The organism is Bacillus sp. NEAU-Y102 (assembly GCF_054788175.1).
Genome location: NZ_JBTWFK010000008.1, coordinates 115344 through 173014, shown reverse-complemented (window position 1 = coordinate 173014; position 57671 = coordinate 115344). Strand labels below are relative to the sequence as shown.

The following is a 57671-nucleotide window of genomic DNA, read 5'->3' as shown; positions in this document are numbered from 1 at the left end:
TAAATCAACGGATTGTTGGTATCAGTTTAATGAAAAAGATACTTGGACGCTTTTTCATTCGTATGCATTTGATTTCTCAGTATGGGAAATTTGGGGAGCATTATTATATGGTGGAAAATTAGTTGTTGTTCCGTACTGGATTAGTCGATCACCTAAGGATTTTTATCAATTATTGGTGGAGGAAGAAGTCACAGTTCTAAATCAGACACCTTCCGCATTTCGACAATTAATACGAGTGTGTGAACAAGAAGATAAGAATAAAAATTTGCAGCTACGTTACGTAATATTTGGCGGAGAAGCATTAGAACCTATTAGCTTGTTACCGTGGTTTCAAAGGTATGGTGAGAAAAACCCACAGTTAATTAATATGTATGGAATTACAGAAACTACAGTTCATGTTACATATTATCCAATTACTCTAGATGATGTGCAGCATGCTTCAAGAAGTAATATTGGAAAGCGGATTCCCGATTTAGAAGTGTATATACTAGACGCTTATCAACAACCTGTTCCTATAGGTGTTGATGGTGAACTTTATATTGGTGGAGCAGGATTGGCACGTGGATATTTAAATAGACCTGAATTAACAGCAGAGCGTTTTATATCTCATCCATTTAGTAGTGATCCGAAAGCAAGATTATACCGGACAGGAGACTTAGCGAGGTATTTGCCAGATGGGAATCTAGATTATCGTGGAAGAATTGATCATCAGGTTAAAATACGTGGTTTCAGAATTGAAATTGGGGAAATTGAGTCTACTTTACATACATATGCATATGTAAAAGAGGCAGTTGTAATTGTAAGAGAAGATCAGCCGGGCGATAAAAGATTAGTAGCATATGTTGTAGGAGATGGAAATGTAGATGCGTGGAGAGAGTATCTTAAAGCGAAACTACCAAGTTATATGGTTCCTTCGGGATTTGTGGCGATGGAAGCTATTCCACTTACAGCTAACGGTAAAGTTGATCGTGAGGTCTTACCTATGCCGGAGGAAAAGCAGATTAATAGTGAATGTGTTGGCCCTCGGAATAGTAACGAACAGATACTGACTACCATTTGGAAGCGAGTATTAGGTGTTAAAAAGGTGGGAATCTATGATGATTTCTTTGAAATTGGTGGCGACTCGATTCTCAGTATTCAAATCATATCTCAAGCAAGTCAAGTGGGGTTAAAACTTACTCCAAAGCAAATGTTTGAATGCCCAACTATCGCTGAGCTGGCACAAGTGGCTATAGAAACGCAGGGAGTACAAGCGGAGCAGGGAATTGTGATAGGTGATGTGCCTCTTACTCCAATTCAGTGCTGGTTCTTCGAGCAAGAACATCCACATACAGAGCATTGGAATCAATCAATGCTTTTAAGAGTAAAAGAAAGATTGGATGTGAAATTACTAGAGGGAGCGATATTAAATTTACTCAAACATCATGATGCTTTACGTTTCCGGTACGAACAGTTACCAAACGGAACGTGGAGGCAGAGAAATGAAGGGACTGATGAGCTGTCAGTACTCCATGTTGTAAAACGGAATCAAGTTAATGAAAAAGAGTGGAATACAATAATACAAGAAGAAATGAACATTAATCAAGCTAGTTTCAATTTAGTTACTGGTCCGTTAATGAGAGTAGTGTACTTTGAAGATAACTTGACTGGAAATAATCGAATATTCTGGGTGATTCATCATTTAGTAGTAGATGGAGTATCATGGAGGATTCTATTGGAAGATTTACAGACGGTATATAACCAGATGAAACAAGGTCAAGAAGTTCGCTTACCTGCGAAAAGTACATCTTTTAAAGATTGGTCTGAACGACTCCAGACGTACAGTGATTCAGGTATTTCGAAAGAAGTACAAGATTATTGGAATGAACAAGTAGAAAAAGAAACGATGAAAATTCCAATGGACTATCCAACACAAGAAACAACAGAAGAATGGATTGATCAAGTGACGAGGACTTTAGGAATAGAAGAAACACATGAATTGTTACACGAAGTTCCAGTAACTCATAAGACAATGATTGATGAGGTACTATTAACGGCATTAGGACAAGCTATCGTCGATTGTACAAATCAGCAAACGGTTTCTATTCATATAGAAGGACACGGAAGAGAAGAGGTAATTGAAGGTATTGATTTATCAAGGACAGTGGGCTGGTTCACGAGTATTTATCCCGTTCACCTCAATTTTCAAGGAACTCAAACACCTATTGAAGGGTTAAAGGCTATCAAGGAACAATTACGTCGAATCCCAAATCGCGGAGTTGACTATGGTATTTTACGTTACTTGAATAAAGGATTACTTCCGTTTTATCAGCAAAAGCCTTCAATAAGTTTTAACTATTTGGGCCAATTTGATCAGGTTTTCTCAAGGGAATCTTTGTTTATGCAAGAGACAGAATTTACATTTTTAGATCATGCTCCAGATTCCAAACCATCTCATCTAATTGATGTTATCGGAATGGTGAAAGATGAAAAGTTACATTTTGTTTGGATGTATAGTAGAGAACAGTTTTCTAAATTAAAAATTCAATTGATAGCAGATGGTATGTTGAGGCATCTTCGTCAACTTATAAATAAACCAACAACAGAGTCTGCTTTTACGGTATCAGATTTTGCTGATGCAGAGGATCTTACGGAAGAAAGCTTGAGCAAAGTATTACTTAAATTAACAAAGAAGAGGGTGTAAAAATGGGAGACGTTATTGATATATATGGTTTATCACCTTTGCAAAAAGGAATACTGTTTCATACTTTATACGATCAAGATGATGAACATTCATTTTCCTATATTGTACAAGTAGGTTTCTTGCTCGGGGGGCAATTGGATATTGCTACTTTTGAAAAGGCCTGGGAATATGTTATTCATCGACATGAGGTTTTACGTTCAGTATTTGTGTGGGAGGAAGTAGAAAAACCACTACAAGCGGTTTACCAACGTCTTCCTTTTACTATTCATCAAGAGGATTGGAGCGCCCATTCACACAAGGAAAGGGCGAAAAAATTACAACAGTTTTTAAATGCAGATCGTAGAAAAGGATTTTTATTAGATGAAGCACCATTGATGAGAGTCACTGCGATTAAAGAGGCAAATGAGGAAACGAGGATTATTTGGACACATCATCATATTTTGCTAGATGGATGGAGTGTGTCATTGGTCTTTAGTGAAGTGATGGAAGTTTATCTCAAGATGATAAGGGGAGAATTATTGAATCTTCCTAAATCTCTTCCTTATAAAAAATATATCCAGTGGATAAATAAACAAGATCAAAGTCAAGCAGAGGAATTTTGGAAAGAAGAATTAAAAGGGTTCTATGCACCTACGCCATTAGCAATGGAAAGAAAGAACCAAGGACAAGAGAAGGGCTATGGAGAGTGTGTTTATCAAGTATCTGAGGAACTTACTGAGAATTTACAAGAGTGGGTACGAAATAGTCGATTAACGTTGAATACGTTAGTACAAGGTGCATGGGCTTATTTGATGAGTAGGTATAGCGGTGAAAGTGACATCGTATTTGGCGTAACTAGCTCTGGACGTCCTACTGATTTAATGGGAGCAGAGAATATGGTGGGGTTATTTATTAACACCTTACCTACTAGAATTCGATTAACGGATAATACATCAGTAGTAGATTGGCTTCGTAAAATACAAATGAAAGAAATGGAACGAAGACAATATGAGTATAATTCGTTGATAGATATTCAAGGATGGAGTGAGGTTCCACGAAATAGTTCCTTGTTTCATACCTTGTATGTGTTTGAAAATTATCCAATTCAAGGTGAGAGAAATGAAGATTTAAGATTATTAGATGTTAAAAGCGCGGAACAAACCAATTATCCTTTAACACTCATTGTAATGCCCGGTAAGAAAATTACTTTAAAGTTAATGTATGATCGAAGCTATTTTAATGAAGGAACAATAAATCGGATTCAGAATCACTTATTGCAAATACTAATTCAGATGACGAAGAACCTAGATTCAAAACTCTTTGAAATTACTCATTTAACAGCGGAAGAACAGATACTGTTACTAGAGGAATGGAATCATACTCAAGTAAATTATTCGGCTGAAGGCATGATTCATACGATATTTGAGGAGCAAGTAAAAAAAACACCGGAAGCAATCGCGGCTATTTACGAAAATGAACAAATTACCTATAAAGAGTTAGAGAAGCGTGCGAATCAACTAGCTCATTATTTACAAAAGCATGGTGTAGGCCCAGAGTCTCTAGTTGGGGTATATATGGAACGTTCATTACAAATGATGATAGCGTTATTAGGGATTCTAAAATCAGGAGCAGCGTATGTTCCACTTGACCCTACTTATCCAGAGAGTCGGCTTCGATATATATTAGAGGATGCTGGAATCGAAGTACTAGTGATGGAAGAGAATTCTAAAAATTTGTTTGTATCTGAAAATATTGAAACGATTTGTATGAATAAAGATTACACTGCAATTGAAAAAGAAAAATCAACCCCATGTATAAGTGGTGTAACAGGAGAAAATTTAGCGTATGTTATGTATACTTCAGGATCTACAGGGAATCCAAAGGGAGTAATGATTGAGCACCATTCAGTAATCAATTATCTAGAATGGATGCAACATAAATATCCACTTTCTGAAAAGGATGTGGTCTTGCAGAAAACGCCATTCTCATTTGATGTCTCTGTTTGGGAGTTGTTTTGGGGTATTCACGTTGGTGCAAGTGTATCTTTCCTACCTCCAGGTGGAGAAAAAGATCCTTCTATTATAGCTGAAGTGATTAAAAAACATCAGGTTACTATAGTTCAATTTGTACCTTCGATGTTATCAGTTTTCTTAGATCACTTCAATCGTATCGAATTGAACATGAATTGTTCGTCCATACGCCATGTATTTTCTGGTGGGGAAGAACTAAGTTCAGGGTTAGTTAGACGATTTCAGCAAAAATGGAATTATAGTGGACAAGTGAAATTAACCAACTTTTATGGACCAACTGAAGCCACTATTTATGTGAATGCATTTGATATTCAGCCTAATCAAGAATTTGTTTCTATTGGGCGGCCAATACAGAACACGCAATTATATGTATTAGACCAAAATCAACGCCTGCAATCAATAGGAATTGAGGGTGAGTTATATATTGGTGGTGCTGGTTTAGCGCGTGGATACTTAAATCGTCCGAATCTTACTGCTGAAAAATTCGTTTCACATCCATTTCGATTGGGGGAACGACTATATCGAACAGGAGATTCAGTAAGATATTTAACTGATGGAAATATAGAATTTATAGGTCGAATGGACCATCAAGTCAAAATGCGTGGTTTTAGGATTGAATTAGGAGAAATTGAAGCGACTTTAGAAAAATGTTCGTTTATTAAAGAGGCTGTTGTATTAGTTAGAGAAGATCGTCCAGGTGATCAACGATTGGTTGCATATGTAATAAGCGATGGAAATACCGAGGAGTGGAGAGAGTATTTACAAAACCAATTACCGAATCATATGATTCCAGCGCACTTTATAGAGTTAGAACACTTCCCGCTTACTCCGAATGGGAAAATTGACCGAAAGGCCTTGCCAGCACCTGATGAGCAAGCTATTGAAGATTTAAATGTGCTTCCTCGAACGCCATCGGAAGAGCTTATTGCCTCGGTTTGGAGTCAAGTGTTAGGAACAGAAAATATTGGCATTCAGGATTCCTTCTTTGAACGTGGTGGGCACTCACTACTTGCTACTCAAATCGTCTCTCGATTGCAAGAACTGTTCCAAATTAAAATTCCCTTACGTGAACTTTTCAAGCACGATACAGTGGAAGCATTGGCGAAGCGAGTGGATCAGTTACGAAAAGAAGATAAAAAACGAGAGATTGCTCCCCTTGTACCTATGAAACGAGAAGAAGTTATTCCACTTTCCTATGCGCAGAAACGTCTATGGTTTATTGATCAATTAATGCCAAATAGTGCTATGTACAATATCCATGCAGCGTGTCGCTTAACAGGTGAATGGTCAATTGAAGCATTGGAGGCCGGATGGAATCAATTGTTGGAGCGTCATGAATCATTAAGGACGACAATTCTAGAACAAGAGGATGAACCTTTTCAACAGGTTCAATCTCATGTGTTCAGACATATTCCTCAAACGAATCTAACAGATCTTTCTTTGGAAGATAGGGAAAGAGAAATGAAACGCCTTATTCAAAACGAGGCGGAGGAACCATTTCATTTGGGACAAGGTCCTCTGATTCGAACACGAATATTGAAAGTGGACAGGGAAGAATGGGTTCTCATTTGTACGATGCATCATATTATTTCAGATGGATGGTCAATGGGAATCTTACTTGAAGAATGGATGGCTTTTTATGAAGGAGCACTAACCGGAAAACCAGTGGAATTGAAGGAGTTATCTATCCAATATGCAGATTTTGTCATGTGGCAGAAGGAATGGCAAAAAGAGGAGAATTTGAATCAGCACCTTCAATATTGGAAGGAAGAATTATCTGGGGAACTACCGGTTTTACAATTACCGATGGATCGTCCTCGACCTGCAGTTCAAACCCATCGTGGTGCAAGTCAGTCCTTAATAGTGGCGAATTCCCTACAGGAAAAGCTCAAAGATTTAAGTCTGCAAGAAGGATGCACTTTATTTATGACATTGATGGCAGCGTATCAAAGCTTCCTTTCTCGTTATACAGGACAGGACGACATTATAGTTGGAAGCCCAATCGCTAATCGAAATGTGAAAGAGATTGAGGGATTAATAGGATTCTTTGCAAACACGTTGGTTTATCGAGCTGATTTTAGTGAAAATCCGACGTTCCAAGAACTTTTGTCGCAGGTAAGAAAAAAAGCGCTAAAAGCATACGAGTATCAGGACATCCCATTTGAGAAAGTGGTAGAATCCGTAAAACCTGAACGGAATACAAGTCATTCACCAATATTCCAAACTATGTTTACTTTACAGAATACGAAACAAGAGTTTCTTCAGCTATCTGAAAGACAAATGGAACTCATGGAAAGCCATGCTTCTGTTGCCAAATTTGATTTGAGTTTATTTGCTTCTGAGACGGAAGAAGGATTATCACTAACCTTTGAATATAATACTGATTTGTTTAATGATACAACCATTGAACGGATGGCAAGTCATTTTAAACATTGGTTAAATCAAATTGTCTCTCATCCAAAATGTGTACTATCAGAACTGAATATGTTATCGAAAGTAGAATATAAGCAACTACTAGAGGAATGGAATAAATCGCGTGTTATAGATATGGAAGAAAGTACGATTCATACAATGTTTGAAGAACAGGTGAAAAAAACACCAGAAGCAATTGCAGTAGTGTGGGAAGATGAAGAACTAACATATCGAGAGTTGGACGAACGCTCGAATCAGTTGGCACATTATTTACAAAAAAATGGTGTAACATGCGAATCATTAGTTGGGGTTTGCGTTACACGTTCATCCGAGATGATTGTCGGTCTTTTAGGAATTATAAAGGCGGGAGGAGCATATGTCCCAATTGATCCAGTGTATCCGGAAAGTCGACTGCAGTACATTTTAGAAGATGCTCAAATAAAGGTACTGGTGACGCAGGAAAAGTTACAACAAAAAATGGTTATACCTAAATTCGTCAACGTGATTTGTATTGATCGTAATCGAGCAGAAATAGAACAAGAAGTAACTACGGTATGTACGAGTGAAGTGACGGCCGATAACTTAGCCTATATTATCTATACTTCAGGTTCCACTGGAAATCCAAAGGGAGTAATGATTGAGCACAGGAATACAGTAACAATGATTCATTGGGCGCATCACACGTATTCCCGAAAGGAATTAGCGGGAGTGTTAGCTTCAACTTCGCTATCTTTTGATTTATCCGTTTTTGAAGTATTTGTTCCCTTAACGATGGGTGGTAAGGTGATTGTCACTGAAAATGCTCTACATCTAGAGAAGTTGTCTTCCAAAGGTGTGACTTTGGTTAATACTGTGCCATCGGCAGCAAAGGAACTGGTTCGAGCAAAAACAATACCTTTTTCGGTAAAGGTGATGAATTTGGCTGGAGAACCATTGCCATATTCGCTTGTTCAAGATTTATACGAGAGAAATACGATTGAAAAGGTGTACAACCTATATGGACCGTCCGAAGATACTACGTATTCCACGTATATGGAATTAGAAAAGGATGTCATGCATAGGGTCCCACCGATTGGTAAACCAATATTCAATACAGAAGTATATGTACTAAGTGCTGAACAAAAAATGGTTCCAATTGGTGTAGTTGGTGAGTTGTACATTGGTGGATCAGGATTAGCACGTGGATATTTAAAGCGCCCTGACTTAACGAAAAATCGTTTTATACCGCATCCGTTTAAAGAAGGAGAGCGAATATACCGGACTGGAGATTTAGTAAGGTATTTGCCGGATGGAAATTTGGAGTATGTTGGGCGAATCGATCATCAGGTGAAAATTCGTGGGTTCCGGATTGAACTAGGAGAAATTGAAGCGATATTACAAAGGCATACACTAGTTAACGAAGCTATTGTGATGGTGCGGGAAGATTATCCTGGCGACCCACGTTTGATTGCCTATGTTGTAGGAGACGGAGATGCTCAAAAGTGGCGTGATTATCTCAAGGATCAACTACCAAATTATATGATCCCAGCCTATTTTGTTGGATTAAATGCATTTCCACTCACTCCTAATGGGAAAATTGATAGGAAGGCTTTACCAGCACCAGAGAAACAGGAGATAGCAAGTGGTTATATTGCTCCTCGTACGTCTACGGAAAAAACAATCGTTTCGATATGGCATGAAGTTTTAGGTATGGAAAACATCGGAATTCAGGATTCGTTTTTTGAAATTGGTGGCCATTCATTACTTGCTACGCAAGCTGTTTCTAATCTTAAAGAGGCTTTTGGAATCGACATACCATTGCATGATTTATTTATGTTTCATACGGTGGAGCAATTGGCAGAACAGATTGATCAATTGCTCGATAACAAAAATCAAGAAATGCAGAATGGTAGTAAGGAGAATGTAAGTCTTCAAGACTATATTCAAAAAGAAGCAGAAGTGAGTAATGATGAAGAATTACTGGAACTATTTAAGCAATTAGAAGAGCTATCAGAGGAAGAAGCACAAGGGATATTCGAGAGTAATTTGATTGAGGAAGGGGTAAAAAAATGAGAAGTGATTTACTTGCAAAGCTGAGTTCACTTTCTCCTGAGAAGAGAGCATGGCTTCAGAAGCAAATGCAAAAAAAGGAGAATAAAGAAGCACTCCCGTTGTCTTATGCACAACAACGTTTGTGGTTTATGGACAGATTTAATCCAAATAGTTCTTTATATAATATTCCAACGGTATGGCATCTAAAAGGAAATTGGATACCTGAAGCATTAGAAAAGGGATTCAATCGACTCATTGAACGCCATGAATCATTACGAACTGTTTTTAAAGAAGTAGGAGAACAACCTGTGCAACAAATTGTCGAATTCCTTCCTAGAGCATTACCTGTAAGAGATTACTCTCAACTTCCTCTAGAAGTAAAAGAAAAAGAGGTAGATAGTTTAATTGCGAGAGAAGCGCAAGAACCATTTAATTTAATGAATGGTCCTTTAGTTCGTAATCAGCTTGTTCAATTAGAGAAGGATGAATGGTTATTACTGTGTACGATGCATCATATTATTTCTGATGCTTGGTCCATTGGTATATTCATGAATGAATTACTTGCTTTCTATGAAGAAGAAACGGGCGGAAATCCTGCTAAATTAAGTTCATTATCCATTCAATATGCAGACTTTGCGAAGTGGCAAAAGGAGTGGTTGCAAGGTGATGTGCTAAATCGTCAGCTTACGTATTGGCAAGAAGAATTATCTGGTGAGCTTCCTATTTTACAACTGCCAGTGGATCGACCTCGACCGGTTAAGCAGACTTACTCTGGGGCTACGCATCACGTAATTTTTCCTTATAAATTGCTTAGTCAATTGAAGGATATAAGTCGACAAGAAGGATCTACTTTATTTATGACTTTAATGGCCGCATACCAGAGCTTTCTTGCTCGTTATACGGGACAAAAAGATATTCTAGTTGGTAGTCCGATTGCAAATCGGAACCATAAGGGAGTAGAAGGATTAATTGGTTTCTTTGTTAATACGTTGGTTTACCGATCAGATTTGAGTGGCATCCCTACTTTTCGAGAGATTTTGAACCAAACAAAGAAAAAGGCGTTAAAAGCTTACGAATATCAAGATATACCATTTGAAAAAGTGGTAGAAGCTGTGCAACCTGAACGAAGCACGAGTCATTCCCCTATATTTCAGACCATGTTTACGCTACAAAATATAAAACAAGAACGACTAGATTTGCCTGATAGAAGTATTGAAATGGTAGAAAGTAATATGTCTATTGCTAAATTTGATTTGAGCTTAACTGCCTATGAAGTGGAAGAAGGTCTATTCGTCTCATTTGAATACAACACGGATTTATTTGATAGTAGTACCATTGCACGTATGGCAGAACATTTTGAGAACTGGCTAAATGAAATCACGTATCATCCAGATGAATCATATACAAAGCTGTCAATGTTATCGGATACTGAGCAAAAACAACTCCTAGAAGAATGGAATGATACGGACGTAGTTTATGGTCATGATTGTATGATTCATGAGCTATTTGAGCAGCAAGTTGCACGGACACCTAATGCAGTGGCGGTAGTTTATGAGGGTGGAAAGCTAACGTATCAAGAACTGAATGAAAAATCGAATCAATTGGCACATTTTCTACAAAAACGAGGTATCGGACCTGAATCATTAGTCGGTATATGTATTGAACGTTCTCCTGATATGATTATTGGTCTCTTTGGGATTTTGAAAGCAGGTGGGGCTTATGTCCCACTGGACCCAAGTTATCCCGAAAACCGCCTGAGATACATTTTGGAGAATTCACAAATTCAAGTGCTGTTAACAAAAGAGGCACTACAGGACTGGTTACCTAAAGATATTCGAGCAATTTGTTTAGACCGGGATCAAGTAATGATTTCTAAAGAGAGTAATTTAGCTCCGGTGAGTGGAGTAACAGCAAATAACTTAGCCTATATTATATACACTTCGGGTTCGACGGGAAATCCAAAGGGGGTAATGATTGAACATCATTCCGTTATCAACCGTCTACAGTGGATGCAGAAAAAATACCCATTGTCCGAGGAGGATATAATCCTACAAAAGACACCGTTTTCATTTGATGTTTCTGTCTGGGAATTATTTTGGTGGTCATTTGTAGGAGCACGTGTTTGTTTACTTCCACCAGGAGGAGAGAAAGATCCTGCGGTGATTGAGGAGTATATTGAACGATATCGTGTGTCCACCATGCACTTTGTTCCGTCGATGTTATCTACTTTTTTAGATTATATGGAACTATATAATTCGAAAAGGGATGTATCGTCTTTAATTCAAGTTTTTACTAGTGGAGAAGCGTTAAACACTGAGCAGGTTCGCCGGTTTAAGGGGATCTTTTACAATGGTCAGCAAACAAAGTTAATTAACTTGTATGGTCCTACTGAAGCGACTGTGGATGTGACTTATTACGATTGTGATTTAGAAAAAGAGGCAATGCTTATTTCGATTGGTCGTCCGATTGATAATACAGAGTTGTATGTGTTAGATCAATATCAACAAGTGGTCCCGATTGGTGTGGCAGGGGAACTTTACCTTGGAGGAGTAGGATTGGCACGTGGCTACTTCAATCGACCGGATTTAACTACTGAACGTTTTATTCCGCATCCTTTTAAGGACGGGGAACGATTATATCGAACGGGTGACTTGGTGAGATATATGAATGATCGTAACTTAGAATATATTGGAAGAATAGATAACCAAGTTAAAATTAGAGGATTCCGAATTGAATTGGGAGAAATTGAAGCAGCTTTACATGATCACTCATCTGTAAAAGAGGCAGTCGTGTTGGTGAAGGAAGATCGACCAGGAGATAAGCAGTTAGTAGCTTATGTAGTGGGTGAAGGGGATACTGGAGAGTGGCGTGAATATCTCAAGAAGCAATTACCACATTATATGGTTCCGGCATACTTTTTCAAAATTGAAGGTATGCCACTCACTCCAAATGGTAAAGTGAATCGGAAAGCATTATTGGAATTAGAAGAACAGTTCATAAGTGAAGATATTACTTCATCACGAACACCAGTGGAGGAGCTCATTGTTTCCGTTTGGAGCCAAGTGTTAGGAATAAAAAATATTAGTGTGCAGGATTCCTTTTTTGAAATCGGTGGTCATTCACTACTAGCTACTCAAGTAGTGTCACGTTTACAGGAAATTTTTCAAATCGAATTACCAGTACGTGAACTATTTGAATATACAACGGTGGAGTCACTGGCAAAGCGATTAGAACAGCTACGTAAAGGAGATAAAAAACGAGAGATTCCGCCACTAATACCGATGGAGCGAGGAGAAGCTATTCCACTATCTTATGCCCAACAACGTTTATGGTTTATTGATCAATTTACACCTAATAGTGCCCTTTACAATATGCCAATGGTATGCCGTCTTACAGGGAATTGGCTACTTGAAGCATTGGAAACGGGATGGAATCAACTAATAGAACGTCATGAATCACTGCGGACGGTCTTTCAAGAAGTGAATGGTCAACCCGTACAGCAAATTAAACCGTATGCTTTTCAATCAATTCCGAAAACGGATTTAACTATGCTTTCTTCTGAAGACCGAGAAGAAGAGGTTAAACGTTTCATTCAACAAGAAACAGAAGTGCCATTTGATTTAACAGAGGGTCCATTAATCAGGACGAGTATTTTGCACGTGGGAGAGGAAGAATGGATACTCCTTTGTACTTTACATCATATCATTTCAGATGGATGGTCAATGGGAATCCTACTTGAAGAATGGATGGCATTTTATGAGAAAGCAACGGATGGAAAGGTGGCGGAACTTGAACCATTACCGGTTCAATATGCCGACTTTGCTCAGTGGCAAAAAGGATGGCTGAAGGAGGAAGTGCTTGATCAACAACTTCAATATTGGAGGGAAGAATTGTCTGGGGAGCTTCCTGTACTCCAACTTCCTATGGATCGCCCGCGTCCTGCAATACAAACTCATCACGGGTCGACATACACTCTAGTTTTGCCAAGCACGCTACATGATAAATTGAATGAACTTAGCCGAAAAGAAGGGGCTACACTCTTCATGACGCTGTTGGCTGCATATCAAAGTTTTCTATCTCGTTATACGGGACAAGAAGATATTTTGGTCGGAAGCCCAATTGCGAATCGGAATTATAGAGAAATTGAAGGACTAATTGGTTTCTTCGTTAACACGCTGGTTTATCGAACTAATTTGAGTGGTGGACCGACATTTCAAGATGTACTGTATCAGGTTCGTCAAAAGGCATTGAAGGCGTATGAATATCAAGATATCCCATTTGAAAAAATTGTAGAAGTTGTGCAACCGGAGCGAAGTACAAGTCATTCGCCAATCTTCCAGACTATGTTCATCTTGCAAAATATGAAACAAGAGTTTCCGGTGTTATCTAGTAGAAGTATTGAAATGATAGAAAGCCATAGTCCAATTGCAAAGTTTGATTTAAGTGTGATGGCAGTTGAGACAGAAGAGGGATTACTTTTTACTTTTGAATACAATAAGGATTTATTCAATGCTACTACTATTGAACGGATGGCAGGACACTTTGAGAAATGGCTATATGAAGTTTCTCATCGCCCACAAAATCCGTTGCATGACCTGAGCATGCTATCGGAACCCGAGCGTAATTTGTTATTAGAAACATGGAATGACACTGTAATGGAAATGTCCCATCAGGGTCTTATTTGCGACAGATTTGAGGAGCAAGTAGCAATGCGTCCTGATGCGATTGCGATAGTTGATCAAACAAAACAGTGGACTTATGGTGAACTGGATATACAAGCAAATCAGTTGGCAAATGTTTTACAGCGAAAGGGAGTAGCCCCAGAGTCAGTGGTGGGAGTTTATCTTCCGAGGTCAGCAGAGCTAATGGCAAGTTTACTAGGCATTTTAAAAGCTGGTGGAGCTTATGTTGTTTTAGACCCGTTGTATCCAAAATCAAGGTTAGAATACATGATTGAAGATGCAGGAATTCAATTTGTAGTGACGGCGGAAGGACAAGAAGGACATTTCGCACACGTCGAAATGGTGAGGTTAGAAGAATTAACGGTGGAAAGTGTAATTGCACCTACACGTCAAATAAATCCAGAGAACTTAGCCTATATTGTCTATACCTCTGGTTCTACAGGAAAACCGAAGGGTGTTATGGTTGAATATCGCTCATTAATGAATATGGTTTCTTGGCATCAAGAAGTTTATCGTATTTCAGCAGAGGATCGTGCGACTCAGATTGCAGGGGTTGCTTTTGATTCGGCTGTCCAGGAGATTTGGCCGTATCTAACTGCTGGTGCAGCACTCTACTTGTCAACAGAGGAACTGAGAATTAATCCAGAAGCACTAAGGGACTGGCTCATTGATTCACGAATAACAGCTAGTTTTGCACCTACGCCTATTCTGGAAAGACTCTTGAAATTATCTTGGCCAGATAAAACGGATCTTCGTTTTATCATTACTGGTGGGGATCAATTAACACAGTATCCATCTAACGATATTCCTTTTGCAGTAATTAATCAGTATGGTCCATCGGAAAATACCGTTGTTACCACAGATTGTTATGTACCTGTAGGAGTGACAACAGGTACGCCATCGATTGGTCGACCGATTGCGAATACAGAAGTTTATGTGTTAGATTCTCATCTTCAGCTAGTACCAATTGGTGTAATTGGAGATCTCTATATTGGAGGGAAGAGTCTTGCACGTGGATATGCTAATCGTCCGGATCTTACAAAGGAAAAATTTATTCCACATCCTTTCAAGTCAGGAGAACGTCTCTATTATACAGGAGACAAAGCAAGTTATCTTTCTGATGGTAATCTCCAGTTCCATGGACGTATAGATGACCAAGTGAAAATTCGTGGTTTCCGGATTGAATTGGGAGAAATAGAAGCTGTTTTGCAGGCGCATTCTTCTGTGAAAGAAGCTGTTGTATTGGTGCGAGAGGATAATCAAGGTGATAAGAGATTAGTAGCTTATGTAGTTGGTGAAGGAAGTGTCCATGAATGGCGAGAACATCTACAAACACATTTACCTAATTACATGGTTCCAACAAACTTTATTGAGATGGAATTTTTACCACTTACACCGAATGGAAAACTTGATTTGAAGGTATTGCCTATACTTAGTGAACAATCCGCTGAAAATACTGTATACCCAAGAACTCCGCTGGAAGAACTTATTGCTTCAGTGTGGAGTCAAGTGCTAGGAATAAGAGACATTGATGTTCAGGATTCTTTCTTTGAGCTCGGTGGTCACTCTCTACTTGCTACACAAGTGGTCTCACGCTTACAGGAGGTCTTTCAAATCAAATTGCCAGTACGTGAACTGTTCGAATATTCAACGGTCGAGGCATTATCGAAACGAATAGATCAGTTACGTAAGGGGAGCGAAAAACGAGAAATTCCACCATTGATGCCGATAGAACGAGGGGGAAATATTCCACTGTCTTATGCCCAACAGCGCTTATGGTTTATTGATCAATTTGCACCTAATAGTGCACTTTATAATATGCCAATGGCATGCCGTCTTACAGGGAATTGGTTACCTGAGGCATTGGAGTTGGGATGGAATCAGTTGATAGAGCGTCATGAATCTTTGCGGACTGTATTTTATGAAGAGGATGGCCATCCTATCCAGCAGATTCAACCGTACGTTTTCCGTCCGCTTCTGCAAATGGACTTAACTAAGCTTTCATTAGAGGAGCGAGAAAGAAAGTTGGAGCAATGGATTCAAACTGAAGTCGAATCTCCATTTGATTTAGAACAAGGGCCATTGTTCCGTGGGAAACTCATAAGAATTTCAGAAGAAGAATGGATTCTTCTGTGTAATATGCATCATATTATCTCAGATGGATGGTCGATGGAAATCTTACTTCAAGAATGGATGGCATTTTATGAGAATGCGATTGGTGAAAAACAAGCAGAGCTGGAACCACTACCAGTTCAATATGCCGATTTTGCTCAGTGGCAAAGAGAATGGTTGAGAGATGAATTACTATATCAACAACTTGCGTATTGGAAGGAAGAATTATCCGGTGAGTTACCAGTCTTAATGTTGCCAATGGATCGTCCGCGTCCGCCAGTGCAAACCCACCATGGATTAACTCATAATGTTTTGTTATCGCGCTCATTACTGGATAAATTAAACGAACTAAGTCGTCAAGAAGGGGCCACACTTTTCATGACCTTATTGGCAGCGTATCAAAGTTTCCTTGCTCGTTATACGGGACAAACGGATATTATTGTTGGTAGCCCAATTGCAAATCGAAATTATCCAGAAATTGAAGGACTGATTGGTTTCTTTGTCAATACATTGGTTTATCGAGCTGATTTAAGTAATGCACCGGCATTTCAAGAGTTGTTGTCTCAAGTACGGATAAAAGCATTGAAGGCGTATGAGTATCAAGATGTTCCGTTTGAGAAAATTGTAGAGGTTATCCAACCTGAACGAAATACAAGCCATTCTCCGATTTTCCAAACCATGTTTACTTTGCAAAATACGGGACAGAAGCTACCAGAACTACATGGAAGAAATATAGAAGTAATGGAAAGTAATGCCCCTATCGCTAAGTTTGATTTAAGTTTAACTGCTGCAGAAGTGGAAGAGGGTTTATTACTTACTTTTGTTTATAGAACTGATTTATTTGACAGCTTAACTATTGAATCCATGGCTGAACATTTTGGGAACTGGTTGAATGTAATCGTGGAGAATCCTGATAAATCATTAGCTAAGTTGCCTATATTATCAGGATTACAGCAAAAACAGTTGGAAGAGTGGAATAATGATGCTGTAGCATATCTACAGGAAAGTACGATTCATCAGCTGTTTGAAGAGCAAGTAAATCGTACACCTGATGCGGTAGCAGTGGTAGATGAAAAACAGCAGTTAACGTATCGAGAGCTGAATGAAAAAGCTAATCAATTGGCCCACTATCTTCAGCAATGCGGAATTGGGAATGAATCATTGGTTGGACTTTGCTTTGAGCGTTCAGTTGAGATGGTTGTTAGTATTATGGGGATTTGGAAGGCTGGAGCAGCCTATGTTCCATTAGACCCATCATATCCAGAAAGTCGCCTACGATATATTTTGGAGGACACTGGAATTCAAGTATTAGTTACGAACGAGTCATTGGAAGACTGGATACCTAAAGAAATGAAGATAGTTTGTCTAGATAGGGATCAAGCAATGATTTCACAAGAAAGCATTCTTTCACCAAAATGTGAAGTAACAGGAGAAACCTTAGCGTATGTTATCTATACTTCAGGATCAACGGGGAATCCAAAGGGTGTCTTGATACAGCATCATTCTGTACTAAACTTGTCACATGGTTTACAAAAAGAGGTTTTCGAACATGAGATACCATCTAACATGCATGTCGGTTTAAATGCGTCAATTGCCTTTGATGCATCTATCCAGCAATTACAAATGCTGCTTTATGGTTCAAGTTTGTATATTATTCCAAATGAAGTACGAAGTGATCCGGAGCAGTTTGTAGCTTATATTAGGGAGAACAAGTTAGAAATCTTTGATATAACACCTTCATTGCTTCAATTACTTATAGATGTCGGATTGTTAGAAACGTGCGATGGCATTCATGTTCCAAGTAAGGTACTGGTTGGTGGTGAAGCAATTATGCCGTCATTATGGGAACAGCTAGTAGAGACTGATAAAATACAGTTTTATAATGTATATGGTCCTACAGAATGTACGGTTGATGCAACATGCTATCATATCAAAAAAGATAGTAAGAGAGTAACAATTGGGCGTCCATTGCCTAACGTCCAAACTTATGTATTAGATAGAAATAGGTTACCAGTTCCAGTTGGTGTGATGGGGGAACTTTATATCGGAGGAGCAGGTCTAGCAAGGGGGTACTTGAATCGTCCAGAGTTAACATCCGAACGATTTATTTCTCATCCATTCAAAGAAGGCGAGAGGTTATATAGAACAGGCGATCTTGTGAGATATCTTCCAGATGGTAATATAGACTACTTAGGAAGAATGGATAATCAAGTGAAGATTAGAGGATTTCGAATCGAACTTGGGGAGATTGAGTCGACTTTACAAGAGCATGACTTGGTAAAAGAGGTAGTTGTAATAGTTAGGGAAAATCAGTCGGGAGATAAGAGATTAGTAGCTTATGTAGTGGGCGAAGGTAGTTTAGAAGAATGGCGAGAGTATCTTAAAACAAAACTGCCAATCCATATGATACCTTCCTACTTTGTCGAAATGAAAGAATTACCGCTAACCATAAATGGAAAGGTTGATCGGAAATCGTTACCTATACCAGATTATCAAGGAACACAAGAAGGCTACGCGGCCCCAAGAAATGAACGTGAACATAAGCTTTCTATCATTTGGGAACGTGTGCTAGGTTCAAAACGTATTGGTATTTATGATAACTTTTTTGAAATTGGTGGAGATTCAATTCTTAGCATTCAGATTGTCTCTCGTGCAAAGCAAGCTGGTTTACAGTTGACACCAAAACAACTATTTGAACACCAAACGATTGCTGAGTTGGCGCAAGTAGTCAAAGAAGAACAAGGTGTACAAGCTGAACAAGGAATTATAACTGGAGAGACGATACTTACACCTATTCAGCAAAGGTTTTTTGCACAAAATCATCCTAATCCACATCATTGGAATCAATCCATGTTCTTTAGAACGCAAGAAAAATTGGACATAGGATCACTGGAAAAGGCAGCGCGTAGCCTTCTACTTCATCATGATGCCCTGCGTTTAAGATATGAACGTTTACCTAATGGGACTTGGGAACAGTGGAATGAAGGAATTAAAGAACAATTGATGCTGACTGTCATTTCATTAGACGAAGTGCCGGAAGCGGATTGGCATGAAGTTATTCAAAAAGAGATTAATGTTGCACAAGAAAGATTGAATTTACATGATGGTCCTTTAATGAGAATGGTGTATTTTGATGAAGATGAGAAGACTGGCCGATTATTTTGGACAATTCATCACTTAGCCGTGGATGGTGTTTCTTGGCGAATTTTATTGGAAGATTTGCAAACAGCGTATACGCAAGCAGTCCAAGGACAAAAAATTCAATTACCTATGAAGAGTACATCTTTTAAAGAATGGTCGGAGAAATTACAACATTACGCTGAAACTGGAATATCAAAAGAAGTGCTACATTACTGGGAGCAGCAGGCTGAACAAGACGTAGTTATACTGCCAGTAGATGGTACTATAAGTAATCCAGTAAGCGCAGTAACTGAGGAAATTACTGTGGTGTTAAACGAGAATGAGACCCGTATGTTATTGCAAGAGACTTTAAGCACTCACCGTGTCCAAATCAATGAAGTATTATTAGCAGCATTGGTACAAGCTACAGCAGCATGTAAGGGGCAGCCGATATTAAGCGTAGATTTAGAGGGACATGGTCGAGAAGAGATTATTGAAGATGTTGATTTATCGAGAACCGTGGGATGGTTTACAAGTATTTACCCAGTTCATTTAAATATTACTAATGCTAATACGCCAATTGCAGCATTAAAAGCAGTTAAAGAACAAGTTCGCAAAATTCCTAATAAGGGTGTTGATTATGGGGTGTTGTGTTACATGAACGCAACAATGTGTGAGCAATTAAGCTTCCAATATACACCGTCTATTAGTTTTAACTATCTTGGACAATTTGACCAATTGTTTTCTAGCGATGCAATGTTTATTCCAGAGAACGAATTTAAGCGTTTAGATCATGCTGCCGGTTCCAAGCGATCGCATGTAATTGATGTAATTGGGGTTGTAACGGATGGAAAACTTCAATTCACTTGGGTATACAATGTTGGACAATTTGCCAAATCAACGATTCAAAGTATTGCACAGAATATGCTATATCAACTGAGTACATTGATCCAATTTTCAGATAGAGAATCTGCACTGACCATTTCGGATTTTGCAATGGCTAATCTTAGCCAAGAAGGTTTGACAAATGTACTAAACAAAATGCATCGCGGAAAGAACAATCAGATTACTGATTTATATCCACTATCACCTTTGCAAGAAGGTATGATTTTCCACACATTGCATGACCAAGGGGATGAACATGTTGCACCGTATATAGTGCAATTGAGTTTTATGATTCGAGGGAAAATGAATATTCCTACATTTGAGCAGGCGTGGAAATCTGTAATTCAGCGGCATGAAATTTTTCGTACAGCATTTGTATGGGACGAAATTGAAGAACCTGTACAAGTGGTGTATGAAAATATCCCATTTAAAGTGAACAAAGAAGACTGGCGTACAATGACGAGTGAAGAGATAGAGGAAAAAAGAAAAGTCTTTTTGGAATTAGATCGAAAACAAGCCTTCCAATTTGATGAAGCACCATTGATGCGGGTAACAGTCATTCAAGAAGGTGAGGAAGAATATCGGATTGTTTGGACCCATCACCATATTTTACTGGATGGATGGAGTTTACCATTAGTATTTAATGAATTACTTACAGTCTATCAAAAGAGAATGAATGGAGAAGCTGTGAAGTTACCTAAGTCCTCACCATATAAGAAATATATCCAATGGCTCAGAGAACAAGATAAGGAGCAGGCGGAACAATTCTGGAGAGAGAAGCTAAAAGGTTTTACTGCACCAACTTTACTGGGCTTAGAAAGTAAAGAGGAAGAAAAAGGTTACACAGAGAAGGTTACGTATTTATCAGAAGAGCAGACTCAAGCGTTACAAGGATGGGCGAAACGCAATAAACTTACTTTGAGTACAGTAATTCAAGGTGCATGGGCATATCTCATGAGCCGATATAGTGGAGAAAATGACATTGTTTTTGGTGTAACAAGCTCAGGGCGTTCTACGGAGATTATTGATGTTGAAAACATCGTAGGTCCTTTCATTACAACGTCACCGACGCGAATTCAATTGATGGATGATATAAAATTAATAGATTGGTTGCAGAAGATACAAGAGGAAGAGATAGAAAGAAGACAATATGAGTATGCTTCTTTGACAGAGATTCAGGCGTGGAGTGAAGTTCCTAGAGGAATACCGCTGTTCAATAGTTTATATGTGTTTGAAAATTATCCAGTGAAAGAGGAGTCTTCAGAAAATCTGGAAATTGGTGAATTGGAAGGGGTAGAACAAACCCACTACCCATTAGGGTTAGCTGTAGTTCCAGGAATCCAGTTATCGTTAAAGTTAATGTATGACCGTAGTAAGTTTAATAGAGTAACCATTGAACGAATGCTGGGTCATTTACACAAAGTGTTAATGCAAATGCTCAAAAACATTGATCAAAATCTATCGGAGCTAGTATATATTACGGAAGCTGAACAAAGAAAGCTATTGGAAGAATGGAATAATAATACTATATCCTATCCACGTGAGAATGCAATCCATCAACTATTCGAAGAGCAAGTAAATCGTACGCCTGACGCGTTGGCAGTGGTAGATGAAAAACAGCAACTAACATATCGAGAGCTGAATGAAAGAGCTAATCAATTAGCCCATCATTTACAGAAATGTGGAATTGGGACAGAGTCATTAGTTGGCCTTTGCTTTGATCGATCAGTTGAGATGGTTGTTGGTCTAATGGGAATTTGGAAGGCCGGAGCAGCCTATGTTCCATTGGATCCATCGAATCCGGAAAGCCGCCTACGATATATTTTAGAAGATACAGGAATTAAAGTGTTAGTTACAAATGAAGTATTACTAGGCTGGATACCTAAAGACATCAAGGTAGTTTGCCTAGATAGGGATCAAGCCATGATTTCTCGAGAAAGCAAACTTTCACCAACATGTGAGATGACAGGGGAAAACTTAGCGTATGTTATCTACACTTCTGGTTCGACAGGGAATCCAAAGGGGGCTTTAGTACAGCACCATTCTGTAATAAACCTATCATATGGTTTACAAAAAGAAGTTTTCTCACATGAGATACCTAGTAATATGCGCGTCGGTTTGAATGCATCAATTGCCTTTGATGTATCTATTCAGCAATTACAAATGCTGCTTTATGGTTCAAGTTTATATATTATTCCAAGTGAAGTTCGCACTAATCCAGAACAATTTGTGTCCTATATTAGGGAGAATAAATTGGAAATGTTTGATATGACACCTTCATTACTTCAGTTACTAATAGATGGAGGATTGCTAGAAATAAGTGCTGATGTTTATGTACCAAGCAAGATATTGGTCGGTGGTGAAGCAATCATGCCGTCATTATGGGAACAGCTAGTAGAGACTGAAAAAATTGATTTTTATAACGTATACGGTCCTACAGAATGTACGGTTGATGCAACGTGTTATCATATCAAAAAAGATAGTAAGAGAGTAACAATTGGCCGTCCGTTGCCGAACGTTCAAACTTATGTATTGGATAAAAATTTGTTACCTGTTCCAGTTGGTGTAACAGGTGAGCTATATATTGGTGGTGCAGGTATAGCGAGAGGATACTTGAATCGCCCAGAATTAACAGCAGAGAGATTCATCCGTCATCCATTTAATGAAGAAGAGCGTTTATATCGTACGGGAGATTTGGTTCGTTATTTACCTGATGGTAATTTAGATTACTTGAGAAGAATTGATAATCAAGTGAAAATTCGAGGATTCCGTATTGAACTTGAAGAGATTGAAGCAAATCTAGAGAGTTATCCATTGGTAAAAGAAGCAGTAGTTTTGGTGACAGAGGATAAGCTAGGAGAGCAGAGATTGGTTGCTTATGTAGTTGGAGATGGTAGTATGCATGATTGGCGTGAATATCTCAAGACACAAGTACCGAATTATATGGTTCCCGCACACTTTATTAAGGTAGACGAGATTCCTCTTACAACGAATGGCAAAGTTGATCGAAAGGCATTGAACAATTTAACTATTCTAAGAGAAAATAACTTTTCTACACCAATCATTCCAAGGGATGAAATTGAATATCAGTTGATTAAAATCTGGCAGGATGTGTTACAGATAGAAGATGTCTATGTAAATGATGATTTCTTTAATAGAGGAGGACACTCTCTCCTTGTAATTAAATTAGTTTCAAAAATTAGGGAGAAGTTTGGAAAAGAGATTAAGGTGTCTACATTGATTAAGAATCCAACAGTGGAAGGAATCGCATGCCTTATTCGTGATAAGCATGATATGACGAAATCAGTAGCAGCGCTAGTTCCACTACAAGAATCAGAGAAAAGACCTTTCTTCTGCGTTCATCCGTTTATGGGTAATGTATTCTGTTACATTCAACTAGCAAGATTGCTTAAGAGCCGTTGTTCATTTTATGGTTTACAGAATCCTCTTATAGAAAAGAAAGAAATTGACGAGTTAACTTTGCCGGAAGTAATTCAACTTTACATCGAAGAAATAAAACGTGTTCAGCCAGAAGGTCCATATCGTCTTGGAGGATGGTCTTTAGGCGGTGCGATTGCTTATGAAATCGCAACTGTATTAAAGAATCAAGGTGAGGAAGTTGAGTTGTTGGTACTCATGGATACTAAAGTACCTTCAAAGCAGGATCATAAAACAAGTGAGGATATGCTCTCATATATATATGAGCATTTCATTCCTAGAGATCTTACTGAGCAGGAAGGAGACCTTGTCCATAAACAAGATATGCTTGTGGAGCAATTAATTATGGAAGGAGTACTCACGCCTGATGCAGATCTTATCAATTTGAAGCAAGTTATCAATGCGCATAGGAAATGCCTGAACCTAATGGCAGAGCATGATTTAATACCATACTCTGGAGAAGTTCTCTACTTTAGTGCTGAGGAAGGAAAAGAGTTGTTTACAGATTGGGGACCTTTATTAAAAGGTAGAGTAAATAGGTATTCAGTCCCTGGATCACATGAAGAAATAGTGGATTCACCTGCAGTTGAAAAAATAGCTATGTATCTACTAAATGAATTTGAAGGAATAAAAGAGAAATCCATTTTATTAACGGAAAAGTAGAGAGTATAAAAGATGCAATGCAATGAACGAAAAGGGTAGACTAATACCTGCATATCAAGTGTAGGGAATAATGAATATATTAAGAGCATTACTTTTTAAGGGGATAATCTAAAAAGTAATTGGTAGAGACATAGAAATCTTTATGAGTTACCCATAGTATGATGTAAATACTATGAAATCTTTGTAATAGAAGCGAATGCCTGATGATATTACTGAGGAAAGGTGCATATTTTCATTGATATGTAAATATGCACCTATTCTATTGTATATGCAATAGAATAAAGTTAATTTGAATTTCCGTAACGTTCATATATGAAGTAATTCTTTAAAAAAGGAAGTGATTTATTATACAAATTCAAGCTGTGAAAATACCAAAGAATATTGAAAGTCATTTGCTTAAGCAACTTAGTAACTTAGTTTCAAATGAGAAGAAAGAACGAATGAAGCGTTTATTAAATTCATGCGACATTAATAGAACTCTAATAGGAGATTTACTAATCCGATCTCTAATCTGCCAAAAGTATAAAATTAATAATAAAGAAATTAGATTTATATATAATAAGTATGGAAAACCTTTTGTTGAAAAAATTTCTGACTTTCATTTTAATGTGTCTCATTCAGGAGAATGGGTGGTTTGTACTACTGCTAATTTTAACGTGGGTATTGATATAGAAAAAGTTTCAGAAATAGAGGCTTTTAAATTAGCAAAAGAATTTTTTTCAGCGGAAGAATTTTATGATATATCTAATATGAATTCTGATGAAAAAATTAATTATTTTTATGATTTATGGACATTAAAAGAAAGCTATATAAAAACGATTGGAAAAGGGCTTTATACCCCATTAAATTCATTCTCTATAAAAAAAGAATCACGAACTTCAATTTCATACAAGAATATACCTAAAAACTTTTACTTTAAACAATATAACATTGATCCAAATTATAAGTTATCTGCTTGTGCAACAAGAGATGAATTTCCGCAAGAGATAATAATTAAAGACATTTATACAATTTGCCAAACTATATACAAATTTGAAAGTAAGGAGAAAATCAATGCAGAAGACTAAACTTTTTTGCTTTCCACATGCTGGGGGATCTGCGTTTAACTACGCAAAATGGAAAAATTACTTTAATCCATATATTAAAGTAGTCCCGATAGAATTAGCTGGTAGAGGATATAGAATTGAAGAAAGCTTGTACCAAGGTATGGAAGAGGCCGTAAATGATGCCTACACTAGTATAGTTAAGCAAATAGACGCTTCACCGTACATTCTATTCGGGCATAGCATGGGGAGTTTGATTGCTTATGAAGTAGCTAGAAAAATACAGGGTTCTAATAACGAATTACCCGAATTTCTTGTTTTATCCGGTAGAAACCATCCAAATAGTAAAATAAAAAATATCCGATATAATCTTCCTAATGAACAATTTAAAAGAGAAGTTATTGCAATGGGAGGTACACCATCTGGGGTACTTCAATCAGAAGAATTAATGGAGATTTTTCTCCCTATTTTAAGAGCAGATTTTAAGATTGTCGAGACATATATTCATGAAAATAATATACAACCATGTGATATTGATTTTCTTATATTTAATGGGAAAAATGATGAATTTACTACATATGATCAAGTAATAAAATGGAAGCAATATACAAGTAAAACGTGTACTTTTCATTCTTTTGAAGGTAGTCATTTCTTTCTAAATGAAAATATTGAAGAAATAGCAAAGAGTATTATAGGAAAATTAAATTCTAAAAGATTATCAACTAGTTTTTAGGATTTTTCTAAGTATGCTCATGCCTAAGAAACAAAAATATGAAAGATGAAAAATACAGGCATTGCTGAAATATTGTTGAATATATGCATAGAAGCCTAAACGAACTGTTTAAAGGTAGAAACTCTAAGCAAAATGTACATGAATTAACTTTAGTTTAAGCTGGCTTTACCTATAATACCATCAAGATTCCTTATTATACTTAGTACAAAGTACACAACAGTTAGAGAGGCTGTATGTAAAGCAAATGAATATGTGAAGTGAAAAGGCCGACTCTTATAATTATGAGTGGGCCTTTTGGTTTTATGGATATCAAATTAGTGAGCAACATTTCAAAGGGTATCTTGTGATATAACTAAGTAGAATTTTTTAAACAAGGGGATGATGAGATGAATAAATTGAAGGGGAAAATTGCATTAGTAACAGGGGCTAGTAGAGGAATAGGCCGAAGTATTGCATTACATTTGGCACATGCTGGTGCGTTAGTCGTTGTTCACTATAGTAAAAGAAAAGAAGAAGCAGAAAGTGTAGTGGATAAAATTAAACAAGATGGCGGTTCCGCATTTGCGATTCGTGCAGACTTAAGTACTTTTAATGGCATTAATAACTTGTATTCAATGATGGATCAATCTCTTCAAAAATATATAGGTAATACTACATTTGATATCCTTGTAAACAACGCTGGAATTGGGCAGGTTTTAACATTAGAGGAATCTACAGAGGAGTCTTTTGATGAGGTTATGAATATTAATGTGAAAGCTCCATTTTTCATTATTCAGAAGGCTTTGCCACGTTTAAAAGATGGGGGAAGGATTATAAATATTTCGTCTTTTGTCACAAGGGTAGCCTCCCCAAGTGTTTTTGCCTACAGTATATCTAAGGGGGCAATAAATACACTCACTCATACTTTAGCTCAACAACTTGGTGTTCGTGGTATTACAGTAAATGCAATTCTCCCAGGCATAATTAACACAGAAATGAATGCTGAGACATTGGGCAACCAAGATGGACAAAAATATGCTGCAGGTTTATCGACCTTTAATAGGTGGGGGGAACCTAATGATATAGCTGATATTGTAGGTTTTCTTTCATCATCAGACAGTCGTTGGATAACTGGTGAGTTAATTGATGCAAGTGGTGGATCTTGCTTATAATATTAGAGGAAAAGCCAACTTAAATTAAGTTGACTTTGCAATTCTATTATTTGTTTGTTAAACCAGTGAACTATGTACCATTTTTTAGTTCTTAGAATAGTCACCTTGAGATGGGGCCAAATGTAGTAAGTCAATCAGGGGAGAGAACTAATTATGCTTTAGTATGATTTATGATAAGTATAAATGGTAAAAAGCAATGAATATGCACAATTTCATATGTAAATAGGTACTTTTTGTTAACTCTTTTAAAGGGAAGGAAATGTATGAAATTATTATGATAGAATCAATTTGTATTAAATCGAAAGGGGATGAGAGTATGCTAAAAAGAATGATTATAGGAGTTTCATCATTATTAGTGGGAGCAACAGTTGGCTTAGCGACTGATGTATCCGCAGCACCTGCACCACCATTAACATCATTAAATGTGGTAAAAGTTGAATCTCAATTAGGCGGGGTTGAATTTATTGGTCCTAATAATTTAAGTACAGCTAAAGATCACGGAGGGAGCTATTTATACATTTATACAAATGAAATGGGATATGGTAGAAATCCAATTGCTCAAATGAGTGGTCAAAAACTAAAAAAAGTAGATTCTAAGATGATTGATATAAATGGGGATAGAACAGTGGATGGATGGGAATATAAATGGGATGCTTCAGGACAGCAAAATGGGCAATTTAAATATCAAAATACATCTACAAATGCACCTTGGAATACATTATCTACGTCATTAAATATTAAATAAACTAACAGAAGAATTCGATGTTATTTTTTTATGTTTGTTATATATGTAACGTTTGGATACCTAAAGGAGTCTACGTTTTTAAGTAGGCTCTTTCTAACTAATGATAAGATATCAGCAAATAGATAAACTATTTTTTCTAATCGACAAATTAAAAGTTTACATAACATTTTTCTGGTAAACAATTCTAGGTTTAATAGTGTAATCAATAAAGTAAGGAAATCTTTCATAAAATCAATTAAGTTATTTAGTGGGTCTTTCATCATAAATATCTAAAACTACATATTTATGAAATTTTATAAAATTTTCACTTTATATTTAGTCCTAAATCATACGATTTTAATACAAAATACTATAATTTGATTAGTAATAGCAGTGAAAAAAACATTAAATATATCTAGATTTTAAAGCTAATGTTACTTTATTACGTAATTTGTTTAAAGGGATATATAGGGTTATTATTCAATGTAACTAAAATAATTTAAAAGGAGATAGGAAGTTATGTTTAAAGTAAAAACAAGGGGAAAAATAAAAGAAATTGTTATGGTTTCAACGGCTTGTACCATGTTGTCAATGTATGGAGCACCAATTTCTAGTACAGAGGCAGCAACCCGATCTCATGCCCCATCAGTTTATGTAACACCACAGAATACTGCTGCTTCAGATATTATTAGCATAGACTGGTCACCAGTCCAAACAGCACCTTATACATATTGGGCTGTGCATAACTGGAATCAGGGAGGAGAAGGTGGTGGTTATGCGGGCTTCCAACAACAAAGTGGTTTTGATCAATTCGGTAAACGTACCCTTCACTTTGCGCTTTGGGATCCAATAGCATCAAACCAAGCAATAAAAGCTGAATATTTATCGCCGACTTCAGAAGCCAGTAGATTTGGTGGAGAAGGAACAGGTCTAAAGGTACAAACAACTTATAATTGGAAAGATAGTGAATGGTATCGAATGACTCTACGTTCTTGGCAAGAAGATGGCCATACAAAGTTTGGCCAGTGGATAAAAGATAATAAATTAAATCAATGGAAGTTAGTTGCTATTATGGATCATCCAGTTGCAAATGTGGCATTTAACTATGGTTTATCGATGTTTCAAGAGGACTGGGCTGGTAATGGACAAGATGTAAGAGAAGCACGTCTTAAAAATGGATACAGCAGAAAAGTTTCAGATAAACAATGGAATTCTTGGAATAATCAGCGTATCTCTGGGCAACATGATACGTCCTATCAATACGATGGAGGAGCAACTTCAGAATATCTATGGGTTAGGGCAGGAGGAAATACTCAATCAACTATTGGTACTGGAAAAACCTTTAATATAAATCAGCCTAGTCAACCAGAAATGGGAAATTTAGATTTTGATATTCAAAATACTCGCTTTGAAGATGGAAAATTAAATGTTTCATGGAAATTGAAAGAACAAAGTACTCCACAGTTTAAAGGGAAAATTGAAATCTATGACAATGAAAAGTTAATGGGACAACCTTTGAAAGTAATCGATAATATTAAGTCTTACAAAACTGAGGTAAGTCAAACTATGCAATTGCCTCAAACGGCTTTTGCTAAAATTACATTAACAGACATATTTGATCGAACTGTAGAGAAAAAAGTAGAAATTACAAATGGAAATTCTGATATTTTAGTAGGGAACCAATTTGCATGGTCCCTAAAAGGATATAGTGATCGAGAAATTGCAAAAGTAGATTATAATAAAACAGCAGAAGAGCTGAAAATCAAATTAGAAGCTGGTGTGCCGCATTCTTATTTCAATAGCACATATGCAAGTATTAAAGTCCAGAACTCATCTGGTAGCGTTTTGTACAATAAGGAAATTATGGGAAATAGACAACAAAATGCTGAAACCCAAACAGTACCTGTAAAAGTAGGAGATTATTTAGAATTCACTCATATAGAAGGGGAAGCAGCAAAGGAAAAAACACGCGCAACATTAACGAATCTTGAAAATAATAAAAATGAGACTATTGGAAAGTCAGCAAGGTATGAGGTTACAAAAGAGGGATTAAAGAAAGTAGAAAAAATGCCAGAGACAACAATTCTAGATGGAAAACAATTTGCATGGTCCCTAAAAGGATATAGTGATCGAGAAATTGCAAAAGTAGATTATAATAAAACAGCAGAAGAGCTGAAAATCAAATTAGAAGCTGGTGTGCCGCATTCTTATTTCAATAGCACATATGCAAGTATTAAAGTCCAGAATTCATCTGGTAGCGTTTTGTACAATAAGGAAATTATAGGAAATAGACAACAAAATGCTGAAACCCAAACAGTACCTGTAAAAGAGGGAGATTATATAGAATTTACTCATATAGAAGGGGAAGTGGCGAAGGAAAAAACACGAGCGACTTTAACTAACCTTGAGAATGGAAAACAGGAATATATAGGAAAGAAAAGAATATATCGGGTTACATCTACAGGTTTAATCAGACAACAGACGTATTAAAAAGTTGGGGGAATCCTCAACTTTTTTTATCATTTTAGTCAAGAGGATTCCTTCTTCAAGGAATGCGAAGTGAGTAGGTGGAGATAAACTGGCTTCGAATAACGGATAGCAGGAAGCTTTATCAATAAGTATGCAAATATTTTAAAAACTAATTTTTATACAAAAAGTGTATACTTATGACAAAAAAGTTTCGTTAAACCAATAATTTTGTTTTGGGTAAATTTAAGGTGCGTAATTAATATGCATTTTTCGAGAAAAATGCATAATTATGTCAAATTTTCTTCATTTACATGACCATGAACGTGGTATAAAAATGAAGCATATCCAAAATTATTAAAGGAGCTGAAAAAATGATTAAAAAACTTATTATTGGTTCTATTTTTTTAGGAACAGCAATAGGAGTAAGTAAACCTACATTTGCTTCAACAAATGATTCTCCATCACAGTTTCAAGATAGGGGAAATGCCCAAGTTCAATCAATACCATCACCATGGCAGTATTTAGGGCAAACCTCTAGGGAACTTCAAATTAAAACTAAGGATCCAAAAGTGCTTGCTTTTGAATTAGCAAAAGAGGCTCCATTTTACGAAGATGAATTAGTGGATGTGTGTTCTGCAATCTTAAGAGAAAATGTAAATGTAGTATATTGGACAAGTAAGGAATGGGCTAGATTTGAAGTAGGAAATTACGAGTTTAAACATGAAATGAAAATTTATAGAGATAAAGAACGTCAGCAATTAATTACTTCACTAGAATCATAAAAAAAATAGAAGCTATCTTTAGTAAGATATGCATCCAATGTAGACAGGAAAAGAAAGCACATAAAACTGTTTCGATATTGGAAAGTAAACTAAAAAAACAAGTATAATTACTTGTTTTTTTTAGGTACAGTAATTATTTAGAAGGCTTAGCTTGTGCATGGTCACCTACATTAATTGGATAACCATAATCCGCTCTACAACATGATTGGGATACAAAAGCTAGAAAGATATCAATCCATTTATTTTTAAATTGAATTAATATTCCTCCGTCATGGTATGATTCGTTATATTTTGAAAAATCATTTCACAAGCAATATGTAATACTTTATGGGAACATTATTAAATTTGAACGATATTAACAGAACTTTGTTGATAATTAGCTAAAAAAGTATTGTACGATTAAATACATTGTGTTACATTTGTGTTACAAAACTATTACTCAATGTTATTATTGTTTCGTTAATGTTTCTTGTTGTTTCTGTAATGTTACGAAATTTATAGATGTTTTATGTGTATAGGAGTGTGTGTAGTAAAGAGTCTGAGTTGAAAATAAGTGCACACTTTAAATTTCCTTTCTGTCTGAATGAAGAAGACTACCAACTAATTAAGGGGTTTAAAGTAAAACTTTAAATAAAATGTGCTTCCTTTCCCACACACAATTTAGTACATATTTAAAGTACAGTCTAGTTGCTACACAGACTCTTGTACATATAAACATTAAGGTGAAATAGAGATAAGGATTTATTACATAAAAAGCATTACTTAGCTAAACGTAAAAATATTATCTGTGCATTTTGATAAAATGTTAAAATGCCTAGATGATATTTTTTAGAAGATTTCTTGGATATGTTTATGAATAACAATTTCTAATACTTAATGATTCTCTACTGCTGAAATATCCAATAATTTATGTAATTGGATTTATAAGGTGTATGTACATTCACTTATATAGGGAAAATGAGGTTTTTCATATGAAGTATAGTTATAAAGTTTTTATATTTATTTGGACAATTATTTTATTGTTTTTTCTACTTTATTATGGTTACAGTGAATTTTCCGACACCGAGCAGGTGCCAGTCATAACAATCAAAAAATAGAAGTGAAAAATATTGAGAAAACCAAATGAGATAAAAATAGATACAGTAGAAAGACTACTACAGGAAGTAATTAATCGTACGAAGTTAGATGAAATATTGGAAATAAAAAACTTTAATGGAAAATATGTTGATTGCTGCTTGGGGAGAAAATTGTAGATATCACAATTGGTATAAAGATATTCATGAGTTATTCAGAGGTTACGATTTACACTGCCTTAGGAAAAAAAGGATAGGTTTCCGAGACACCCTTTATATTTAAGTAACGATTCAAGCTAATAGATTACATAAAATCAGAGCGGATTGTGCATCGTCTTATTCGAACTACAAGAAACCATAAACGAACAAGTAAAGCGGGACTTAGAGTAAACTGTAATGGTGAAACAGGAGGAGACGCATGGGTGTGGTGTTCAATTTGTCATGAAGAACATCCCGTTCTTTTCTGATATGTTTCAATATAATCAAGGAAACCCCTATCATTCCTTACCATTATGTCAGCACACATATATGGTATACGCTCATTTAACAGAGAATTATGTAGGGGAAGATTTATTTCTTCTGCAAAGTGCTGCAGCATTCCATGATACAGGTAAACCGTTTTGCCGTGTATTTAAAAAGCTCAAAGGGTACCATTCGTATTATGGTCACGAATATGTCAGTACTCACATCGCTTGCCACTTTTTAATGGAACTTGGTTTCGAATAGGAGTTTATTGAGAAAGTATTAATGATTACAGAGTTTCATATGAAGATGTTACATGGCGGGGAAGAGGCAGCACGTGAAATCTATCATTACTGCGGTGATGAGATGCTTACGAAATTATATTTTTTCCGAGATGCAGATGCATTTGCGAAGTAGAGAAGGGAAAAAATGCTTGTAAATATCCACGAACATTGCACGTTCCTTGGTCGATAGGGGTAACAAGTGATGACCGTGTTCTACAAAATATGGACGGATTTGAAACTCAAGAAGTAATCGTACTAGAAAAGTTAGATGGTGAAAATACATCCCTTTATAAAGATGCTATTCATGCAAGGTCGTTATCAAGTGGTCATCACCCATCGAGAACATGGGTAAAAACGTTACAAGGAAGTATGGGGTATAGAATTCCAGAAGGATGGCGTATATGTGGTGAAAATGTATATGCTTGTCATAGCATTCACTACACAGCACTGACTTCCTATTTTTATGTCTTTTCAATATGGAATGAGAAAAATGAATGTTTATCGTGGGATGCAACAGTTGCATGGTGTAAAAAGTTAGGCCTTGCACACGTTCCAGTGTTATATCGTGGCCCCTATAATGAAAAGGTAATTCGTTCGTGCTACAACGGTACTTCACTCTTTGGAGGGATTCAGGAAGGGTATGTACTTAGATTAACGGATGCGTTTCACTATAATGATTTTTCAAAATCCGTAGGGAAATTTGTTCGAAAAGACCATGTGCAATCCAATCAGCACTGGATGACACATGCGGTTATCCCCAATAAATTAGCAAAATAAAAACACGCAATTCCAAATGGAACTGCGTGTTTTTTCGTTTTCTAACATCATTTGACGTTCATGTATGGTTACTCTTATCAGAGAATATACTCCCTAACACGGAAAACTATTAATTTATTAGTTTTTATTCGTAACTTTTAAAGTATCTAATACGACTTTAGTCGCGTCAGCAATAAGCTTATCATTATATTCTGCATCTTCTTTATCATGATTAGAAAGGATGGCAAGAACAATTGGCTTTTTGTTTGGTGGCCAAATAATCGCAATATCATTCCTTGTTCCATAAGATCCTGCGCCTGTTTTATCAGCTACTTCCCATCCTTTTGGTACGCCCGCACGAATCAACTTATCACCAGTCGTATTTCTCTTCATCCAATCTACTAATAATTCACGTTTCTCTGTTGGAAGTGCAGATCCTAATGTAAATGATTGAAGTGTCTTAGCGATCGCTTCTGGTGTACTGGTATCGCGCGTTTCTCCAGGATGTACTTCATTTAATTCAGGTTCAAATCGTTCAGATTTAGTAACCGTATCTCCCGTTTCTCTCAAGATTTTTTCAAATGCGGATGGACCACCTAATTTTTTAAGAATTAAATTATGTGCCGTACTGTCACTATATCGAACAGAAGCATCTGCAAGTTCTTTTAACGTCATTCCTGTATCCACATGCTTTTCTGTAATTGGATTATAATTAGAAAGGTCTTCACGCGTATACGTAATCCTTTCATCAAGAGCTTCTATTGAGTTCTGACGTAAAAGAGCTCCCGCTGCTAATGATTTAGATGTAGAGGCAAATGCAAAACGATCATTTGGATGATAAGCAACAGTTTGATTTGTACCTGTATCCAGAGCATAAATACCAAGCTTAGCATTATATTCTTTTTCAAGCTTAGCAAAAGAATCATGACCTGTATTTTCTTGTTTAATTTGCTTTATTTGTTTTGTTTGCTTAGGTGGTTCAGATGGAGTATTACTATTAGAACACCCTATTAGTGTTACACATGAAAGTAATACGACAGGTACAATCTTTTTGTAGGTAAAGAACTTGTTTAAAACGTACATGAATTTTCAACCTCTTTCAACAATATAGGGATTTTGTTTTGGTATTTTAAATACCGATGTTAATTAAAGTGGGTGTTGGATACCAATACTTCTGAAGTTGAATTTTAACAGGATAAGCAGAACCAAAGCGTTTATATGAATGAACGGTTACTGTTTAGGGTGTTTCTTTTTTGCTTACACTTGTAATAGTTTACCTGTGAAAGTATTAAACTCGTAACATTTAAATGAAGTATTTCAATACACACTTTTTTTACATCACTTTACTTTTGGGAATAATAAGTCCTTTCATATTTTTAGGAATACACATAATAGACACTCTAAGTAATAAATTTGTTCCATTTTAACTTGGTGAACGGTAAAGAAAATACAATGAATTGTAAATGAAACCTGTACGGGAGTATAGTACAGTGCATATGAAAAACCCCTCAATGCTATCTCTGAAAAAATCATAATTCTCGGCTTTATAAACTGTATTTTCAAAAACATTGCGAGCTTGTAAGAAAAATGAAAGGTAATTCAATATGAGATAAACAACCTTACTACTACAATGAAAAACAGAATTATTCTTAAAAATCATGAGATACGATATCAAGTTATTTGCGTGTTTAATATATTTGACCAAATATTCCAGTTTCAATAGGAAAAGTCGAATCAGACCATTAACGAATGGTATATTATTCGTATTTTGGAAAAGTCAAAATGTAGACAAGCATCTTCTATCAAATCTCATTCTTAGTGTGTACATTTGGAGGGGATTTCTCATATGAAATTAGTAAAAGTAACAGATGTTAGTTAGGAGAAAGATGATAATGTTAACAAATTCTATGGGAAGGTGAAGAAAGAAGGTAGCGTAGGTCTATTCCTACGTGTATATCATTTAGATAAAAAAGGTGTAACAGCTTGGGAGGAAGTGCAGGAAGACGAGCTTCCTAAGAAAGTAAAAGAAAAACTAGGTGTGAAATAATCATTTATTTGTGATGGTGGATTCTCCTACGTCGAGGGTTTGCCTTTTTTTATTATATGTTATGTTGTAATTTTTTATATGAAGTATATTGAAAAGATAGGGTAGATCTTCTGGAATGATATTTCCATAATTAATAATTTGTACGTTAACCTTTCCATTATTACTAATTCCTTTTGTATCAACAAATTTCCCCACATATCCCTTTGTACCAATATCTTTTAAAGTACGTATAAAAAATGCCCTTTATCTTATCTTTACCTTATCTTTAAATTTTTATATTAAACTTGAAACCTTAAAGTATTGATGTTTGAGTCTAAAAAGGGCGGGAGATAGATGTTCATTACATAGTTTGTAAATAACCAATTACCTTTGAAAAATTGAATTTTTTATACGAGGAGGAATATATGAAGGATACAAGTAAAAAACAAATTATAAAAGTGTTCCTTATTAGTATTTTAGGCTTAGGAATAATACTTGGAATGCTTTATTTTAATCATAAAACCAATATTCAACAAAATAAAGCACTAGCCACCGAAAAACGTGTATTGCAATATGAGTCTACCTTAAAAAAAGAATTAGAAAAATATAATTTAGGAGAGAAAACTGCAGTTTTATTAGGAATTATGTACCAAGAGAGTAGAGGTGAGGGAAACGACCCTATGCAGTCATCCGAATCACTTGGATTAAAACCAAATGAAATTCAAGAGACAAGCTTGAGCATTAAACAAGGGGTAAAACACTTTGCTAAAATGTACAAATATGGAACGGACAAGGATGTTAGCATGGATACAATTATTCAAAGCTATAATATGGGGCCAGGGTATATTGATTTTATTGCTAGTCAAGAAGTTAAACAACACTCGGAGGATTCAGCCAAAACGTTTTCTAAGATGAAGGTTGATCAAAATCCAGCGATGTATACTTGTGGTGGAAATAAAAATAATTTTAGGTATCCATATTGTTATGGTGATTTCACATATGCCACAAAGGTAAATGAAAAAACAAAACTTATTGAAGAACTTCTTCGAAATGTACATATCTCTTCTAAATAAGTTGCAGAATGAAATATAATGATACCATCAGTTATTAACAATAATATCTAAGAAAAAAACTACTTTCTTTCTTAATTCACACAATTTTCAAAAATAAATTCCGTGGATGTCAATATTTGTTATATAGTATATTTGTCAAAGCATTACCCCTAAAGTTTCTAAAGTCAAGCTGTAAGATAGTTTGTTTGTTTGGCCCGTATTTTCACCTTAAAATAAAAAAACTTGTAGAGATTCCTGCAAGTTCTTTTTGTTTTAAGGGTTAAAAGTGGATTTTAAATATAGTTGCAATTTTTTGAGGGGGAAAAGTAAATGTTTATAAAAACAGAAAGATTATTAATACGAAAATTTGAGTTCAAAGATTGGCAAGCTGTTCATGAGTATACATCAGATATCAATGTTATGAAATACATACCTGAAGGGGTTTTTACTGAAGAAAATACAAGGAACTTTGTGAATGAAAACATTGGTGAAAACGCTAAGAACTTTCCTGTAGTATTAATTAATAAAGATATTCTGATTGGTCATATAGTTTTTCATAAATATTTTGGTGAGCATACATATGAGATTGGTTGGGTGTTCAATCCAAAATACTTCAATAAAGGATATGCTTCTGAAGCAGCACAAGCTACATTGAAATATGGCTTTAAGGAAATGAAATTACATAGGATTATAGCTACATGTCAGCCACAAAATATTCCATCATATCGAGTGATGGAGAAGATTGGAATGAGAAGAGAAGGCTATTTTAGGAAGTGTATACCACATGGGAATGAATGGTGGGATGAATATTATTACGCTATTTTAGAAGAAGAGTAGTTTTTTAGAACGCACTATTTAAAACGGCAGATTAAAAACAAGTAGGTTATATTTCTTCTGCATATGTTATGAAAATAGTATAATTTAAGAACCCACAATGAAGATAATTACTGATAAAGATATGGTAGTGATGAGATCAGTTGTAGGTTTTGGTGCAAAAAAGTTATCAAACTTGGACATACTAATACTATTCCTCTACAAAGGCTTATAAACGGTATGAAAACAAAACAGTTGTTCAAGTGTAAGAATTTTGAGCCTAACTTTATTTTGTAAATAGTGAGATGATACATGCGGTACAACTTGAATCTTCGTAAAGAAGTATTTCTACATGTATATTACACTGAAAAAAAGTGCAATAGCTTGGGAAGATGTGAAGATAGACGAGTTTCCAACAAAAGTAAATGAAAAAATAAATATGAAATGATTAGTTACTTGTGATGGCGGATTCTCTTACATGGAGGATTCGCCGTTTTTTATTTACAATGAGAAACCCATGCTAGGATGAATATTGGGATTAATTAGAATGTTTGACTGGTCGATACTGCTAATGTATTAATGATCGATATGTATAAGTACCTATACATATCAGATCAACGAAATTTTGTTCATTTGTTTTCACTAGAGGTTGTATCTCGGGTGAGAAGAAGAAATTGTGCAAAAGAAGTGTGAGAAAGCCGTAGCGTGACTGACAGAATTAAACTCGTAAGATATCTCGTAATAGACAGCATAGTAAAGAATTAATCCCATTGTACATTTTAATATATTGTTATAATATTACGAAGGTGCCTAGGTAATATAAGGTAAATACGCTATTGTATTTTTATAAATATGGAGTGAACAGGGGGAATGGACATGAAAAAGTATCTAGTAGCAGGATTATTGTTACCAAGTTTATTAGTGGGATGTGGTCAGGAGAACGTCTCTACCAAGAAAGAAACATCTAAGAATGAACAGATAGTGAAGAAGGATGAGAAAGCCGATAAGAAGGTAGATGATACAAAGCGTGATGAATTAAAGGACAAGGAAAAGTTGGATGACAATGTGCTAAAGGATAACGAAAACAAAGAGGTTAAAACGGAAAAGAATGAGGAAGAAGTTGATATTGTAAAGTATCAGTTTCCATCAGAAGATAGTAGTTCTACAATGCCTGTCGATTATTTTGAAGCACTTGAACATGGTATGCCATATGAAGAAGTAGCTAAGGCATTACACCGTAATGCGACAAGTGCATTTAAAACGAAGAAGTATGATATAGAATTAATTGAATATAATTACGAGGCGCCACAAGCGGTAATACAAGTTCAGTTTAAGGATGGTAAGTTACTTGGTGCGGATTATGTTGGTCAAGATAACAAAATGTATTCAGTTATTCCTGTTGGATGGGGTGAAAAAAATAATCTTTGGGCTGAAGAGAAAAACGTAGGCGTGCAATCTAATGAGAATAATCCAAATAATTACAAGCCTCAAATAAACGAAGGCAAGAATATTGAAACGAATGATAAGCCCGCATCTAGTACAGCAGGTATAAAGGCAGATAATAAGCCCGAAGAAGCTACTACCAATTGTAAACCTAATAATAAAGAAGTTGAACAATATCATAATAAGGAACAGCAACATAAGGAAGTAGAAGGATTTAAGCCGAGCGATGCAGACATGGAGCGTATTAAACGACAAGAAGACCGGTGGAATACACCATCAGGTGGTGTTGGTGCTACATGGCAAGAAGAAATGAAAAAACAGAAATAAAATAACATACCTATTATACGGATTAAGTGAATTTAAAGTGGAAAATTTATAGTCTTTATTATATTTCATTATATTCATTCTATAAAATTCAAAAAGATTTTCCAGCACCCTGTCTATTAAAAAACATTAATATTGTTTTTGATATTGTCTTATAAGAAGGAATTCATTTAAGATATTAATTGAAAATATTGATTGGGAGGATGTTAGAAATGGAATTAAATAATGTGGATGGAATTAGTATAGAAAAAAGTACAAGTATTAACATGGAAGAAATGGAGTTATTGTTACTAGCTGATCCCTCAACAGAAGTAGTTAATGGATACCTTAAAAAGGGAGATTGTTTTGTTTTAAAAAAAGGTGCTGTTACTGTAGGTATTATGATTTTAATTCCTACCCGAACAGAAACGATTGAGATTATAAATATAGCAGTTTCCGAAAAAGAGCAAGGAAAAGGATATGGGAAATATTTACTTGGGTTTGCTATAGACTATGCTAAAAAAGAAGAATATAAAACTATAGAAATAGGCACAGGAAATTCTAGTTTAATGCAACTAGGCCTTTATCAAAAATGTGGTTTTAGAATAACCAGTGTGGATAAGGACTTTTTCTTACGAAATTATAATGAAGAAATATATGAAAATGGTATTCAATGTATGGATATGATTAGGTTAACGCAAAATTTATAAAAATTATTTGTACATAAAAATCGCAACCCCCATTAAATGTAGAGGGTTGCAATTTTTTTGATGTAAAGCGTCATTATGATTTTTGGGTAGCATTAAGGAGTTTATGTATTTGAGAATTATTACAAAATCAACAAGTGTTAATAAATTCATCTGTTATGTCAACAATTTGAATATATTTCAAATTGTTTTTTATAATTCAGATAGATTTTTTTCCATTAATTTTAATGAAAAGTAAAAAATATGAAACTCATCCATTTTAGTTATGGTTAAATGTTCATTTAAATCACTAAAAAATGGGATTTATTGGATAATTATAAGCATAATTTTTTCTTTATTCAAGGATGAAAATCGTACTAAATGTAGATATAACAACTATTATATTGTTTTAATGATATAAAAATATTTGGTTTTTTAAAAAAGAATTTTCTGAATTGTAAATATTATTATATATTGAGAAAGTAAAAAAATAGAAAAATATCAATTGAATCCCAAAAAATAACGTGTGAATATTATAGATATAAATTACATCTTGATATTTCGCATGAATTTCTACAAATTTAGATGTTTATTAAATTAGGAGGATTGATAGTGCCAAAAATGTAGTTTGTTGCTAATTCAGTATTTTATATGCATCCATGGGATTTTAGAACGCACAGTTATTATTTGCTAGTAAGCATTTTAATATCAAATCTTTTGGGGAAGTGATAAGTAATGGTCACAGTATTAAATAATGAAACTAAAAGTTTATTAGTTGAAAAAATTGCAAATAAAAATGCGTGTATTGGATATGTAGGCCTAGGTTATGTTGGACTACCATCGGCTCTTAAATGTTTAGAAGTAGGTTATGCGGTAAGAGGTTTTGATAAAAACTCAGTAAAAATAAGAAAACTAGAACGTGGAATAAGCTATATCAGTGATATTCAAGATACTGAAATCCAAGATGCTTTACATACAAATAGATTTTTTGTTAGTACAGAAATGGATTATATAAACGAATGTGATGTTGTAGTTATATGTGTTCCTACACCATTAGAAAGAACTAGTAAACAACCAGATTTAACATATATTCATTCAGCAGTTGATGAAATAGTTAAATATATTAAAAAAGGTACATTAATTATCTTAGAAAGTACTACTTATCCAGGTACTACAAGAGAAGAAGTTTTATACAAATTAGAACAGAAAACTAATTTTAAAATTGGTGTAGATATATTTGTAGCATACTCTCCAGAGCGAATCGATCCTGCAAATCAATCGTTTTCAATTCAAGATATTATAAAAATCGTAGGTGGAGTTACATCTAATTGTACCGATTGTGCAGCAGCTTTCTATAGTAACTTAATTAAGGATATTCATAAGGTAAGCAGTCCAGAAGTAGCAGAGACAGCTAAGTTATTAGAAAATACGTATCGTTTTATAAATATCGCTTTTATTAATGAAATGACACAAATTTGTAATGAGTTAAACATAAATATTTGGGAAGTAATTGATGCCTCAGGAACTAAGCCATTTGGATTTCAAAAATTCTATCCTGGCCCTGGCGTAGGAGGACACTGTATTCCGATTGATCCTATTTATTTTAAGTGGATTGCAAATAATAAGGATTTAGCAACAAAAATGATTGATGTGGCAAGAGAAATTAATGAAAACATGCCTAAGTACGTTCTTAATAGAGCACTACAGTTACTAGATGATAAAGATGGTAAGGATATTCTTATGGTTGGTGTTGCATATAAAAAGAATGTTAATGATGCTAGGGAATCGCCAGCTTTGGATATTATGAATGATTTAATGATAGAAGACTATAACGTGGATTATTACGATCCGTTTATAGAGGAACTCATTGTGGGCGATAACACATTGAAAAAATCTATAGATTTAAACCTAAGTCAATTAGACAAATACACTTTAATTATTGTTCATACGGATCATGATTGCATTAATTTTAAATTGCTTAACGAGGTAAATTGTTTAATTTTAGACACAAGAAACATATTTAAAGATGAATCAGTATATAAAAAAAATATTATAAGTTTGTAGGTGATTACATGGTAGAGTTTATTCCTTTTTATCGACCGGAAATCAATGATGAAGATATAGATAGGGTAGTTTCTGCCCTTAAATCTGGATGGCTTTCAAAGGGGCCAAAAGTGATAGAGTTTGAAGAGAATTTAAAAGAATATCTGAATACTGAACATGTAGTAAGTTGTAATTCAGGGACTGCCGCATTACATTTAGCATTACTGTCTCTGGGAGTTGGATTAGAAGACGAAGTAATAGTTCCAAGTTTTACTTTTTGTTCAAGTGTAAACGTTATTATGCATGTAGGTGCAAAACCTGTATTTGTAGATATAGATGAAGAGAATTTATGTCTTGATCTTCAAGATGTTAAAAGAAAAATCACTAAAAAAACGAAAGCAATTATTGCAGTTCACTTTGCTGGATATCCGGCTAAATTAAAAGAACTTCAAAAATTATGTAAAGAATACGGACTGTTTTTGATAGAGGATGCAGCGCATGCATTAGGAACAAAATATGATAATACTTTAATTGGTACACATGGAGATGTTATTTGTTTCAGTTTTTATGCCACAAAAAATATAACAACAGGTGAAGGTGGAGCGTTAGTCACTAAAAATGAATCGATTGCTGAAAAAGCTAGATTATATGGTTGGCATGGTATCACCAAAAATGCATGGAATCGTTATGGTGAAGAAGGAAGCTGGCGTTATGATGTTCTATTACCTGGGTTTAAATATAACATGATGGATCTACAAGCTAGTTTGGGTATTAGTCAGTTAAAAAGAGCTGATGAAATGATTGAAAAACGCAAGAGAATAGCTGAAAGGTACCAAGAGGAATTAAAAGAGGTTCAAGAGTATATAACGTTACCTAATTATACTAACAATCCAAGTGTAAAACACGCATGGCATTTATTTGTTATAAAAATTAATTCTAATTCTCCTGTTAGTAGAGATCAGGTAATTCAAGAAATGAAAAAGAGAAACATTGGGCTAAGTGTTCACTTTATTCCTGTTCACATGCATCCGTATTATGAAGAGAGATTTAACGTATATTTACCTAAAACGGAAGAGATATTTAATCAAATTATTTCATTACCACTGTATAGTGCTCTTACAGACAATGAGGTTGAACATATTATAACGTCTTTAAAAAGTCTATATCAATTAAAAATAGGGAGGTAAATATTTATGAAAATTGGGGTTATTGGTGGCAGCGGATTTATTGGTAAGCATGTTACAAAGGAGTTACTAGCAAGGGGGTATGAAGTAGTTATATTTGATAAATTTAAACCAAGTATTGATGTTCCTTTTAAAGAAATTGATATTTTAGATATTGCAACATTAAGAGAAAATCTTATTGATGTCGATGGGGTAATCCATTTAGCTGCATTAGTGGGTGTTGATAATTGCCGTTTAAATGAAGAAGATGTAGTGAGGGTGAACTTTGAAGGCACGAAAAATATTGTACAGGTTTGTAACGAAAATGGCATAGAAAAATTATTGTTTTCTTCCAGTTCGGAGGTATATGGGGATGGAGTGAGTGTTCCGTTTAAAGAAAATGATATTAAAATTCCAAAATCAGCTTATGGAAAAGCTAAATTAATGTCCGAAGATTATTTGAAAGAATACGCTAGTAATAGTTTGAAAATTAGAGTGGTTCGTTATTTTAATGTATACGGTTCACAACAAAATGATAACTTTGTAATTTCTAAGTTTTTAAAACAAGCTCATAGTGGTGAAGATATTACTATTTATGGAGATGGACAGCAAATTAGATGTTTTAGTTATATAAGTGATATTGTTAACGGAACTATACTAGCCTTTGAATATGAAGGAGAAAACTTTGCAGATTTTAATATTGGCAATAACAAACCTATATCTATGGAAGAACTAGCAATAAAAATTAATGAATTAATGGGCAATAAAAGTAAAATTAAATTTCTTGATTTAGGTGAAGAGGGAGTCCGAAATTCTAGCATTGAAATCTTTAGAAGAATCCCTTCAATAGAGAAAGCTAAATTATTTTTAAACTATCAACCAATTATTTCATTAGATAAAGGACTAGAGATAATAATAGGGGAGAAGTATGGAAACACAGTATCTATATCCTAAGAATCCAAAGAAAATTAAGTATCCCATATATTCTTCTCCTTGGAGTATATCTGATCATGTATTTTTTTTGAAAAGTGTATATAGACCTAATGATTCTAAACTTAAAAAAAGTCTTCAAGCTCTTTATCCGGATGCAGAAATTGTATTAACTAATAGCGGTACATCTGCATTAGTAGTTGGTTTAAAGTACTTAAAAGTGGCAAAGGGAGATGAAGTAATTCTATCAAACTTTAATTGTCCTAATGTAATAGAAGCAATATTAACGGTGGGAGCAAAACCTGTATTAATTGATTTAAACACTAATCATTCAATTTCTCTTAATAAAATAAAAAAACATTGGAATGCTAATACAAAGGCAATTATTCTTACGCACTTGTATGGATGTCATGACGATTTAGAAATTATTGACTGGGCTAGAGAAAATAATATTTATATCATCGATGATGCTGCACAAGCAATGTTTTCTTATCAAAATGGAAAGCCAGTTGGTAGTTTAGGCGACATTGGTATTTTAAGTTTTGGGGGAACTAAACCGATCCCAAGTATTGGGGGAGGAGCGTTACTTCTTAATCGTACAATAAGTGAATTATGTGACATGGGTGAAGAAAAGAAGGAAGAAGTAATTTTAGATTATAAGAATCATTTAAAAACACAATTAGCTATAAAAATAAAAAAGAGTAGAGTACTGAGTTTATTTACTAATTATTGGAGGAAATTAGAGATTCTGCCCTCCTATAATAATAGTAAATTAGATTCTTTACCGGAGAAAACGGAAGTTATAAATCCAAAAAGAATGTCTATAGTACGTTCATTGTTAATTGATAAACACCTACAGAAAACAAAGAAGATTTTAGAAATAAATATATGCAACGCTAGTCTGTGTTATACAATGCTGCAGGAAATTGAAGAAAAGTATGGCGTTAAGATTATATTTTCAGCTCAGAATGTTTATTTAAACTATTTTACCATTATATTCAAAGAATCATCTGATAGATATGAGTGTTCTGTACATTTAGCGGAAAAAGGTATACAAACTTGTTGGAATTACTTACCCCTGAGTGAGATCCCTATTTTTTCGAAGTACGCAACTGAGTCAGAAAATATAGATTATTTATGGCCAAGGGTATTATCAATACCTTTTAAATATCCTTTAGTGAATAAGGACCTTAAGTATATATGTAGTCAAATTCTGAAATATTTAGAGAATAAGAATTAAAAGGTGATTATATGGAAATCGAAATATGTACTGACGCCCAATATTGGGATGCCTGTATGGAAGAATACAATGGTTCTGTATTTCATAGTTACGAATGGGGAAAGTTAATGGAATTATTACCTGGTGTTCAATTTTTCCCAGTACTAATAGAAACACGAGATACAGTAGTTTTAACTCCTATGTATGTACAGGATGGTAGGCTTTTGGGAAGTTTAATTGGTTATGGAGGTCCAATAATAATTGGCCAAGATAAAATAGATTTTTCAGTTTATGAATCCATAATAAATAAGAAGTTTGAAAATAAAATTCAAAAGCTTTTATTACCTATAACGATAAATCCTTTTCAAAGTTATAGTAAAGAAAAGTGGGATTATAAAGAAACTTATATGTTAGATCTACCAAATAGGTTTGAGGATTTATGGACATCGTGTTCTGGAAAAGCTAGGACAAGTGTTAGGTATGCACGTAAACAGAATGTTGAAGTTCGTCCTATAACTGTAGCGGAATTAGATGAGTTTTACCAATTATATCAAGAACATAATACAAGTATAGGAGCGAGTTATTCATTTAGTAGAGAGTTTTTTAATCATTTAGTTCTTAATTTGCAAGAAAAAATCCTTTTCTTAGGGGCATTCTTAGAAGAAGAATTAATTAGTTCCAGCATTTTTATAATGGATAAAAAGGTTTTATATTATTGGATTAACATTAACAATACCGAAGGGAAAAATTCACAATCTTCATATTTACTACTAAATGATGCGTTTGAATTAGCAATTCATAATAAATTAAAGTATGCGGATTTAGGATATTCACATAATAAAGGGATTGCTAGACCTAAGATATACTGGGGGGCAGCTTTGAAAAAATGTTTTTGTTTAAAAGAAAGGATTTAAACTATGATTATTAGTGGCCACCAACCAAGTTATTTACCTTGGTATGGTTTTTTTGAAAAAATTCATAAATCAGATGTGTTTGTATTTCATGATATAGCACAATTTGAAAAAAAAGGTTTTTTAAATAGGAATCGTATTAAAACTTCACAAGGAGCGTCTTGGTTAACTGTTCCAATACAAATGAAGAATTATAAAGAAATTCCATTTAATAAGTTAAAGATAGACAATACTCAAGATTGGGAACGGAAGCATTGGAAAGCAATAAGAATTAATTATTCTAATGCACCTTACTTTAATGTATATAAGGATTATTTAGAAAATTTTTATTCAGAAGATTGGATTAATTTAAATGATATGAACATGAATTTTATTCATTTTATTATCCGTGAATTAAACATTGATACGGAACTATATTATGTATCAGATTTAGAGGGGATTACAGGTAAGAAAAGTGATTTTGTATTAGAGTTGTGTCAGAAATTTAATGCCAGTACTTATTATTCTGGAAGTTTAGGGCAAGATTATTTAGACGAAAATGATTTTGAGAATGAAAATATAGAAATTATCTACCAAAGAATAAGGGATTATTCCTACAAGCAATTATTTGGGGAATTTATACCACATTTATCTATTTTAGATATTTTACTAAATTGTGGACCAAAGGAAACAGAAAAATTAATTAAAGGAGTCTAAAATTTTATGAATGTACTTGTATTTGCCGCTCATCCGGATGATGAAATAATTGGTGTTGGTGGAACAATAGCGAAACATGTGAAACAAGGTGATGATGTACATGTTGTAATACTTGCAGAGGGAAAATCTTCTAGAGCTAAAGAATATAAAGAGCTAGATTTAGAGGTTAAGAACTTATCTTATAAAGAAACAGAGGGGGCATGTACTACACTTGGTGTAAAAAGTTTTGCAAGACTAGATTTCCCTGATAATCGTCTTGATACATTACCCTTACTTGATGTAGTGAAAGAGATTGAAAATCACATTAAAAAAATAAATCCTACAATTATTTATACTCAATATGGTGGAGATATAAATATTGATCATACTGTTGTTTACAGAGCAGTAATGACAGCGACACGCCCTCTGCCAGATACTAATATCAAATGGGTATTTGCATATGAAACTTTATCTTCTACAGAGTGGAATTATAATGAAAAAGATAAGTTTCTTCCTAATTATTTTGTGAATATTGAAGATCATTTGGAGGAGAAATTAAGTGCGATGAGACATTATGAATCTGAGTTAAGGGAATTTCCTCATCCACGCTCTATAGAAGCAATGAGACATAACGCATTTGTATGGGGTGCCAAATCTGGATACCAAGCGGCTGAGGCATTTATGTTAGTAAGGGGGACATGGTAGGTGAAGAGAATATGTTAATACCACAGGTCCCGTTCTTTGGTTTAGATAGTAAACAGATTGACTTAAAATGGGTTGAAAAAGGCTATGGATTAGAAGCAAATATTTTTGATGGGACATCTTTATTTGATAACTCATATACAAAAAGGTTTTCTGAGGTCCTGTCTTTTGTTCAAACCCTTAATCCATCCTTGTTAACGCTGCATTTTCCTACTGATAATGCAGACTATCTCAATGATGAATTTATTAAAAAGCAACTATATGAATTTATTAACCTTGCTATAAAGTATAATGCATCAGGTATAACAGTGCATGCTAATCAATTCATGAATGTCGCGGAATTTCAAAACTATAATCTTCTAGATAATAGAAAAAGGATTATAGAGTTCTTTAATATGCTAGATGAGGAAATAAAAGGGACTGATATATGGATTGGCGTTGAAAACCTACCCATTATTGGAAACTTGGGCGATGATTTTGATCCTATATTTATATATCCCGAAGATTTTACTGATTTGGTTAATCTGGAGTTATCTAACGTTGGAATAACATGGGATATATGTCATTGGTCTATAACCTATCTTACACGTTTAGGTATTTCTAAATTATTAAGGCAAGAAGAAATTGAATATAAGGATTTTCATAAGTATTTAAGCTTAATGGATTATATTAAACATTTTCATTTTAGTTCTTTTAAGCATTTAACGATTCCTTATAGTGAGATACGTTGCTATGAGGGAGAGAATCCGGCTAATGGATCTATTGATGAAAGTTTATTACATGAAACTTTATTAAAAGTGAAGAACAATACTTTGGATAAAAACATAGGAATTGTATTTGAGGTTCAGGAAACTGATTATACGAATAGAAAGAGGTCATGGGAGACTCTTAATTGGTTTCATAAAAATATTACTGGTATGCAAACAAAAATGAATTATTTGGAGATATAAAAGGCACTATCGGTTTATTTATTTTTACATGTAACTTGAGTTAGAGATTATTTTAATGAACCTTTTCTTCTAAGTAAGTGTGTTAGGAGGGAAGGTTTTACTATTAATCTTTTTTAATCATAGGGAGGACAAATGAAAAAACTAACTCTTATAAAGAAGCTTATTGTAACTTTTGGGATTTTGTTGCTTTTCCTTTTTAGTAATTTATCTGAGGATGTAATACTAGTACATGCTATGACTAAGAACGACCAAAGTTCTCTCATGTCAGATAAGGTTCGTGCTAGTCGAGCTATTGAACATACACGTTTTCTGTCTGAGAAAATTGGTCCACGTCCAAGTGGGACTAAGGAAGAACATAAAGCAGCTACATACATTGGAGATACATTAAAAAAATTAGGGTATGAAGTTGAGTATCAGGCCTTTCCTGTACCAGATCAATATATTGGGAGTATCTCTTTTAGTGTGTATGGAGAAAAAGAATGGCAAGTTGGAGCAGCATCTAATGCATCTATACCTAAAGATCCTGTCGTAGGGCCGGTAGTTTCTATAGGAAAAGAGAACGATATTAAAAATTCACCTGAGCCAATTCATGGGAAAATAGTATTACTGGAACAAGCTGATACGTATGAGAAATATAATGAACAAGTTGAGTATGCAGCAGAAAAGGGAGCAAAAGCTGTATTGTTATATAGTACGATTGGGGATAGAGGCAACTATGGAGAAGCCTTTAACCCAGTTCTAAAAAAGAAACAATCAATACCTGTATTTGGGCTTGCTTATAATCAGGGAATTAGAATGAAAGATAAAATAGTGCATAATAAAAATATAGTTAGTTTAAAGGCAAAACACGAAATGAATTTGAGTTCATTAAATGTTATTGCGAAAAAAAAGCCCAAATACAAGACAGATAATGAGGATGTAGCAATAATGAGTGCTCATTATGATAGTGTTATCGGAGCACCTGGAGCAAATGACAATGCTTCTGGCGTAGGACTTTTATTAGAGTTAGCATACAATTTTAAAGATATAGAGATTAATAAAGAAATTCAATTCATAGCGTTTGGAGCAGAAGAAAATGAATCCTTAGGTGCTTACCATTATGTTAATCAGTTATCTACAACAGATAAGAAACATATTCTAGGGGTTTTTAATGCAGATATGATAGCGACAAGTTACCAACAGGCTAAGGACTTATATGCAATGACACTAGATGGCTCTCAAAATGAAGTAACAAATACCGCAGTAGCTACTAGTAAAGCATTAGGGAAATCGGTTGTATTAACTGGAAAGTTTGATTCTAGTGATCATGTACCATTTTATGAAGCTGGAATTTCCTCAGCACTATTTATTTGGATGGATGTAGAGAGTTGGAATCCCCTAATTTATCATGTTGAAAAGGTATTCCATACACCTCAAGATACCGTTTTAGAAAATATTTCTCCTCAACGTATGCAGGAGGCACTAGAAATTATAGGGACAAGTTTATATTACTTTATCAAAAGATAGGTTTTTTCGGGGGGGGGGTCAGCATAGCCGACTAAATTTAGATTTTAATAATAATATAGTAAAACTTTTGTTGGGATAAAAATATACTTTGAGCATAGGCGAGGTAACTATATGAGGAGTACATGGAAAGAATTAAAGGGGATGGATCTTAATGTCTGGATCCGCTTTATCGGAGAAGCCTTAAATGGTATTGCAATGATGATGTTAATGCCATTTTTTGCATTATATTTGAAGGATAAAGTGGATTCTCTACTTGAGGTAGGTATAGTTATAGCTTTATCCCCAATTGCGGCGAGTTTTGGTTCATTAATTGGAGGGCATATAGCGGATACTTATGGACGGAAACCAACTATGGTACTCTCTATGGCCAGTAATGGGCTACTAATGCTTGTTTTTTTGTTTATTGATAGTTTTATAGGGTATGCCATTTTATCTATTGGTTTAGGGCTATGTAATTCTTTCTTTGAACCAGCGGCATCTGCAATGGTTACCGATGTAACAGAACCTGAAAAAAGAACTGAGGCATATGGATTACTTAGAATGGCTCATAATATAGGAGCTGCGATAGGCCCTATAATTGGTGCAGCAGTTGTGGTTGTATCAAAAGATGTCATATTTTTGATTACTTCTGGAACCATGCTGTTTTATACAATATTAATGTTATTGTTTCTAAAGGAAACAAAGCCTAAAAATATAATGATACATGAGGAAACACATAAACAGTCAATAAGATTTACGTTAAGAGTTGTTATAAGAGATAGAATATTTCTATTCTATATAGTGACGGGAATCATTATATTTATGGGATTCTCACAATCGGAAGGTATGTTACCACTTCATTTTAGTAATGAGAATACAATGATTTTTGGAAATAGTAATCCATTTCCATATTTAATGACTTTAAATGGCTTATTGGTTGTATGTTTCCAATTTCCTATTTCAAAGTGGTTAACTCACAAACCAATTGGTAAATCAATGCTATATGGTGCTATTCTTTTTGGCGTTGGCCTTTTAGCAATAGGATGGTTACCAAAGTGGTTTCAAGTAATAGACGCAAATGATTTAATTATTCTAGGCTCATTATTAATAGCTTATACAGTTTATACAGTAGGGGAAATGATTATGTCACCTATCCAAATGACATTCGTCGCTAATATAGCTCCAGAACATTTGAGGGGGACTTATATGGGGGCGGCTAATCTGCAATGGATTACAGGTAATGTATTTGGACCTCTTCTAGGCGGTGTATTACTGGATCAGCTTTTAGGACATATGTTATTTACAATCTTAGGTGTGGGTTGTATTATTTCTGGATTTGTTTACTTACTATTAGATAGACTTATTGAGAATAGAAGTAAACAAATACCTATAAAACAAACATCTTAATTTTAATATTGTTAATGAGTTGAAAATTAAATTTTATGTTTTAAGGATTAAATAAAGTGCACGTTTATTAAGAGTAAACGTGCACTTTATTTATTAGTGTTTAAACTTAATTTATATATAGTGAGTTTTTTAGGTGACGACTTAAGTGTATAAAAGTAATTTGCTACTTTATTTAATTAATTTCAACTAGACTTCTTGTCTTATCAATATGATTAAGTAACATACGATACTCTTCTTCGTACATAGTTACACGTTGTAGAAGGGAATGATTTTCTGTCTCTAAAGTTTTTATTTGACTTTGTAAGTTTGTAAATTCATATGTTTTTTTATAATTTTGTAGAAAGAGAATAATATCATCTAATGTCATAGATAAAGAGTATGTTTCTTTTTTTGTTGAGAGGGAGAAATATTGTTTCCCACTTCTCGATTTTGTTTTGCTTGTTGTATTTCCTCTTGGTATTGTTTTCTCACGTATGAATTCCAGCGAAATCCACAAGCTGCAGGTGTCCGATTTAGTAGCTTTGCTACTTCCTTGAATGCAGTTAACTGTGTTCCACCGTTACGAATATTCTGGAGTACTGTGGATGCGAGAAGTAAATCGTTATCGTTCGTCCAGGAATCTTGTCTTGAGAGTACCACGTTTTAACCTCCTTTATATGTTTTATAACATTAATCAAATTAAACGTTCTCTTTTCCTTTTGTAAATTTGATATCAATCTCTCATTTTAATCTACTTAGAATAAATCCGTTAATACGTAGATTGCTGATGATGCGTTAGGTGGATTTACTTATATCACCCACCAATTTATTAGTGAAAAATTAATTTCGTTGTACATAATATTATAGGATCTTCTGACAAGAGACAATTACGCTGATATAGCCACTAATAGGAAATAAGAGTACTTTATCTGTTTGTATTTTGGGTTCTGGATAACGATTGTAATATGAGTTTTTAATAGACATTTAGTAGATATTTGTTAATTTAGCATCTCTAAATGAAGGCATGTAACTTGAATATAATAGATTAAAAGAGGATATATACTATTGGGGTTAAAAAGAAAACGAAATAGAGAGGATATTTTAGGTTAGGAAAATTTGAATGGAATTGTCATTAAAGATAGGACCTTTCAAAAAGGGAGGATAATTGACAACTGTAGGTACTATGATTAGGAATTTAATTCTAATCATTTTATGTTGAGAAATAAAAAATTATTTTGTAAAAGGCGAGATGGGGTTTTCTTACTGTAACCATTTCTTATTTATCACTAGACAGCTTGATTAATAAGAGAAAAAAGTTGGTGAGATAAAGGGCATCATTCTAATTAGAATGATGCCCTTCTTAATTTTAAATATAATTTAATGAAATACTTTTTCAATTGTGGGCATAACAGCTATTGGTGGTAGGGATTTAGTCCATGCAGCTGCATATACATTTAATTTCTCACCTAATGTGTAGTTTTCACTATCTGAAACAGGAACTCTTAAAATCTTATTTTGAGAAACTAGATTCCACCAATCATGTTGATAAGCAAGAGCTTCATCTTTTGTAGACGTAGCTGCAACTACTAAATAATTGTTCTCTACTGAAATGACATATCCAGTAAAAGGTTCTTGTTCTTGGTTCTGAATAGAATGAACAGGAATATTGTTGGCGGAAATCTTGTTAAAATCTGCAAAGGCCGGTGTTAATCCGAATGTAAATCCACATCCTAGTGTTAAAGCTGTTACCGTTGTTACGAATGTTTGTTTTTTGTTAAACATGATATATCCCCCTTATATTTTATCCTTACACTATCCACTTTCAATTTACATACATATAAAGCCTTTTAATATTAAGATATTTAACAATCCTGTCACAATTATTCCATAAATGTTAATATTATCTATTAATGGAATTGGGTTTATGTTATAATTCACTAGGTGAACTATTATTGTTCATTTCATCTCTTGATGAATGTATGCCCTTCCTTAAGTGTAAAGATGTTCGATTTTATTGGTGAAGAGAGGATATATCCCTCTTCTTTTTTTATTAATATGGGACTTTAGGGAATGAACAGAAAAAGAACCCTATGGGGTTCTTTTTCTAGGCATATTAACAGTAAGGAGAGTAATGAAATGCTAATTTCAAATCTTTATCAGGAGAAAAATTTGAAAAAGCTTATCATGTTATTATTTTTACATATATGTAATATAAAGTGAATTGATAATATTTAGACTTACTATTACTAATATTTAATTAAGATAGTTAGTACTACATTAATAGTGTTAACTATCTTGATTGGTATGGAATGTGATAGAAAGCATAAGTTTGTCGCAAACTTATGCTTTCAGAATTTGAAGAATATTCTTTATATGGATTTTAAAGAAAATACAAAATTTTTACTAGATGTGAGAAAAAAGAATCGAAAATATCCTTTAAAATAAGATATATTTGGTTCAAAAAATTAGAGGGCACCAATTCATTAAAGCAGTAAAAACGTTTTAATGAATTAGTGTCCTTTTTGTTTTAAAAAGAGAATATATTTTCTCAACAGGACAAATGGTAATCAGCTATAAGTATTAGTTATAAGAATAAAAGGAAAATAGAAATTAATAATAAAGGAGAATGCGAAATGATAACATTAATATCTGAAAAAAATCTAGCTGAAATCCACGAAGACGATGTAGATGTATTAAAAGTAATGGCACATCCTGTTCGATTACAAATTGTAAATGAATTAATGCACCATAAAATGTGTAATGTTACACAGTTAACGGAAATATTAAGAATCCCCCAATCTACTGTTTCACAACATCTATCAAAATTAAGGGGAACCGTACTCCGTTCAGAAAGAAGAGGGTTAGAGATGCATTATTATATAGATAATGCTAAGGCACGTCAGATTGTTGAAATTTTAGGTTTGTAGATTAATAATACATAAAAGGTTTTCTGTTACAAGGCAGGAAACCTTTTTTATATGTATAACTAATTGTGTGATAATATCATACTGTAGAAACTACCTAACAATAATTTAAATTTAACAGCTTGTTTTATCTTGCCATACACAATTTAACACGATATATAGGTATAAACTTACAAAGAAGGGTTTTAATTAGAAATTAGATATAACAATGGATAATGGTAAGTGTATTAAAGAAATTATAGAATTAATGAAATAAAAAATAATCAATAGTTGTTGTAAAGGCATATATTTATAAGAATGTGGCAGGAATGAAATGAACTTTACAGTTACTTTAACTTGGATGAAAAGAGATTTAATAATTGTTTAATAGAGTTCATTACCTAGTAAATACGGAGTTCCTGGGCTTGAAGGGGAGGATATAAAAAGATAATGTGAATAATCCGAAACAAATATGTTTCGGATTAGAGGTTCGAGATTTTATCCATTTTCATTCAACGGTTTGTAAAAGGTAATAAGTTGAATTTTCTGGATTTTAATAAAGGAAATGTATTAGGTTAATCAATAGATACTCCACCAGAGACAATCAGTTTTGTTGGTGCTGGCGTATCTCCACCATTAAACGAAGAGTGTTGTGATACATTTAAACTAATTATGCTACATGCTAATGCACTTACTACTACCATATTTAATACAATTTTCTTAATCTTTTTCATTATTTTAACGCTCCTTTTCTCAAATATTTCTTATCAGCATTATTACTAATATAGAAATATTTGCTTGCCTTAACATGATTATCTGCCTCATAAAATTGGATTGCTAAAATCCCTGCATATTCTTTTACACAATCCCACATTTCCTCTTTTTCAAAATAAGAAATAGCATCAGTAACTACTTTTTCTAGTTTAATTCTAGGTAGTTCTGTGATTAGTTCATTTAAAACTGCGAAACGATGCTTATATTCCTCATTTCCTGATTCATTTGTATACTTCATTCCTTGCTCGATATATGATTTTGCTGTTTCAATGCCTTCTAAATTATAATATGCTCTTGCTAAGACAAATAATGCTTTAAAATGATTCGGTAGGGTATTTATAATTTCAGAACTCTGTCTGATCGCCAATGGAAATAAATCTTGAATATTATATAACCAGCCCAAATTATGACGTACTCTTAATAATAATTGTTCTTCATTATACTTTTTAAAAACATCAATAACCGTATTGAGACATTCTTCAGCTCTTTCAAACTCTCTTAGATCTATACAAGCTAAACCGTATACATTGTCGCATAAGGCAACATTAATTTCATAGCCTACATGATTCTGGTATACTTTTTTTGCCTTTACTACATGTTGAATTGCTTCAAATGGTTGATAAGATTGATAACAGTAAGTTGAAAATCTATACTCAAACTCGGCTTTTTCTACTGCGTCAGGTATATCAATTAAAAGTTCTTCCGCCTTTTCATAGTGTGTTTTCGCTTCAGTATAATTTGCTAAAATTGTAGAATGAATTGCCTTAAAGAAATGATAATAGTAAGCTAAAAATAAAAAATCATCTTTGATAGTAGAGAGTTTTTCTATTTGATTAAAAGAATCTTTTGTAATACTCATTGCATCTACCAAGACCATATATCTAAAATTCAGTAGGGAATAATAGAATGATACATAGTGATCTGCTTTTAGTCCTTTTAAACTTTCTTTTACTTTTAGGTATGTTTGTTTTGCTTCTTTTACATGATATAAACGAATTTCTTCATACCATTCGTGTAATAATCCCATCAATTGCTCATTACTCTTCTCTTGAACAGTCATAATATCCCCCTTTTCTATGTAAAGGCTTATTCTGATAATAACAGGAATTAGATACATTAAATTTAACAATGAGTTTTTTTCATCAATATACAGAATATTCAGAATATATCAGTTACCCACCCTTTGTAATGCGACAAAATATAGCTAAGATAGTACAAATTTCGCTAAGTGATTTTTTGATGCTTAAATGTTTGCTATTGAATATATCGTATAAGAGGTGTCTTAGTACTATGGTAGAAAAGGAGGTAGCTTACATTGCTATTTTTTTGAGAAAATATTGGACTTATTAAGTTTCAAGGAATTCAATATAAGTATACTCATGTCTACTTATATTGAAAAGTGAGCGTTAGTTTATGATAAGTTTTGGGATTAATTTACTAAGGACAATGACAAATTTAAGAACAAGAAGAAAAGTAATGGATGCTAGAATTCTGCAAGCGTTAGGGTAGAATTTAAATGTTTTTTGAAAAAAAGAATTAGCTGAAGGGGATACAGTTGCTCTTCATGTACATTCTCGTACTAATTCTCAAGATAAGGGAGTTGCTATAGTTGATATATTTCGTATCAAGGATGGAAAGATTGTCGAACACTGGGATGTAATTCAAGAGATTCCAAGTGAAGCAGTTAATGATAATACGATGTTTTAGGTAGAAGGATATATATAAATTCAGATTTATAATAAAAAACTCCATTTTGATTAACCTTTTTTCAAAATGGAGTCTTTTTATTTTCCATATGAAATTAACAGTACCCTTGATGTATGAGTCACATCATAGTAAAAACTCTTCTATAGGCAAGAAGAGTTTTTTAGTAAGTCTATAGCATTCTGGGAGAAATTAATGTTTTTATTATTAATAATGAAAAATAATTAGGATAAGAAGGGGAAAATAGCATGAAAATGAAAGTAATGATTTTAACAGGTTCAGTACTTGCAGCAACAAATGTTACGGGCAGATACAACTTTTAAAGATGTTCTTACTGATCATCATTTGGTCATATAAAGCATAAAAGAGAAAAATATCGTAGCAGGTTATAGAAATCGTATATATGGTTTCGGTGATAGTATTATACGTGGTTAAGTTGCTAGATTACTTTATCATTTTAGCCAAGATGGTTTTTAAAACATAATCAGTACGATTAAATGGGAGACATGAGTCATTGCTTATCGATGGTAAAGTAGACGTATATAATTTAAAAGGAAACCCATGCAACAATATAAATAATAATTTGTATGTGAACGTAAAAAATACCAAGATGGCCCTGAAGGGGAGGGGGGCTTGGTGTTTTTTAGCTAATATCACGATTTTTAAGTAATTTTCATATTCTGTTAACCGCACTAATATCAAGTTTTTTAATTCAATCGTTTAAATTTCGCAAGTGTATTCTTTATCTCTTTATCTTCCACATATCAGTGGGTAATCTTTGTATAATCTGATCTTATCTCTAAATCACAACTGTTACCCCAGTACCATCAAGTTAAAGTTTCATTTTATTTTGCTAACTTGATGGTGATGTGACGTAACCTTAATTATTTGGAAATTTTAAAAAACTCCCCTTAGTCATGTTAAAGGGACCTTGATCACGCAAATAATCTGTAAATCAATTCATTTTTGATAGACAGATCATTTGTATGAT

Annotated in this window: 31 protein-coding genes and 5 pseudogenes (1 of these 36 only partly in view); 30 read left to right on the top strand and 6 right to left on the bottom strand. The window is 34.3% G+C overall.

The window, feature by feature from the left end:
- The 9 genes from ACYFX0_RS21410 to ACYFX0_RS21370 form a co-directional block, all read left to right on the top strand.
- A protein-coding gene (locus ACYFX0_RS21410; protein ID WP_460271949.1) for an amino acid adenylation domain-containing protein crosses the window boundary here: on the top strand, positions 1 to 2683 show its 3' portion. It extends 1874 nt beyond the left edge of the window; only the last 2683 of its 4557 coding nucleotides appear in the window; its start codon lies off the left edge, out of view; it ends in the stop codon at positions 2681 to 2683.
- Between the two features lie 2 nt (positions 2684 to 2685).
- Positions 2686 to 9156, top strand: coding sequence for an amino acid adenylation domain-containing protein (locus ACYFX0_RS21405; RefSeq protein WP_460271948.1), 6471 nt, complete (start codon positions 2686 to 2688; stop codon positions 9154 to 9156).
- Positions 9153 to 24035 (top strand): non-ribosomal peptide synthetase, encoded by a 14883-nt coding sequence (locus ACYFX0_RS21400; protein WP_460271947.1) that lies wholly within the window; start codon positions 9153 to 9155, stop codon positions 24033 to 24035. Before ACYFX0_RS21405 ends, ACYFX0_RS21400 begins: the two co-directional genes overlap by 4 nt.
- A 362-nt stretch (positions 24036 to 24397) precedes the next feature.
- Positions 24398 to 25102: a 4'-phosphopantetheinyl transferase family protein gene (locus ACYFX0_RS21395; protein ID WP_000701224.1), complete on the top strand. Its 705-nt coding sequence runs from the start codon at positions 24398 to 24400 to the stop codon at positions 25100 to 25102.
- Positions 25089 to 25811, top strand: a complete 723-nt coding sequence (locus ACYFX0_RS21390; RefSeq protein ID WP_106082476.1) for a thioesterase II family protein — start codon at positions 25089 to 25091, stop codon at positions 25809 to 25811. Before ACYFX0_RS21395 ends, ACYFX0_RS21390 begins: the two co-directional genes overlap by 14 nt.
- Positions 25812 to 26197: 386 nt before the next feature.
- A complete protein-coding gene (locus ACYFX0_RS21385) occupies positions 26198 to 26962 on the top strand; it encodes an SDR family oxidoreductase (RefSeq protein WP_001037508.1) in 765 nt (254 codons plus the stop codon).
- Positions 26963 to 27221: 259 nt separating this feature from the next.
- A complete protein-coding gene (locus ACYFX0_RS21380) occupies positions 27222 to 27707 on the top strand; it encodes a DUF4879 domain-containing protein (protein ID WP_000272949.1) in 486 nt (161 codons plus the stop codon).
- A gap of 498 nt (positions 27708 to 28205) precedes the next feature.
- Positions 28206 to 30176, top strand: coding sequence for a DUF3472 domain-containing protein (locus tag ACYFX0_RS21375; protein WP_460271946.1), 1971 nt, complete (start codon positions 28206 to 28208; stop codon positions 30174 to 30176).
- Positions 30177 to 30526: 350 nt separating this feature from the next.
- The gene (locus tag ACYFX0_RS21370; RefSeq protein WP_000592185.1) at positions 30527 to 30937 is read left to right on the top strand and encodes a hypothetical protein; all 411 of its coding nucleotides are present in this window, start codon (positions 30527 to 30529) and stop codon (positions 30935 to 30937) included.
- Positions 30938 to 31070: 133 nt separating this feature from the next.
- Here the strand turns inward: ACYFX0_RS21370 and ACYFX0_RS21365 are convergent.
- Positions 31071 to 31226, bottom strand: a pseudogene (locus ACYFX0_RS21365) (DUF2278 family protein); the annotation flags it as partial.
- Between the two features lie 1180 nt (positions 31227 to 32406).
- Here ACYFX0_RS21365 and ACYFX0_RS21360 point away from each other — a divergent pair.
- From ACYFX0_RS21360 to ACYFX0_RS21350, 3 genes are all read left to right on the top strand, one after another.
- Complete coding sequence (locus tag ACYFX0_RS21360; RefSeq protein ID WP_000240601.1) at positions 32407 to 32736, top strand: HD domain-containing protein; 330 nt, start codon at positions 32407 to 32409, stop codon at positions 32734 to 32736.
- A gap of 21 nt (positions 32737 to 32757) precedes the next feature.
- Positions 32758 to 32889: a hypothetical protein gene (locus ACYFX0_RS21355; protein WP_000627209.1), complete on the top strand. Its 132-nt coding sequence runs from the start codon at positions 32758 to 32760 to the stop codon at positions 32887 to 32889.
- An 89-nt stretch (positions 32890 to 32978) separates the two neighbouring features.
- Positions 32979 to 33533 carry an RNA ligase family protein gene (locus ACYFX0_RS21350; protein WP_000348599.1) on the top strand — a complete coding sequence of 185 codons (555 nt, stop codon included), beginning with the start codon at positions 32979 to 32981 and terminating at the stop codon, positions 33531 to 33533.
- Between the two features lie 117 nt (positions 33534 to 33650).
- Here ACYFX0_RS21350 and blaIII read toward each other — a convergent pair whose 3' ends face one another.
- The gene (blaIII, locus tag ACYFX0_RS21345) at positions 33651 to 34595 is read right to left on the bottom strand and encodes a class A beta-lactamase BlaIII (protein WP_000289420.1); all 945 of its coding nucleotides are present in this window, start codon (positions 34593 to 34595) and stop codon (positions 33651 to 33653) included.
- An 859-nt stretch (positions 34596 to 35454) separates the two neighbouring features.
- On the opposite strand from blaIII, the pseudogene ACYFX0_RS21340 reads away from it, so the two are divergent.
- The 15 genes and pseudogenes from ACYFX0_RS21340 to ACYFX0_RS21270 all read left to right on the top strand — a co-directional run.
- Positions 35455 to 35559: pseudogene (locus ACYFX0_RS21340) on the top strand (YxeA family protein); the annotation flags it as partial.
- Between the two features lie 404 nt (positions 35560 to 35963).
- On the top strand, positions 35964 to 36611 hold the full coding sequence (locus tag ACYFX0_RS21335; protein WP_000655722.1) for a lysozyme family protein: 648 nt from the start codon (positions 35964 to 35966) through the stop codon (positions 36609 to 36611).
- Between the two features lie 309 nt (positions 36612 to 36920).
- Entirely contained in the window at positions 36921 to 37427 is a 507-nt protein-coding gene (locus ACYFX0_RS21330) for a GNAT family N-acetyltransferase (protein ID WP_000470152.1), read from the top strand.
- A gap of 852 nt (positions 37428 to 38279) precedes the next feature.
- Positions 38280 to 39173 (top strand): hypothetical protein, encoded by an 894-nt coding sequence (locus ACYFX0_RS21325; protein ID WP_223266678.1) that lies wholly within the window; start codon positions 38280 to 38282, stop codon positions 39171 to 39173.
- A gap of 209 nt (positions 39174 to 39382) precedes the next feature.
- Positions 39383 to 39859, top strand: a complete 477-nt coding sequence (locus ACYFX0_RS21320) for a GNAT family N-acetyltransferase (RefSeq protein ID WP_000422453.1) — start codon at positions 39383 to 39385, stop codon at positions 39857 to 39859.
- 711 nt (positions 39860 to 40570) lie between these two features.
- Complete coding sequence (locus ACYFX0_RS21315; RefSeq protein WP_000259078.1) at positions 40571 to 41899, top strand: nucleotide sugar dehydrogenase; 1329 nt, start codon at positions 40571 to 40573, stop codon at positions 41897 to 41899.
- A gap of 8 nt (positions 41900 to 41907) precedes the next feature.
- Positions 41908 to 43065 (top strand): DegT/DnrJ/EryC1/StrS family aminotransferase, encoded by a 1158-nt coding sequence (locus tag ACYFX0_RS21310; RefSeq protein WP_000229112.1) that lies wholly within the window; start codon positions 41908 to 41910, stop codon positions 43063 to 43065.
- Positions 43066 to 43071: 6 nt separating this feature from the next.
- Complete coding sequence (locus tag ACYFX0_RS21305) at positions 43072 to 43995, top strand: NAD-dependent epimerase/dehydratase family protein (RefSeq protein WP_000690425.1); 924 nt, start codon at positions 43072 to 43074, stop codon at positions 43993 to 43995.
- Complete coding sequence (locus ACYFX0_RS21300; protein WP_000449978.1) at positions 43970 to 45211, top strand: aminotransferase class V-fold PLP-dependent enzyme; 1242 nt, start codon at positions 43970 to 43972, stop codon at positions 45209 to 45211. Before ACYFX0_RS21305 ends, ACYFX0_RS21300 begins: the two co-directional genes overlap by 26 nt.
- An 11-nt stretch (positions 45212 to 45222) precedes the next feature.
- Positions 45223 to 46104 carry a GNAT family N-acetyltransferase gene (locus ACYFX0_RS21295; protein WP_106082166.1) on the top strand — a complete coding sequence of 294 codons (882 nt, stop codon included), beginning with the start codon at positions 45223 to 45225 and terminating at the stop codon, positions 46102 to 46104.
- Positions 46105 to 46107: 3 nt separating this feature from the next.
- On the top strand, positions 46108 to 46797 hold the full coding sequence (locus ACYFX0_RS21290) for a WbqC family protein (protein WP_000587149.1): 690 nt from the start codon (positions 46108 to 46110) through the stop codon (positions 46795 to 46797).
- Between the two features lie 6 nt (positions 46798 to 46803).
- Positions 46804 to 47481, top strand: coding sequence for a PIG-L deacetylase family protein (locus tag ACYFX0_RS21285; RefSeq protein WP_001101895.1), 678 nt, complete (start codon positions 46804 to 46806; stop codon positions 47479 to 47481).
- 11 nt (positions 47482 to 47492) lie between these two features.
- Entirely contained in the window at positions 47493 to 48428 is a 936-nt protein-coding gene (locus ACYFX0_RS21280; protein ID WP_003281342.1) for an apurinic/apyrimidinic endonuclease family protein, read from the top strand.
- A gap of 132 nt (positions 48429 to 48560) precedes the next feature.
- Positions 48561 to 49934 carry a M28 family metallopeptidase gene (locus ACYFX0_RS21275; protein WP_106082167.1) on the top strand — a complete coding sequence of 458 codons (1374 nt, stop codon included), beginning with the start codon at positions 48561 to 48563 and terminating at the stop codon, positions 49932 to 49934.
- Between the two features lie 111 nt (positions 49935 to 50045).
- On the top strand, positions 50046 to 51320 hold the full coding sequence (locus ACYFX0_RS21270; RefSeq protein ID WP_016077697.1) for an MDR family MFS transporter: 1275 nt from the start codon (positions 50046 to 50048) through the stop codon (positions 51318 to 51320).
- A gap of 172 nt (positions 51321 to 51492) precedes the next feature.
- Here the strand turns inward: ACYFX0_RS21270 and ACYFX0_RS21265 are convergent.
- Together ACYFX0_RS21265 and ACYFX0_RS21260 are read right to left on the bottom strand one after the other, a co-directional pair.
- Positions 51493 to 51959: pseudogene (locus ACYFX0_RS21265) on the bottom strand (RsfA family transcriptional regulator).
- Positions 51960 to 52676: 717 nt separating this feature from the next.
- Positions 52677 to 53081, bottom strand: a complete 405-nt coding sequence (locus ACYFX0_RS21260) for a DUF3221 domain-containing protein (RefSeq protein ID WP_000482311.1) — start codon at positions 53079 to 53081, stop codon at positions 52677 to 52679.
- An 851-nt stretch (positions 53082 to 53932) separates the two neighbouring features.
- Here ACYFX0_RS21260 and ACYFX0_RS21255 point away from each other — a divergent pair.
- Positions 53933 to 54226, top strand: coding sequence for an ArsR/SmtB family transcription factor (locus ACYFX0_RS21255; RefSeq protein ID WP_000631350.1), 294 nt, complete (start codon positions 53933 to 53935; stop codon positions 54224 to 54226).
- A 551-nt stretch (positions 54227 to 54777) separates the two neighbouring features.
- Here the strand turns inward: ACYFX0_RS21255 and ACYFX0_RS21250 are convergent.
- Together ACYFX0_RS21250 and ACYFX0_RS21245 are read right to left on the bottom strand one after the other, a co-directional pair.
- Positions 54778 to 54936: a Phr family secreted Rap phosphatase inhibitor gene (locus ACYFX0_RS21250; RefSeq protein ID WP_000721348.1), complete on the bottom strand. Its 159-nt coding sequence runs from the start codon at positions 54934 to 54936 to the stop codon at positions 54778 to 54780.
- On the bottom strand, positions 54936 to 56036 hold the full coding sequence (locus ACYFX0_RS21245; RefSeq protein WP_106082168.1) for a response regulator aspartate phosphatase: 1101 nt from the start codon (positions 56034 to 56036) through the stop codon (positions 54936 to 54938). Before ACYFX0_RS21245 ends, ACYFX0_RS21250 begins: the two co-directional genes overlap by 1 nt.
- A gap of 467 nt (positions 56037 to 56503) precedes the next feature.
- On the opposite strand from ACYFX0_RS21245, the pseudogene ACYFX0_RS21240 reads away from it, so the two are divergent.
- Positions 56504 to 56683, top strand: a pseudogene (locus tag ACYFX0_RS21240) (nuclear transport factor 2 family protein); the annotation flags it as partial.
- 245 nt (positions 56684 to 56928) lie between these two features.
- A pseudogene (locus tag ACYFX0_RS21235) lies at positions 56929 to 57112 on the top strand (S-layer homology domain-containing protein); the annotation flags it as partial.
- Positions 57113 to 57671: the final 559 nt, after the last annotated feature.

Excerpts from the sequence above, each read along its gene's own strand:
- ACYFX0_RS21405 (WP_460271948.1), top strand. The coding sequence starts at position 2,686 with ATGGGAGACGTTATTGATATATATGGTTTATCACCTTTGCAAAAAGGA.
- ACYFX0_RS21400 (WP_460271947.1), top strand. The coding sequence starts at position 9,153 with ATGAGAAGTGATTTACTTGCAAAGCTGAGTTCACTTTCTCCTGAGAAG.
- ACYFX0_RS21390 (WP_106082476.1), top strand. The coding sequence starts at position 25,089 with ATGCAGAAGACTAAACTTTTTTGCTTTCCACATGCTGGGGGATCTGCG.
- ACYFX0_RS21385 (WP_001037508.1), top strand. The coding sequence starts at position 26,198 with ATGAATAAATTGAAGGGGAAAATTGCATTAGTAACAGGGGCTAGTAGA.
- ACYFX0_RS21380 (WP_000272949.1), top strand. The coding sequence starts at position 27,222 with ATGTATGAAATTATTATGATAGAATCAATTTGTATTAAATCGAAAGGG.
- ACYFX0_RS21375 (WP_460271946.1), top strand. The coding sequence starts at position 28,206 with ATGTTTAAAGTAAAAACAAGGGGAAAAATAAAAGAAATTGTTATGGTT.
- ACYFX0_RS21370 (WP_000592185.1), top strand. The coding sequence starts at position 30,527 with ATGATTAAAAAACTTATTATTGGTTCTATTTTTTTAGGAACAGCAATA.
- ACYFX0_RS21360 (WP_000240601.1), top strand. The coding sequence starts at position 32,407 with ATGGTGAAACAGGAGGAGACGCATGGGTGTGGTGTTCAATTTGTCATG.
- ACYFX0_RS21355 (WP_000627209.1), top strand. The coding sequence starts at position 32,758 with ATGATTACAGAGTTTCATATGAAGATGTTACATGGCGGGGAAGAGGCA.
- ACYFX0_RS21350 (WP_000348599.1), top strand. The coding sequence starts at position 32,979 with ATGGACGGATTTGAAACTCAAGAAGTAATCGTACTAGAAAAGTTAGAT.
- blaIII (WP_000289420.1), bottom strand. The coding sequence starts at position 34,595 with ATGTACGTTTTAAACAAGTTCTTTACCTACAAAAAGATTGTACCTGTC.
- ACYFX0_RS21335 (WP_000655722.1), top strand. The coding sequence starts at position 35,964 with ATGAAGGATACAAGTAAAAAACAAATTATAAAAGTGTTCCTTATTAGT.
- ACYFX0_RS21330 (WP_000470152.1), top strand. The coding sequence starts at position 36,921 with ATGTTTATAAAAACAGAAAGATTATTAATACGAAAATTTGAGTTCAAA.
- ACYFX0_RS21325 (WP_223266678.1), top strand. The coding sequence starts at position 38,280 with ATGAAAAAGTATCTAGTAGCAGGATTATTGTTACCAAGTTTATTAGTG.
- ACYFX0_RS21320 (WP_000422453.1), top strand. The coding sequence starts at position 39,383 with ATGGAATTAAATAATGTGGATGGAATTAGTATAGAAAAAAGTACAAGT.
- ACYFX0_RS21315 (WP_000259078.1), top strand. The coding sequence starts at position 40,571 with ATGGTCACAGTATTAAATAATGAAACTAAAAGTTTATTAGTTGAAAAA.
- ACYFX0_RS21310 (WP_000229112.1), top strand. The coding sequence starts at position 41,908 with ATGGTAGAGTTTATTCCTTTTTATCGACCGGAAATCAATGATGAAGAT.
- ACYFX0_RS21305 (WP_000690425.1), top strand. The coding sequence starts at position 43,072 with ATGAAAATTGGGGTTATTGGTGGCAGCGGATTTATTGGTAAGCATGTT.
- ACYFX0_RS21300 (WP_000449978.1), top strand. The coding sequence starts at position 43,970 with ATGGAAACACAGTATCTATATCCTAAGAATCCAAAGAAAATTAAGTAT.
- ACYFX0_RS21295 (WP_106082166.1), top strand. The coding sequence starts at position 45,223 with ATGGAAATCGAAATATGTACTGACGCCCAATATTGGGATGCCTGTATG.
- ACYFX0_RS21290 (WP_000587149.1), top strand. The coding sequence starts at position 46,108 with ATGATTATTAGTGGCCACCAACCAAGTTATTTACCTTGGTATGGTTTT.
- ACYFX0_RS21285 (WP_001101895.1), top strand. The coding sequence starts at position 46,804 with ATGAATGTACTTGTATTTGCCGCTCATCCGGATGATGAAATAATTGGT.
- ACYFX0_RS21280 (WP_003281342.1), top strand. The coding sequence starts at position 47,493 with ATGTTAATACCACAGGTCCCGTTCTTTGGTTTAGATAGTAAACAGATT.
- ACYFX0_RS21275 (WP_106082167.1), top strand. The coding sequence starts at position 48,561 with ATGAAAAAACTAACTCTTATAAAGAAGCTTATTGTAACTTTTGGGATT.
- ACYFX0_RS21270 (WP_016077697.1), top strand. The coding sequence starts at position 50,046 with ATGAGGAGTACATGGAAAGAATTAAAGGGGATGGATCTTAATGTCTGG.
- ACYFX0_RS21260 (WP_000482311.1), bottom strand. The coding sequence starts at position 53,081 with ATGTTTAACAAAAAACAAACATTCGTAACAACGGTAACAGCTTTAACA.
- ACYFX0_RS21255 (WP_000631350.1), top strand. The coding sequence starts at position 53,933 with ATGATAACATTAATATCTGAAAAAAATCTAGCTGAAATCCACGAAGAC.
- ACYFX0_RS21250 (WP_000721348.1), bottom strand. The coding sequence starts at position 54,936 with ATGAAAAAGATTAAGAAAATTGTATTAAATATGGTAGTAGTAAGTGCA.
- ACYFX0_RS21245 (WP_106082168.1), bottom strand. The coding sequence starts at position 56,036 with ATGACTGTTCAAGAGAAGAGTAATGAGCAATTGATGGGATTATTACAC.